49 protein-coding genes and 1 other RNA gene are annotated in these 57,671 nt (G+C 73.5%); 29 read left to right on the top strand and 21 right to left on the bottom strand.

The features are described from left to right. The first annotated feature begins 42 nt into the window (after positions 1-42). Complete coding sequence (locus tag Sru01_RS01860) at positions 43-696, top strand: XdhC family protein (RefSeq protein WP_203982053.1); 654 nt, start codon at positions 43-45, stop codon at positions 694-696. Positions 697-1,190: 494 nt separating this feature from the next. On the opposite strand, the gene Sru01_RS01855 is transcribed toward Sru01_RS01860, so the two are convergent. Then, on the bottom strand, positions 1,191-1,436 hold the full coding sequence (locus tag Sru01_RS01855; protein ID WP_203982052.1) for a hypothetical protein: 246 nt from the start codon (positions 1,434-1,436) through the stop codon (positions 1,191-1,193). Beyond that, a complete protein-coding gene (locus Sru01_RS01850) occupies positions 1,433-1,732 on the bottom strand; it encodes a DUF6247 family protein (protein WP_203982051.1) in 300 nt (99 codons plus the stop codon). Before Sru01_RS01850 ends, Sru01_RS01855 begins: the two co-directional genes overlap by 4 nt. Positions 1,733-1,966: 234 nt before the next feature. Here Sru01_RS01850 and Sru01_RS01845 point away from each other — a divergent pair, with 234 nt between their 5' ends. Then, a complete protein-coding gene (locus Sru01_RS01845) occupies positions 1,967-2,251 on the top strand; it encodes a putative quinol monooxygenase (RefSeq protein WP_203982050.1) in 285 nt (94 codons plus the stop codon). Between the two features lie 81 nt (positions 2,252-2,332). On the opposite strand, the gene Sru01_RS35275 is transcribed toward Sru01_RS01845, so the two are convergent. Next, positions 2,333-2,710 carry an alpha/beta fold hydrolase domain-containing protein gene (locus Sru01_RS35275; RefSeq protein ID WP_239136755.1) on the bottom strand — a complete coding sequence of 126 codons (378 nt, stop codon included), beginning with the start codon at positions 2,708-2,710 and terminating at the stop codon, positions 2,333-2,335. A gap of 678 nt (positions 2,711-3,388) precedes the next feature. On the opposite strand from Sru01_RS35275, the gene Sru01_RS01835 reads away from it, so the two are divergent. Continuing rightward, complete coding sequence (locus Sru01_RS01835; protein WP_203982049.1) at positions 3,389-3,595, top strand: DUF397 domain-containing protein; 207 nt, start codon at positions 3,389-3,391, stop codon at positions 3,593-3,595. Between the two features lie 402 nt (positions 3,596-3,997). On the opposite strand, the gene Sru01_RS01830 is transcribed toward Sru01_RS01835, so the two are convergent. The 5 genes from Sru01_RS01830 to Sru01_RS36115 all read right to left on the bottom strand — a co-directional run bounded on the left by Sru01_RS01830 (position 3,998) and on the right by Sru01_RS36115 (position 10,208). Further along, on the bottom strand, positions 3,998-5,347 hold the full coding sequence (locus Sru01_RS01830; protein WP_203982048.1) for a DUF58 domain-containing protein: 1,350 nt from the start codon (positions 5,345-5,347) through the stop codon (positions 3,998-4,000). Then, the gene (locus Sru01_RS01825; protein WP_203982047.1) at positions 5,347-6,300 is read right to left on the bottom strand and encodes an AAA family ATPase; all 954 of its coding nucleotides are present in this window, start codon (positions 6,298-6,300) and stop codon (positions 5,347-5,349) included. The genes Sru01_RS01830 and Sru01_RS01825 overlap by 1 nt, the downstream gene beginning before the upstream one ends. 443 nt (positions 6,301-6,743) lie before the next feature. Further along, the gene (locus Sru01_RS01820) at positions 6,744-7,940 is read right to left on the bottom strand and encodes a DUF4350 domain-containing protein (protein ID WP_203982046.1); all 1,197 of its coding nucleotides are present in this window, start codon (positions 7,938-7,940) and stop codon (positions 6,744-6,746) included. Between the two features lie 214 nt (positions 7,941-8,154). Beyond that, entirely contained in the window at positions 8,155-8,811 is a 657-nt protein-coding gene (locus Sru01_RS01815; protein WP_239136767.1) for a DUF4129 domain-containing protein, read from the bottom strand. Next, complete coding sequence (locus Sru01_RS36115; RefSeq protein WP_203982045.1) at positions 8,808-10,208, bottom strand: DUF7544 domain-containing protein; 1,401 nt, start codon at positions 10,206-10,208, stop codon at positions 8,808-8,810. Before Sru01_RS36115 ends, Sru01_RS01815 begins: the two co-directional genes overlap by 4 nt. 298 nt (positions 10,209-10,506) lie before the next feature. Between Sru01_RS36115 and mtrA the strand changes: the two genes are divergently transcribed. The 6 genes from mtrA (at position 10,507) to Sru01_RS01780 (ending at position 17,904) form a co-directional block, all read left to right on the top strand. Then, positions 10,507-11,184: an MtrAB system response regulator MtrA gene (gene mtrA, locus Sru01_RS01805; RefSeq protein WP_203982044.1), complete on the top strand. Its 678-nt coding sequence runs from the start codon at positions 10,507-10,509 to the stop codon at positions 11,182-11,184. A 32-nt stretch (positions 11,185-11,216) separates the two neighbouring features. Then, positions 11,217-12,977, top strand: coding sequence for an MtrAB system histidine kinase MtrB (mtrB, locus tag Sru01_RS01800; protein ID WP_203982043.1), 1,761 nt, complete (start codon positions 11,217-11,219; stop codon positions 12,975-12,977). Next, the gene (locus tag Sru01_RS01795; RefSeq protein ID WP_203982042.1) at positions 12,967-14,769 is read left to right on the top strand and encodes an LpqB family beta-propeller domain-containing protein; all 1,803 of its coding nucleotides are present in this window, start codon (positions 12,967-12,969) and stop codon (positions 14,767-14,769) included. The genes mtrB and Sru01_RS01795 overlap by 11 nt, the downstream gene beginning before the upstream one ends. Positions 14,770-15,056: 287 nt before the next feature. Next, on the top strand, positions 15,057-15,806 hold the full coding sequence (locus tag Sru01_RS01790) for a ComF family protein (RefSeq protein ID WP_203982041.1): 750 nt from the start codon (positions 15,057-15,059) through the stop codon (positions 15,804-15,806). Between the two features lie 591 nt (positions 15,807-16,397). Next, a complete protein-coding gene (hpf, locus tag Sru01_RS01785; RefSeq protein WP_203982040.1) occupies positions 16,398-17,060 on the top strand; it encodes a ribosome hibernation-promoting factor, HPF/YfiA family in 663 nt (220 codons plus the stop codon). Between the two features lie 115 nt (positions 17,061-17,175). Then, entirely contained in the window at positions 17,176-17,904 is a 729-nt protein-coding gene (locus Sru01_RS01780; protein ID WP_373869477.1) for a response regulator, read from the top strand. On the opposite strand, the gene Sru01_RS01775 is transcribed toward Sru01_RS01780, so the two are convergent. Together Sru01_RS01775 and Sru01_RS01770 are read right to left on the bottom strand one after the other, a co-directional pair. Then, the gene (locus Sru01_RS01775) at positions 17,897-19,231 is read right to left on the bottom strand and encodes a winged helix-turn-helix domain-containing protein (protein ID WP_203982038.1); all 1,335 of its coding nucleotides are present in this window, start codon (positions 19,229-19,231) and stop codon (positions 17,897-17,899) included. The two genes, Sru01_RS01780 and Sru01_RS01775, sit on opposite strands and share 8 nt — an antisense overlap. A 75-nt stretch (positions 19,232-19,306) precedes the next feature. After that, the gene (locus tag Sru01_RS01770) at positions 19,307-19,612 is read right to left on the bottom strand and encodes an HGxxPAAW family protein (RefSeq protein ID WP_203982037.1); all 306 of its coding nucleotides are present in this window, start codon (positions 19,610-19,612) and stop codon (positions 19,307-19,309) included. A gap of 318 nt (positions 19,613-19,930) precedes the next feature. Between Sru01_RS01770 and secA the strand changes: the two genes are divergently transcribed. Beyond that, positions 19,931-22,735: a preprotein translocase subunit SecA gene (secA, locus tag Sru01_RS01765; RefSeq protein ID WP_203982036.1), complete on the top strand. Its 2,805-nt coding sequence runs from the start codon at positions 19,931-19,933 to the stop codon at positions 22,733-22,735. 80 nt (positions 22,736-22,815) lie between these two features. Here secA and Sru01_RS01760 read toward each other — a convergent pair whose 3' ends face one another. From Sru01_RS01760 to Sru01_RS01750, 3 genes are all read right to left on the bottom strand, one after another. Next, positions 22,816-23,328, bottom strand: coding sequence for an Rv3235 family protein (locus Sru01_RS01760; protein ID WP_203982035.1), 513 nt, complete (start codon positions 23,326-23,328; stop codon positions 22,816-22,818). A 151-nt stretch (positions 23,329-23,479) separates the two neighbouring features. After that, entirely contained in the window at positions 23,480-24,907 is a 1,428-nt protein-coding gene (locus Sru01_RS01755; RefSeq protein ID WP_373869476.1) for a PTS transporter subunit EIIC, read from the bottom strand. A gap of 26 nt (positions 24,908-24,933) precedes the next feature. Then, complete coding sequence (locus tag Sru01_RS01750) at positions 24,934-25,674, bottom strand: GntR family transcriptional regulator (protein WP_203982034.1); 741 nt, start codon at positions 25,672-25,674, stop codon at positions 24,934-24,936. A gap of 298 nt (positions 25,675-25,972) precedes the next feature. Between Sru01_RS01750 and Sru01_RS01745 the strand changes: the two genes are divergently transcribed. From Sru01_RS01745 to Sru01_RS01710, 8 genes are all read left to right on the top strand, one after another. After that, complete coding sequence (locus tag Sru01_RS01745) at positions 25,973-27,007, top strand: SIS domain-containing protein (RefSeq protein ID WP_239136751.1); 1,035 nt, start codon at positions 25,973-25,975, stop codon at positions 27,005-27,007. A 181-nt stretch (positions 27,008-27,188) separates the two neighbouring features. Then, the gene (locus Sru01_RS01740; protein ID WP_203982033.1) at positions 27,189-27,425 is read left to right on the top strand and encodes a PTS sugar transporter subunit IIB; all 237 of its coding nucleotides are present in this window, start codon (positions 27,189-27,191) and stop codon (positions 27,423-27,425) included. 33 nt (positions 27,426-27,458) lie between these two features. Beyond that, on the top strand, positions 27,459-27,917 hold the full coding sequence (locus Sru01_RS01735; protein ID WP_203982032.1) for a PTS sugar transporter subunit IIA: 459 nt from the start codon (positions 27,459-27,461) through the stop codon (positions 27,915-27,917). A gap of 228 nt (positions 27,918-28,145) precedes the next feature. Then, positions 28,146-28,403: an HPr family phosphocarrier protein gene (locus Sru01_RS01730; RefSeq protein ID WP_203982031.1), complete on the top strand. Its 258-nt coding sequence runs from the start codon at positions 28,146-28,148 to the stop codon at positions 28,401-28,403. 21 nt (positions 28,404-28,424) lie between these two features. Further along, complete coding sequence (gene ptsP / locus Sru01_RS01725) at positions 28,425-30,095, top strand: phosphoenolpyruvate--protein phosphotransferase (protein WP_203982030.1); 1,671 nt, start codon at positions 28,425-28,427, stop codon at positions 30,093-30,095. Between the two features lie 81 nt (positions 30,096-30,176). Continuing rightward, complete coding sequence (locus Sru01_RS01720; protein WP_239136750.1) at positions 30,177-31,910, top strand: glycoside hydrolase family 3 protein; 1,734 nt, start codon at positions 30,177-30,179, stop codon at positions 31,908-31,910. Positions 31,911-32,078: 168 nt separating this feature from the next. Next, positions 32,079-32,741 (top strand): HAD family hydrolase, encoded by a 663-nt coding sequence (locus tag Sru01_RS01715; RefSeq protein WP_203982028.1) that lies wholly within the window; start codon positions 32,079-32,081, stop codon positions 32,739-32,741. A 109-nt stretch (positions 32,742-32,850) separates the two neighbouring features. Next, positions 32,851-33,357, top strand: a complete 507-nt coding sequence (locus tag Sru01_RS01710; RefSeq protein ID WP_203982027.1) for a DUF6912 family protein — start codon at positions 32,851-32,853, stop codon at positions 33,355-33,357. 55 nt (positions 33,358-33,412) lie between these two features. On the opposite strand, the gene Sru01_RS01705 is transcribed toward Sru01_RS01710, so the two are convergent. Together Sru01_RS01705 and Sru01_RS01700 are read right to left on the bottom strand one after the other, a co-directional pair. Then, on the bottom strand, positions 33,413-34,498 hold the full coding sequence (locus tag Sru01_RS01705) for a CU044_5270 family protein (protein WP_203982026.1): 1,086 nt from the start codon (positions 34,496-34,498) through the stop codon (positions 33,413-33,415). Then, on the bottom strand, positions 34,495-35,052 hold the full coding sequence (locus tag Sru01_RS01700; protein ID WP_203982025.1) for an RNA polymerase sigma factor: 558 nt from the start codon (positions 35,050-35,052) through the stop codon (positions 34,495-34,497). Before Sru01_RS01700 ends, Sru01_RS01705 begins: the two co-directional genes overlap by 4 nt. A gap of 125 nt (positions 35,053-35,177) precedes the next feature. Between Sru01_RS01700 and Sru01_RS01695 the strand changes: the two genes are divergently transcribed. Next, on the top strand, positions 35,178-35,816 hold the full coding sequence (locus Sru01_RS01695; RefSeq protein WP_203982024.1) for an HAD family hydrolase: 639 nt from the start codon (positions 35,178-35,180) through the stop codon (positions 35,814-35,816). Between the two features lie 133 nt (positions 35,817-35,949). Next, positions 35,950-36,645 carry an HAD family hydrolase gene (locus Sru01_RS01690; protein WP_239136748.1) on the top strand — a complete coding sequence of 232 codons (696 nt, stop codon included), beginning with the start codon at positions 35,950-35,952 and terminating at the stop codon, positions 36,643-36,645. 37 nt (positions 36,646-36,682) lie between these two features. Here the strand turns inward: Sru01_RS01690 and Sru01_RS01685 are convergent, their stop codons facing one another. Continuing rightward, positions 36,683-37,678 carry an ArsR/SmtB family transcription factor gene (locus tag Sru01_RS01685; RefSeq protein ID WP_203982023.1) on the bottom strand — a complete coding sequence of 332 codons (996 nt, stop codon included), beginning with the start codon at positions 37,676-37,678 and terminating at the stop codon, positions 36,683-36,685. 226 nt (positions 37,679-37,904) lie between these two features. Between Sru01_RS01685 and Sru01_RS01680 the strand changes: the two genes are divergently transcribed. Then, complete coding sequence (locus Sru01_RS01680; RefSeq protein ID WP_203982022.1) at positions 37,905-39,785, top strand: acetoacetate--CoA ligase; 1,881 nt, start codon at positions 37,905-37,907, stop codon at positions 39,783-39,785. Between the two features lie 25 nt (positions 39,786-39,810). On the opposite strand, the gene Sru01_RS01675 is transcribed toward Sru01_RS01680, so the two are convergent. Then, positions 39,811-41,277 carry an FAD-binding oxidoreductase gene (locus Sru01_RS01675; RefSeq protein ID WP_203982021.1) on the bottom strand — a complete coding sequence of 489 codons (1,467 nt, stop codon included), beginning with the start codon at positions 41,275-41,277 and terminating at the stop codon, positions 39,811-39,813. 518 nt (positions 41,278-41,795) lie between these two features. On the opposite strand from Sru01_RS01675, the gene Sru01_RS01670 reads away from it, so the two are divergent. After that, positions 41,796-46,655, top strand: a complete 4,860-nt coding sequence (locus tag Sru01_RS01670) for an NAD-glutamate dehydrogenase (RefSeq protein WP_203982020.1) — start codon at positions 41,796-41,798, stop codon at positions 46,653-46,655. Between the two features lie 28 nt (positions 46,656-46,683). Here the strand turns inward: Sru01_RS01670 and Sru01_RS01665 are convergent, their stop codons facing one another. Beyond that, positions 46,684-47,748 carry a DUF8094 domain-containing protein gene (locus Sru01_RS01665; protein WP_203982019.1) on the bottom strand — a complete coding sequence of 355 codons (1,065 nt, stop codon included), beginning with the start codon at positions 47,746-47,748 and terminating at the stop codon, positions 46,684-46,686. Between the two features lie 92 nt (positions 47,749-47,840). Between Sru01_RS01665 and prfB the strand changes: the two genes are divergently transcribed. From prfB to Sru01_RS01630, 7 genes are all read left to right on the top strand, one after another. Further along, on the top strand, positions 47,841-48,959 hold the full coding sequence (gene prfB, locus Sru01_RS01660) for a peptide chain release factor 2 (protein WP_203982018.1): 1,119 nt from the start codon (positions 47,841-47,843) through the stop codon (positions 48,957-48,959). Positions 48,960-49,439: 480 nt separating this feature from the next. Beyond that, a complete protein-coding gene (gene ftsE, locus Sru01_RS01655; RefSeq protein WP_184939289.1) occupies positions 49,440-50,129 on the top strand; it encodes a cell division ATP-binding protein FtsE in 690 nt (229 codons plus the stop codon). Positions 50,130-50,163: 34 nt separating this feature from the next. After that, complete coding sequence (gene ftsX / locus Sru01_RS01650; protein WP_203982017.1) at positions 50,164-51,072, top strand: permease-like cell division protein FtsX; 909 nt, start codon at positions 50,164-50,166, stop codon at positions 51,070-51,072. A gap of 22 nt (positions 51,073-51,094) precedes the next feature. Continuing rightward, positions 51,095-51,562, top strand: a complete 468-nt coding sequence (smpB, locus tag Sru01_RS01645; RefSeq protein ID WP_203982016.1) for an SsrA-binding protein SmpB — start codon at positions 51,095-51,097, stop codon at positions 51,560-51,562. 5 nt (positions 51,563-51,567) lie between these two features. Next, a complete protein-coding gene (locus Sru01_RS01640) occupies positions 51,568-53,457 on the top strand; it encodes a penicillin-binding transpeptidase domain-containing protein (RefSeq protein WP_203982015.1) in 1,890 nt (629 codons plus the stop codon). Between the two features lie 349 nt (positions 53,458-53,806). Beyond that, positions 53,807-54,183, top strand: a transfer-messenger RNA (tmRNA) gene (gene ssrA / locus Sru01_RS01635). 245 nt (positions 54,184-54,428) lie between these two features. Then, the gene (locus tag Sru01_RS01630; protein WP_203982014.1) at positions 54,429-55,976 is read left to right on the top strand and encodes an amidohydrolase family protein; all 1,548 of its coding nucleotides are present in this window, start codon (positions 54,429-54,431) and stop codon (positions 55,974-55,976) included. A gap of 22 nt (positions 55,977-55,998) precedes the next feature. On the opposite strand, the gene Sru01_RS01625 is transcribed toward Sru01_RS01630, so the two are convergent. The 3 genes from Sru01_RS01625 to Sru01_RS01615 all read right to left on the bottom strand — a co-directional run. Further along, complete coding sequence (locus tag Sru01_RS01625) at positions 55,999-56,910, bottom strand: WXG100-like domain-containing protein (RefSeq protein ID WP_203982013.1); 912 nt, start codon at positions 56,908-56,910, stop codon at positions 55,999-56,001. After that, positions 56,907-57,239 (bottom strand): WXG100 family type VII secretion target, encoded by a 333-nt coding sequence (locus Sru01_RS01620; protein ID WP_203982012.1) that lies wholly within the window; start codon positions 57,237-57,239, stop codon positions 56,907-56,909. Before Sru01_RS01620 ends, Sru01_RS01625 begins: the two co-directional genes overlap by 4 nt. A 92-nt stretch (positions 57,240-57,331) precedes the next feature. Continuing rightward, on the bottom strand, positions 57,332-57,671 hold a 340-nt coding region (locus Sru01_RS01615; protein ID WP_203982011.1), incomplete at its 5' end, for a S1C family serine protease.

Here is a 57,671-nt window from a genome sequence, read left to right as displayed (position 1 = left end):
ATCAGCGGCCACCCACGGTGGGCCGGCCTGGAAGGAGTCCTGATGGCGGACCACGCACGACCGGCGGGCACGGACGCCTCGGACGGGCCGGCGAGGGCGGACACGCCGGGATGGTCGGCGAGGGCGGACGTGCCGGGAGGGCCGGCGGGCGCGGACTCGCCGCACCACGGCTCGGCGGCGGCTGGGACGGACCCGGCGTGCGCCGCCGCGCACGGCGAGATCCCCGTTCCGCCCGAAGGGCGCACCCTGGTGGCGGTGTTCGCCTCGCCGGTGGCAGGCCACCTGCTCCGCTACGGCACCGACATCGGCTACCACCCGCTGCTGCTGGAACCCGACGCCGAGCGGGCGGCGGCGGTCGGCGAGCAGGGCCTGCCGGTGGCCACCGCTCCGCCGGCCTGGCTGGACGGCACGGTGGACGTCGTGGTCACCGACCACGACCGCGCCGAGCTGGGCATGATGCTCCGGGACCTGCTCGCGCTGCACTGCCGGTGGATCGGCGTGATGGGCAGCCCGCGCCACACCGCCCCGCACCTGGCCGCGCTGGCCGAGCTGGGCGTCCCGGACGCCGACATCGCCCGAGTGCACCGGCCGATCGGCCTGAACATCGGTTCCCGCACCCCGCCGGAGATCGCCATCGCCACCCTGGCCGGCCTGATCGCCGACCGCAACGGCCGCCCCGGCGGCTTCACCTTCTGACGACCTTAGGCATCGGACGGGCCCTCCGGCACGCCTGGGCCGCCATCGCCTCGCCGGGGATCAGCGGGATGGGGGCCGCGGCTCTGCATCGCCGGCGATCAGGGGGATGGGGGCGCTGCTTTGCATCCCAGGGGCTCAGCGGCACGGCGGGCGCGGCTTTGCGTCGCAGGGGAGAGGGATGGCGGCGCGGCTCGGCATCGCAGCGGCCGGCCCGGTTTCGGGCTCGTGCAGCCCGTCCGTCTCGCCCGGATGTCCGCCGAGGCTGCGGGGGCACGCTCAGAGGCGGCCGGTGGATTTGGGGTGAGGTAGGCGGGGGCGAGGTCGTCGGGGAGGGCGTCCACCACCTCGCGGCCGTGCCGGCGCAGGTGGGCGGTCGGGCGGTGAGGCGGGCGCGTTCGGCGTGCGGGTGCCCGGCGATGGCCGCGTCGAAGACCGACTTCGCCCAAGCGTGGCCGGCGGGTTTCGATCCGCAGTCGCTCAGCTGCGTAAAGGGGTCAGCCGGCCCAGAGGAGGTCGATGATGCGCAAGGTCCGAATTTCCTCGTCGAGGATGAACGTCATCATCCCTTGGCCGTCATCTCCGAAGAAGGCGTGTCTCACCGTGGACTGGCCGGGTCGCTCCGCGACCGCGTCCCACGGATCGCGCAGGAGCTCCAGCAGCGGGCCGTCGCGAACCTCCGCGGGGAGACCGTTCAGCTCGTATAGGGCGCGCCCGTGGAAGCCGTCGAACTTGTAGGTCACACTCTGCCTTCCCACTCCGGCGGGGAGTAGCGAGTGAACATCTCCGTACGGTTCTGGAGTCCGTCTTGAACGGCTTCCGCATAGCCTGGTCGGGCGTAGGCGATCGCACGCAGGCGCCACTGGCGCAACAGCATCTGCACCTGCTTGAAGCGGGCCAGGTCGTGCGCGGCATCCAAAGCCTCGTCGTACTCCGCTCGGAACTCGGGACGGTACGGCGGTGGAAGCATCTCGAAGATCGCTGCCGGATCCTCCCCCGGATCGCGGGGCGGAAGGGGCTCCACAGGCTGAGCTGTCATACGGCCCAACCTATCCGCCCGAGCATGCGGACGCCCCAGGATGCTCTCGCTTCGTCGGCTATCAGCGAGTGAAGCTTTGACGGACCACAAGATCGAAAAACGAAGGCGATGGCGGACGCGGTGACCACCGATCACGACCGTCCCGAGCTGGGCGTGCTCGTGGAACCCGTCCGTCCAGCCGTCGGGTCCCGGGAGGCCGTCCAGAGTGTCGGTACCGGGCCATAAGGTGATTGCATGCTCATCGTCTCCGGCTGGATCAAGGTCGCGCCCGGCACCCGCGACGGCTACCTGAAGACCTGCGTCGAGGTGGTGGAGAAGGCGCGGGCCTTCCCCGGCTGCGTCGACTTCGCGGTCAGCGCCGACCTGCTCGACCCCGACCGGGTCAATGTCTACGAGCAGTGGCAGTCCGAGGTCGACCTGGACGCCTTCCGCGGCTCCGGCCCGGACGACGACCAGACCGACATGATCACTTCCGCCGAGGTGGCCCGCCACCACATCTCCAGCACCGGCCCGGCCTGACCTCCTAAGGTCACGGGGCCGGCTGAGCCGGACGCACCGGCCGGCAGCGGCTGCCGGCCGGTGCGGACGCCTCGGGTGGCGCTAGGCGCGGCGACCTGCGGGCCGGCTCAGATGCCGGGTGAAGAAGCTCAGCGCGTCGTCGATCTCGAACGACGGCACCTCGCCATGCCCGCCGGGGTTGGCGTGCAAGGTCTTCTCCGCCGAGCCGAGAGCGTCGAACAGCGCCAGGCTCTGGTCCCGCGGTACCTGCCGGTCGTCCCACTGGACCAGGAACCGCACCGGTACGGTGATCCGCGCCGCGTCTTCGGCCAGCCCGGCTACGCCCAGCAGTCCGAGCACCGCGGCCTGGATCCGCGGCTCGGCCACGATGAGCGGGATGCCGAGCCCGCAGCCCATCGACACGCCGGCGTAGCCGACCGGGCCGGCGCCGACCTGGTCCAGCCGCTGGACCGCCGTCACCACCGCCTGCCAGTCGGCGACCGCCTGGGGGGGCCAGCCGGGCGTGCATGCCGGCGACCAGCTCGCCCGGGTTCCCGCCGGCCGCCATGCCCGCCCGCATCTCTGCCGCGATTCGGCCGAACTCCGCGTCCTTGGGACGGTCACCATGGTTGGGCGCGTCGATCGCGACGACCGCGAACCCCTCGGCGGCGTAGCGGCGAGCGTGAGACAGGGTGGCCGGAGCGGTCTTGTGCTGCCCGCCGCCGTGCCCCAGCAGGATCAGCGGCCGGGGACCCCGGCCGCCGTCCGGCGTCCACAGCACGCCGGGAATCTCATTGAGGGTGAAAAACTGCTCGGTGACGCCGTCCGACGACGTCTGGGAGGTGAAGCGCATCAGGGTTTCATGCCTTTCGGGATGCCTTGCGCGGGCGCTCCCTAGGCCATGCGAAGGAGGGAGCCCCGACCTGTCACAGCGTTGATCGGTCTCACCTCCTCGATCCCGTAGTACTGCACGGCGGCCCCGAAACTACCACAAAGATCACCAACCCGGCCGCATCTGGCCGGCCTGCCAGCGTGCCGCCGGTTCCCCGATGCTCTCACCGTCCCTCACCCCGCCCGGACGAGACGACGACGGCCTTTCGATGGAGGCGCTAACGTTCAAGTAGTCGCTGCGTATGATCGAGGAAGCGGTGAACCGGCTTGTCGCGTGATTCATCCGACGCCCGCTGGCGCAAGAGCTCGTACAGCACCGATCAGGGAACCTGTCTGGAGATGGCCAACAACCACCCCGGCAAGGTGGCGGTGCGTGACAGCAAGAGTCCTGAATTCCCGCCTCTTGTCGTTCCGTCAACCGAATGGTCATCTTTCATCGGAGCGATAGAGCGTGGTCCGTTTCGCCGTGACTAGGCCGATCAGGGGAATCGCAAGGCTTTTCGGCCTGCCCGTGGCGCACAGATCGGCGCCTGTCACATGAGCTGCGTGGCCCTGGATGACGGAGTTGGATGCGTGGCCATATAGGCCGCTGAACGGCGCCAACCCGCCACGACGGCGCAAGGTGCGATGTCTCCAGCTTTTTGGTGCTCTTCGCCTGGCGGGATGTGCGGAATCGGCTCGCGCGTGCCAATCGCCATCGCTATCGCACTGCACATCCGACTCCGGCCAAAGCCAGAGCCGCTAATCGTCCTCCAGCGCTGTCACCGGCTTCTAACGACGCAACTGTCACGAAGAGAAGAATCAATGACCCTGCTATCAAAAAAAGTTTCGGCCATACATAGCCGCCACCCTAATGACTGAGCGTGCGCGCCGGGGTCAGAGGCGGCCGGTGGATTTGAGGGTCAGGTAGGCGTCGGCGAGGGAGGGGGCGAGGTCGTCGGGGAGGGCGTCCACCACCTCGCAGCCGTGCCGGCGCAGCCGGGCGGTGAGGCGGGCGCGTTCGGCGCGCAGGTGCTCGGCGGCGGCCGCGTCGTAGACCGACTCCGCCGAGCCGCGGCCGGCGGCCATCGCGGCGACCCGGGGGTCGGCGACCGCGGCGACCAGCACCAGGTGGCGGGTGGCGAGCTGGGGGAGCACCGGCAGCAGGCCCTCGTCCATGGCGGCGGGGTTCAGGTCGGTGAGCAGCACGACCAGGCACCGGTGCCGGGCCCGGGAGAGTACGGCGGCGACCATGCTCTCGGCGTCGGACTCGACCAGCTCGGCGTCCAGCGGGGCCATCGCGTTCACCAGGGCGGTCAGCGTCTCGGTGCGGGAGTTGCCGGACGTCCAGGCGCGGACCGTCCGGTCGTGGGCCAGGAAGTCGACGCGGTCGCCGGCCCGGGTGGCCAGCGCGGCGAGCAGCAGCGCGGCGTCCATGGACCAGTCCAGCCGCGGCCAGCCCGCCGCGTCCCGGGGCGGGCCGGGGGTGCCGGGTGGCTGGAGCAGGGGAGCGGTGCCGACGCGGCCGGCGGAGGTGCGGCCGGTGTCCAGGACGATGAGGACCCGGCGGTCGCGCTCGGGGCGCCAGGTGCGGACCATGACGTCGGAGCGGCGGGCGGTGGCGCGCCAGTCGATGGAGCGGACGTCGTCGCCGGGCACGTACTCGCGCAGCGAGTCGAACTCGGTGCCCTGCCCGCGGATCAGCGCCGGGTGCCGGCCCTCCAGCTCGCGCAGCCGGGACAGCCTGGCCGGCAGGTGTTTGCGGCTGAGGAACGGCGGGAGCACCCGCACCGACCACGGCACCCGGTGCGAACCCTGGCGGGCGGCGACGCCGAGCGGCCCGAGGGACCGCACGGTGACCGCCACCGCCTCCCGGTCGCCGCGCCGGGTCGGGGTGAGCCGCACGATCAGCCGCCGCCGCTCGCCGGCCGGCACGTCCAGCGGCAGCCGGCGCGGCGCGGCGCCGGCCGACGGGGGCCAGGCGTCGCGCAGCACGCCCCGGACGCGGCGGCGGCCCGGGTTCTCCACGATCAGCTCGATCTCGGCGGTCTCGCCGAGCCGCATCCGCCGCTCGCCGCCGCGCCGGAAGCGCAGCGGGCGGACCGGCCCGGCCAGCAGCAGGTCCAGCGCGACCAGCGCGGCGAGGACCAGCAGCAGGCCGAGCACCGCGTACGCCGGGCGCGGGGCGAGCAGCACGGCCACCGCGCCGATCATGGCGATCAGGGCCGCCCGGCCGGTCAGCGCCATCAGCGGGGGACCGGGACCGAGGCCAGGATGCCGTCCAGGATGCCGTCGGCGGTGGCGCCCTCCAGTTCGGCCTCCGGGCGCAGCTGGACGCGGTGCCGCAGCGCGGGCTTGGCCAGCGCCTTGACGTCGTCGGGGGTGACGTACGTGCGGCCGGACAGCCAGGCCCAGGCGCGGGCGGCGGCGAGCAGCGCGGTGGCGCCGCGCGGCGAGACGCCAAGGTGCAGTGAGGGCGACATGCGGGTGGCCCGGGCCAGGTCCACGATGTAGCCGAGTACCTCGGCGGCCACGTGCAGCTTCTCCACCTCGGCCCGGCCGGCGGCCAGGTCCTCGGCCGAGGCCACCTGCCGCACGTGCGACAGGTCCTTGGGGTCGAAGCCGAGCGCGTGCCGTTCCAGCACCGCGATCTCCTGGTCACGCGGCGGCAGCGGCACGGTCAGCTTGAGCAGGAACCGGTCGAGCTGGGCCTCGGGCAGCTGGTAGGTGCCCTCGTACTCGACGGGGTTCTGGGTGGCGACCACGATGAACGGGTCGGGCAGCCGGGCCGGCGAGCCGTCCACGCTGACCTGGCGTTCCTCCATCGCCTCCAGCAGCGCCGCCTGCGTCTTGGGCGGCGTGCGGTTGATCTCGTCGGCGAGCAGCAGGTTGGTGAAGATCGGGCCTTCGCGGAAGACGAACTCCGCGGTGCGCGCGTCGTAGACCAGCGAGCCGGTGACGTCGCCGGGCATCAGGTCCGGGGTGAACTGCAGGCGCTTGAAGTCCAGGGCCAGGGTGGCCGACAGGGTGCGCACCAGCAGGGTCTTGGCCACGCCCGGGACGCCTTCGAGCAGCACGTGCCCGCGGCACAGCAGCGCGATGACCAGGCCGGTCACCACGGCGTCCTGGCCGACGACGGCCTTGCCGATCTCGGCGCGCAGCGCGCCGAGCGCGTCGCGGGCGGCGTCGCGCGGCGGCACCGGTTCGCGTCCCCGGTCGGACTCCTGGCCCCGGTTGGCCGCGCGTCCCTCGCCGGATTCGCGTCCTCGGTCGAATTCGGGTCCCAGGTCAGGTTCGCGTCGCTCGTTGGGTTCGTATCCCGCGTCGCGTTCGAGTCCCGCATCGGGACTGCGGTCCGTATGGGGTTCGGGTGCCGTGCCGGGTTCGCGGCCCGCAGCGGGGGACGCAGGTGTCGTGCCGGCCTGGTGTTCCCCGTCGGGGCCGTGCCCTTCTCCGGCCGGGCGCCCGGTGGCGGGCATTGATTCTGGACCGTTCGGTCCGGGATGGGCTCCGGACGATCCGGCCGGCGGCCGGGCACCGGTCGCGTCGGCCGCGGCCGGGGTGGCCGGGGCGGACCCGGGCCGGTCCTGCGGCCAGGGCTCGTCGGTCGGTCCGCTCGGCGGGCCTCCGGGCGGAGGAGTGGTCACGGCTCTCGTACCTGCCTTTCCAAGGTGTCGAGGTGGCCGGCCAGGGCGACGAGCCCGGCGTCATCGGCCGGTGTGGGGCCGTACATCACAGAATGCACCCAGCGCGGGTCCTGCCCGGTACGCAGGGCGGTGGCGGCGATGATCGAATCTGGGCCGGCGTCCCCGGCCAGGCCGAGCCGGGGGGCGATCCGGGCGGCGGTGGCCGCCCGCAGCGTCGCCGCGGCCCGGTCGCGGGCCCGGCGGGCCCGGTAGAGGCGCCCGCGGCCCTCCACGGTCTCGGCGGCGCGCACGGCCACCGGGAGCCGCTCGGCCACCACCGGGCCGAGCCGGCGTCCCCGCCACAGCGCGGCCAGCAGCAGCGCCACGCCGAGCTGGACCACGGCCCACGGTACCTGCGCCGGGATGAGCTCGCCCAGGGTGGCCCGGCCGGACCCCGGCGTGCCCGTCCCGCCCTGCTCCCGGTCCGGCTCGACCACCCAGGCCAGCACGGGCTTGGCACCGGCCAGGTTGATCGCCAGCGCCGCGTTGCCGTCCTCGGCGAGCCGCCGGTTGCTCATGAAGCCGTTGTCCCCGGTCACCGTCACGGTCCGCGCGCCGGTCGTGCGGACCAGAGTCGGGCCGTCGTCGCTCGGGTAGCAGCCGACGGCGCCGCGCGGCGTGGTGAAGGCGATGCCGCCGAGGTAGACGCTGCCGGCGCGGACCGCGGCGGGCAGCGCGCAGCCGGGTTCGCGGGAGCGCGCCACCGCCTGCGCCTTCGGCCGGGCCTCGGGGGCGAGCCGGGACAGCGCGGCGACCGGGCCGGCGATGAGCAGATCGGACCGGCCCTGGACCAGCCGGGTGACGTCCGAGGTGGACAGATGGGAGGTGTCGGTCAGCAGGATCTGGGTGTCCGGCCCGTCCAGTCGCATGATCTCCTCGATGCCGGACACCCGCTCCACCCGCACGCCCCGGTCGCCCAGGATCTCGGCCAGCGCGCGGCCGCCGTCCGGCGTCGCGTCGCGCGGATCCAGCGGGGCGCCGGGGGCGTTGGTGCCGGTGGCCAGCACGGTCAGCGCCGCGACCACCAGCACCAGCAGGGCGGCGGCCAGCACGCCCCGGCCGCGCCGCCACAGCGTGGCGGCGGTGGGCGACGTCGAGGTGCCCGGCGCGGTGGTGCCGGCGCCGGCGGGCGGCGGGGTCGCGGTCAGCGTCATCGGCGGGCTCGCCCCCGAGCCCGGCGTGGCGGCGCACCCACCGGGCTCATGCCTGCCATCGGACTCACCGGCATCACCGGAGTCGTCTTCAGCGCGCCCGCCTGGCTCATGGCCGTCATCGGACCCACCGCGAGAGCCGGGGGCGTCGAGTTCGGCGCGCGCATCGGGCTCATGCCTGCCATCGGATCCGCCGGAAGCGTCGGGCTCGCCGCGGTCATCCGGCGCCCCCGGCGGCCACGGCGGCGGGGCGTGCCGCGCCCAGCGCCTCGTCCAGCTCGGACATGAACCGGTAGTCCTCCTCGGTGCCGGGCGCCTGGCCGTAGGTCACGTCGTCGAACAGCCGGGCCGCGGCGGACAGCCGGGCGGCCAGGTCCGGCAGCTCCCGGCCGGCCGCGCGGGCCAGCTCGTCGGCGGTGCGGCCCGGCTGCGGCGCCACGATGGCCCGATGCTCCAGGTCGCGGGCGATGGCGCGCAGCCGCTCGCGGACGGCCTCGGCCCAGCGGGCGTGCGCGGCCGCCTCCTCGGCGGCCCGCCGGTGCTCGGCGGCGGTCCGCTGCCCGGTGCCGAACAGGCCGCCGGTGCCGCGGGCCCGGCGGGCGCCGGTGGCCCGGCGGGCGTACCAGGCGACCAGCGCGATCAGCACGGCCAGGATGATGATCACCAGGGCCAGGGCCAGGACGCCGCCCGGCACCCCGCCGCCCACCTGGTCGAGCAGGCCGTTGATGAAGTCCTGCACGGTGCGCAGTGCGCGCTCGGGCAGCGACTCCCGCTGGTACTCGGGCCGGAGCAGCTCTTCGACCGCCCGGCGCCGCCCCTCGCCGCGCTCGACGTCGTCCAGGAGCAGGGCCGTGGCCCACGCGCCGGCGGTCACGGCGCCCCGGTGGGGACGCCGCCGCGGGCGGCGTGCGACGGGTGCCACAGGTGGTCGGCGTCGGCGGGCACCCAGCCGAGGCGCTGCTGGTCGGCGGCGGCGGTCTGCAGCACCAGGTCGAACGCCTCGGCCCGCATCCGCCGGTCGGTGTAGAGCAGGCCGTTGACCCCGGCGGCGACCGGATAGGTGATCATGGCGCTGAGGATGCCGCCGACGGCGAACAGCACGGCGGTGATGACCGTGGCGGCGACCGAGCCGCCCCCGGTGAACACCACCACCATGCTCACGATGGTGACCGGCACCGAAAGGATGGCGCCCAGCGTGGAGGTCAGCAGCTGGGTCAGCACCAGGATGCCGAGCACCCGCCAGAAGCCGCCGCCCACCAGCCGCCACGAGCGGCGCATCGCCGCGGTGACGCCGAGCCCTTCCAGCACGACCGCTGGGGCGGCCAGCGCCAGCCGGGTGGTGACGAACAGCGCGTAGGCGAGGTAGGCGAGGCCGAGCAGTAGGGCGACCGCGACCACGACCCCGGTGCCGGCGCCCGCCGCGACGAGCGCCCAGACCAGGGCGGCGATCACCGCCAGCGGCGCCAGGCCGATCAGCCCGGCCAGCAGGGCCAGGCCGAACAGGGTGGGGACCCGCCCGCGGGTGAGCCGCCACGCCTCGCCGACCGTGATGCGCCCGCCGAAGACGGCGCGGCCCAGGATGCGGGTGAGCACGCCGGTCAGCACGGTCACCACGAAGAACTGGATGAGGAACGACAGGCCGGCGCCGCCCAGCTGGGCGACCAGGCCGCCGGTGGGCACCTCGGCCGTGCCGGCGGGCCCGGCCGGGTCGGTCAGCAGGCCGCCGAGCGAGCGGTAATAGACCGCCTGGCCGATGGCGAGCGGCAGCGTGCCGGCGGTGGCCGCGATCACCGACAGGCCGAGCGTCGCCTTGGGATTGGAGCGGATCAGCTTGATGGTGCCGTCGAGGATGTCGCCCAGGGCGAGCGGCCGCAGCGGGATGATGCCCGGCCGCGGCGCCTGCGGCGGCGGCCGGAACCCGTAGGGGCCGGGACCGCCGTACGGCGGCGGGCCGTACGGGCCGCCCGGGCCCGGCGGGCCGTAGGACCCTGGGCCCTGCGGGCCGCCGCCGGGCGGGGGATACGGGCCGCCGGGGCCGGGCGCCTGACGCGGCGGCGGGGCGTGCGGCGCCGGAGGGGCCGCCGCGTCGCGTGGCGCCGCGTCGCGTGGCGCGGCGTCGCGTGGCGCGGCGTCCGCCGGAGGCCGGCCGGGGTCCGCCCCCGGGTCGCTGGGGGAGGTCCACGGCGTCCCGCCGGCACCCTGGTACGGCGGGGGCTGGTTCTCCGCCCAGCCCGGTGGCGTGCCGGGTGCGGAGCCGTGACCGTCTGACATATCCCAATCCTGGCATGTCGCGGGGACTGCCGTCGTGGCCGATCACCCGAACGCGACCGGGGATGGCCCTTGTGGCGTTCGTGGCGCACACTTGGCGAGGGGGGCGTGCGCGCCACGCCGCGCAGGACGTTGGGGCAGATCATTGGCGGGACGGGCAAGCTACGCCTAAAATTCGGCCCTCGGTGACGTCATTGTTCGGCCGTTTATCACCTGACGATGTGTCGCGGGTAACCTGCGGTCGGTCGTACGGCCATCGCCTCAAGATCCGTTCAGAACCGCGCTCGATGAATGAGGGGCCATGAAAGGACGCGTGCTGGTCGTCGACGACGACGCCGCTCTCGCCGAGATGCTCGGCATTGTCCTTCGGGGGGAGGGCTTCGAGCCGTCGTTCGTCTCCGACGGGGACAAGGCGCTCGACGCGTTCCGCGAGACCCGCCCCGATCTCGTGCTGCTCGACCTGATGCTGCCCGGTGCCGACGGCATCGACGTCTGCCGGCGGATCCGCGCCGAGTCCGGCGTGCCGATCGTGATGCTCACCGCCAAGAGCGACACCATCGACGTCGTCCTCGGCCTGGAGTCCGGCGCCGACGACTACATCGTCAAGCCGTTCAAGCCCAAGGAGCTGGTCGCCCGGGTGCGGGCCCGGCTGCGCCGCACCGACGAGCCCACCCCCGAGGTGCTGCAGATCGGCGACATCACGATCGACGTGGCCGGTCACTCGGTCAAGCGCGGCGAGGAGACCGTCAACCTGACGCCGCTGGAGTTCGACCTGCTGGTCGCGCTGGCCCGCAAGCCCCGCCAGGTGTTCACCCGCGAGGTGCTGCTGGAGCAGGTCTGGGGCTACCGGCACGCGGCCGACACCCGGCTGGTCAACGTGCACGTGCAGCGGTTGCGCGCCAAGATCGAGAAGGACCCCGAGCACCCGGAGATCGTGGTCACCGTCCGCGGCGTCGGTTACAAGGCCGGCCCGGCATAGGGCCGGCCGCCCCGCCGTCCCCGATGCCCCCCATGGCTCCCCCGACGACCTCGGCACCGGCCGCCCGCGACGCGGGCCGGCCCCGGCCGAAGAAGAAGGCCCGGCGGACCCCGCGGCAGATCGCCCGCGGCGTCCGGCGGCGGGCCCGGCGCGCCGCCGGCCGGGTGCGGCGGGTCTGGCGCCGGTCGCTGCAGCTGCGGGTCGTCACCAGCACCCTGGTCATCTCCATGACGGTGGTGGCCGTGCTCGGGTTCTTCCTGCTGCAGATGATCAATACGGCGGTGCTGAACGGCCGGGTGAGCGCGGCCACCGCCGAGGCGCAGGCCAACGTGACCACGGTGGCGGGCTATCTCGGCCAGGTGCCGCCCCCGACCGCCAAGCCGTCGGTGCCGCTCCAGGAGGACGACGAGGTCACCATGACCTCCCCGGTGGACCAGGCGCTGCAGGCCCTGGCCAAGCGGGCCGGCTCCCGCTACAGCGTGGTGATCCTCAACGCCGGGCAGGTCGGCCAGGACCGCGCGGTGGGCCCGATCGACCAGCGCAGCGTGCCGCCCAAGCTGCGCGACGCGGTCCGCCGGGACCGGGCGGAGCCGAAGGCGGAGTACATCTCGGCCTCCTACCTGGACCGGGCCGGCCCGCGGCCCGCCTTGGCGGTCGGCGCCCTGGTGCCCGACGCCCGGGGCGACTACGAGCTTTACCACTTCTTCCCGCTGGACGACGAGGTCGACACGCTGTCCACCGTTCAGCAGTGGCTGGTCGTGGTGGGCGCCGCCCTGGTGCTGCTGCTGGCCGCGGTGGCGTTCCTGGTGACCCGCCAGGTGGTCATCCCGGTGCGGCTGACCCGGCAGGCCGCCGAGCGGCTGGCCGCCGGCCGGCTGGAGGAGCGCCTGAAGGTGCGCGGCGAGGACGACCTGGCCCGGCTGGCCGCCTCGTTCAACGAGATGGCCGCCACCCTGGCCCTGAAGATCCACCAGCTGGAGGAGTTGTCGCAGGTGCAGCGGCAGTTCGTCTCCGATGTCTCCCACGAGCTGCGCACGCCGCTCACCACGGTCCGGATGGCCGCCGACCTGCTGTACGAGAGCCGGGAGGAGTTCGACCCGGCCGCGGCCCGCTCGGCGGAGCTGATGCAGAACCAGCTGGAGCGGTTCGAGTCGATGCTCGCCGACCTGCTGGAGATCAGCCGGTACGACGCCGGCGCCGCCACGCTCGACGTCGACTCGGTGGACATGCGCGACGTGGTGCTGCGCGCGGTCGGCGACTCCCAGCCGCTGGCCGAGCGCAAGACCACCCGGCTGGACCTGCGGCTGCCGAACGAGCCGTGCATGGCCGAGGTGGAGAGCCGCCGGGTGGAGCGCATCCTGCGCAACCTGCTCTTCAACGCCATCGAGCACGGCGAGGGACGCGACATCGTGGTCACGCTCGGCGCCGACCGCGACGCGGTGGCGGTGGCGGTGCGCGACCACGGGGTCGGGCTCAAGCCGGGCGAGGAGCACATGGTCTTCGACCGGTTCTGGCGGGCCGACCCCTCCCGCGCCCGCACGATCGGCGGCACCGGCCTCGGCCTGGCGATCTCCCGGGAGGACGCCATGCTGCACGGCGGGTGGCTGCAGGCCTGGGGCATGCCGGGCGAGGGCTCGCAGTTCCGGCTGTCGCTGCCCCGCCAGGCGGGCGCCGAGCTGCGCGGCTCGCCGCTGCCGCTGGTGCCGCCGGAGATCGAGATCCGGCGCACCTGGAAGGGGCACACGACGCAGGTCCTGCTGCCCGCGGCCGAGGGGGGTCTCGATGCCGACTAGCCGGCCCGTGCCCGCCGGATGTGCGGCCGGGTGGCCGGCGCGCGCCGCCCGGCGGGCGGCGCCGCTCGCTCTGTTCCTCGTCCTGCTGCTCGCCGGGTGCTCCACCGTGCCGCCCGGTGGTGCGATCTTCGCGGCGCGCGGCCAGAGCGAGGCCGATCCGCTCGGCGAGCCGTACGTCCGCATGCTGGTCGCCCCGCCGAAGCAGAACGGCACGCCCGCCGAGATCGTCGACGGGTTCCTGGCCGCCGCGGCGAGCCCCGACGACCCGCAGCGCACCGTCGCCCGCCGCTACCTCACCGGCGACGCCGACCGCACCTGGAGCCCGTTCGACGGTACGACGATCTACGAGGGGCGTACCGTGTCCGACGGGCGCGGCGAGGACCTCCCGCAGGCCCACGTGACGCTCAAGGGCACCGTGCTCGGCACGCTCGACGGCGACGGCCACTACGTGCTGACCGACGCCTCGGCCGGCAGCGAGCTCGCCAAGGGGTTCACCCTGGTGCGGGTGAACGGCCAGTGGCGCATCTCCTCGGCGCCGTCGGGGCTGCTGCTGTCGGAGGACGACTTCAAGCGCGGTTTCCGCCCGTTCGACGTCTACTTCGCCGCACCGAGGTGGGCCGGGCTGGTCGCCGACCGGGTGCGGGTCAGGGTCGATCCCGCCGAGGGCCTGGCCGAGACGCTGGTGCGCAAGCTGCTGGACGGCCCGACCAAGCCGATGCGCGGCGCGGTGGACAGCGCGTTCTCCGGTGTGGACGTCAACGGCGTCTCGGTGGAGGAGAACAGCGTCGTGGTCGACTTCACCTACGCCGTGGTGGACTCGGCGGCCGACGCCGGGCGCCGGGCGCTGGGCGCCCAGCTGGCCTGGACGCTCAAGCCGCTCACCGAGGCGCGGCGGATCGAGGTGCGGGTCAACGGTGAGCAGTTCCCCGGCGGCGCGTTCGTCATCGACCCGCGCGACTACGACCGCTTCGACCCGGACGTGCTGCCTTCGGGGACCGCGGCCTACTACCCGAAGGACGGCCGCCTGCACTCGGCCGACGGCAAGAGCGACAACCCGCTGCCGCTCGGCGACGGCGCGGCGGCCGGGCAGTACACCGAGTTCGCCGTCTCCGGCTCCGGTGGCGACCGGCCGCAGCGGCTGGCCGCGCTGAGCAGGAACGGCGGCGTGTGGGTCAGCGCCATGGGCGCGCCCGCCCGGTGGGAGCGGTGGATCCAGGGGCAGGGCCTCACCCCGCCGTCGTTCGACCGGTACGGGGACGTCTGGACGGTCGCCCGGCAGGGCCCGCGCCGCTCGCAGGTGCTGCGCGCGGCGGACGCCTCCCGGCAGTATCCGGTGCGGGCGCCGGACATCGAGACGGCCGACGTGCGCGCGTTCCGGGTGGCGCGGGACGGCGTCCGGGTGGCCGTGGTCTGCAGCGACGAGCACGGCCAGCGGGTGCTGATCGGCTACATCGACCGCGGCGGCTGGTCGGTCGGCAACTTCCGCGAGCTCGTCCCGGCGGAGAAGGGCCAGCAGATCCTGGACGTCGCCTGGCAGGACGCCGACACGTTGTGGGTGCTGACCAACAAGCACGGCTCCGACGGGGAGCTGACCCCCTGGTCGGTGACGCAGGGCGTGCGCGCCGATTCGAAGGTCGCCGCGCGCGTCGAGCGGATCGCCGCGGCGCCGGGCGACTCGCCGCTGCTGGTGCTCAACAGCGGGGGAGAGCTGGCGGCGTGGAACGCCCAGAAGAGCCGGTGGGAGTCGCTGGTCAAGAAGGGTGCCGGCCCGCCCGTCTACCCCCTCGGCTGACGGCGCGGCCTCGCGGTGGAACCCAGGTGCCTCCCGCGATCGATCACGGTGCCTTCACGGTGCCTTCACGGTGCCTTCCACCGGATCCGCCCGGCGCCCGTCCGGAAGACGCCGGGCCGGTGCCGCGTGCCCGCGGGGTGATCGTGAGGGGGCGCGCGATCCGAGCCCGGTACGGCCCGGCCGGGACCGCGCCGGAGGCTGTGGACGATCTGGCCGGATGCGGACGGGCCTGTGGACGACCGGGCCGCGCGGGCCGGCCGGCGGCTCCGGCGGGCGAGGATGGCCGGGTGCTGACCGCCTTGCTCGACCTCGTCCTGCCCGCCCGGTGCGCCGGGTGCGATCGCCCCGGGGCGCAGATATGCGCCGGTTGCCTGGCCGGGATGCGCGGCGACCCGGCGCCGCGCCCGCCGGCGCCCGCCCCGGCCGGGCTGCCGCCGTGCTGGTCGGCGGCCCGGTACGAGGGCACGGCCCGCCGGGTGATCCTCGCCTACAAGGAACGGGGCCGCACCGCGCTCGGGCCGCCGCTCGCCGCCTGCCTGGCCGGCACCGTGCTCGCGGCGCTCGGCGCCGGCGGCGGCCCGGCCCGGCCGGCGGATCCGCCGGTCCCGGTCGGCCCGGTCGGCCCGGTCGGCCCGGCCGTCGCGCTGGTCCCGGTGCCGAGCGCGCGGCGCGCGGTCCGGCGGCGCGGCCACGATCCGGTCGGCCGGCTCGCCGCGCTGGCCGGGCGCCGGTTGCGCGCGGCCGGATACCCGGTGGCGCCGGCGCCCGTCCTGGTGCCCCGGCGCCGGGTGGCCGACCAGGCGGGGCTCAGCGCCGTCCAGCGTGCCGCGAACCTGACCGGGGCCTTCACGGTCCACCCGGCCCGGGGCGGCGCGCCACCGGGGGCGTGGGGGCCCGGTGCGGGGCTCCTGGTCCTGGTGGACGACATCGTCACCACCGGCGCCACGCTGGCCGAGGCGGCGCGGGCGTTGCGGGCGGCCGGCGCGGGCGTCGCGCTGGCGGTCACGCTCGCCGGCACGCCGCGCCGCCACCGATGATCGGGACCGGCCGGCGAGCCGAACGGACGCGACACGCCCGGGTTATCGGCGGCGCCAAAAGATTACGAACAGTGATGAAACCGGGTAAAGCCGGGGTGGGGCACCCCAGTGAGGTATCCCATGCCGGCACCGGACCGCCGGGCTCACCGGCAGGTCCCGGCCGCGGTGCGGCCGGCCGGCGCGTTGACGTACCGGTCCGGCGGGCCCGCGACGCCCCGGGAAAAACACGGAAAGTGATCGCCCGGCGCATCCCACGGCTGACATTCGGGCCGGCAGCGACTAGCGTTCGAACATGGCACCCGTTCGGGTCCGTGGTTGCACCGGACCGACCCCCGACGCAAGGGGGCCGGGCCGGCTAGCCGATGCCAGCCGCAGGCGAAACGGCCCACGTAAGGCGACTCTTCGTCGACCGATCACGGTGCGGCTTAGAGGTAAGTCCTGCCTCCCCGGAGGTCCAGATGTCCTCCGCCAGGAGAGAAGGGCAGTAGTGGCGACAGAGCCGCGAACCCCTCAGCAGGCGGATGTGGGGACGAAGACCAGGTCGGCCGGACGGGTGCCCTCCATTCAGTCGAGACGAAGGGGGGCCTTTGCGTGGACATCATCGTCAAGGGACGGCACACCAGTGTGAGTGACCGGTTCCGCGATCATGTGACGACCAAACTGGCCAGGATCGAGCGTCTGGACAGCAAGCTGATACGGGTCGATGTGGAGGTCTCCAAGCACGCCAACGTGCGCGCGAACGAGGACCGCGAGCGGGTGGAGCTGACCATCCACTCCAAGGGGCCGGCCATCCGGGCCGAGGCCTCCGCCGAGGACCGCTTCGCGGCCCTGGACATCGCGCTCGGGAAGCTCGAGGGCCGGCTGCGGCGCATCGCCGACCGGCGGAAGGTCCATCACGGCAACCATTGCCCCCCATCGGTCGCCGAGCTGACCTCCGTGCTCGCCGACGGCTACGAGCCGCTGCCCGAGCCGCTGCCCGTCGAGCCGCAGCGCCAGGACCGGGCCGCCACGCCGGCCGACACCGCCGGGTACGAGGAACCGATCGTGCCCATCGAGATGGACGGCGACGGCCCCCTCGTCGTCCGGGAGAAGTTCCACGACGCCGACCCGATGACCATCGACCAGGCACTGCTGGAGATGGAGCTCGTCGGGCACGACTTCTACCTGTTCCGCGACAAGGAGTCCGGCCACCCGAGTGTGGTGTACCGGCGGGTCGGCTACGCGTACGGCGTGTTGCGGCTCGTCGAACCATAACCAACGCGTTCGAAGATCCTCTCGACCGCCCCGCGCGCCGGAAAGCCATGTAATGATGGCGGTTCCGACGGCGTGGGAGCGCCGCGCGGCGGGGTTCGCCCCCCGCCGCGCGGGCATGGCTCCCCAACGAGGAGGAGGCGTGACGCAGACCGACGAAACGGCCGGCGGCTCCGGGCGGGCCGAGCCGATCCGCGTGTTGATCGTCGACGACCACGCGTTGATCCGGCGGAGCCTGGAGCTGGCCCTGGCCGCGGAGCCGGACATCGAGGTGGTCGGCGAGGCGAGCGACGGCCAGGAGGCGGTCGAGATCGCCGACCGGCTGCTGCCGGACGTGGTGCTGATGGACGTGCGCATGCCGCGCCAGAGCGGCATCGAGGCGACCCGGGTGATCAAAGCGTCGGTGCCGAGCGCGCGGATCGTCATGCTCACGGTGAGCGACGAGGAGGAGGACCTCTTCGAGGCGATCAAGGCGGGCGCCACCGGCTACCTGCTGAAGGACGTGCAGATCGACGAGGTGCCCGACGCGGTGCGCGGCGTGCACGAGGGCCAGTCGCTGATCAACCCGGCGATGGCGGCCAAGCTGATCAGCGAGTTCGCCAGCATGAGCCGCAAGGAGGCCGAGCGCCCCCCGCAGTTGCCGGTCCCCCGGCTGACCGACCGGGAGATGGAGGTGCTGCGCCTGGTGGCCAAGGGCATGAACAACCGCGAGATCGCCAAGCAGCTGTTCATCTCCGAGAACACCGTGAAGAACCACGTGCGCAACATCCTGGAGAAGCTGCAGCTGCACTCCCGGATGGAGGCGGTGGTCTACGCGGTGCGCGAGCGCCTGCTGGAGATCACCTGATCGGTCCGGCGACCGGCGCCGTCACACCGTCGGCGACCGGCGTCGTCACGCCGCCGGCGGGCGGTGCCGTCACGTCGCCGGCGGGCGCGCGCAGCGCCGCCGCCAGCGGGCCGGCCAGCTCCGGCGTGCCCACCCGTTCCACCCGCACGTCGTCGCAGCCGACCCAGGAGGCCGCCTCCCACAGCGCCTGAGCCATCGCGGCCACCGTCTCCGGCCGCGCGCCGCCGGCCCGGCCGGCCGCCGCCGGTTCGAAGCCGACCTGCCGGGCGACGAACGTGGAGCCGTCCCGGGCCGGGTCCACCCGGCCGATGAGCCGCCCGCCGGCCAGCACCGGCATGGTGAAGTAGCCGTGCACCCGCTTGTCCTTCGGCACGTACGCCTCCAGGCGGTGGGTGAAGCCGAACACCCGCTCGGTGCGGGCGCGGTCCCAGACCAGCGAGTCGAACGGCGACAGCGGCGTGGTGCGGTGCCGCCCGCGCGGCGGGCTCGCCAGCGCGGCGGGGTCGGCCCAGGCGTTGGACGTGCCCGGCCGCCCGGCGCGGCGGCCGTCACCCCACCCGGCGACCCGGACCGGCACCAGGCCGGCCGAGCCGTCCAGCAGCGCCTGGTCCAGCAGCGCCGCGTGCGGGCCGCTGAGCCGGAGGAAGTCGACCAGGTCGGCGCGGGTGGCGACGCCCAGCGCGGCGGCCGCGATCGGGGCCAGCCGGGTGACGCACTCGGCGTCGGTGAGGTCCTCGCCGAGCAGCGCGGCCGGCACGGCCCGGTCGGCCACGTCGTACACCCGGCGCCAGCCGGTCCGGCGGGTGCAGACCACCTCGCCGACGTCCAGCAGGAACTCCACCGAGATCTTCACGTCCGACCAGTCCCACCAGGGGCCGCCGTTCTTGGCGCCGCCGAGGTCGGTGGTGGTCACCGGGCCCTCGTCGCGGACCTGCTGCAACACCTTGTCGATGGTGGGCGGCACCTCGTGCCAGCGGAACCGCCGCTCGCGGAAGGCCCGGCGGCGGAACGCGTAGAGCGGCCAGTGCTCGATGGGCAGCACGCAGGCCGCGTGGCACCAGTACTCGAAGGCGCGGGCCGGCTCGGCCCAGTACGCCCGCTCGACCGCGGCCCGGCCGACCGGCCCCAGCCTGGAGTAGGCCACCAGCTCGTGCGAGCGGGCCAGCACGGAGATGGTGTCGAGCTGGACGGCGGCCAGCCGGGACAGCACCCCCGGCGCGCCGCCCCGCCGGCCGCCGGCGCCGAGGAACCCCTGGGCGCGCAGGATGATCCGGCGCGCCTCGCCGGCGGACATCTCGATCACGGGGGCGGGAACCTGGGTCGGCATGCGCCGATCGTAGACGGTGTCACCGACGAAACGGCTGCGCCGGTGTCATCGCCGGGCGGTCCGGTCCCCGCCCGGTCAGACGTGGTCGGAGCTGCTGCTGAAGGGCGGGTGCTTCTCCTGGGTGTCGGCCTCCCGCGGCGCGTCCTCGATCACGTCGGAGAAGACGTCGAAGACCAGGGCGAGCACGCCGCCCACGACGACCACGCCGGCGCCCACCCAGAACAGGAACCAGTTGGGGCCGATGGTGAGGGCGACGCCGCCGATGGTGAAGCCGAGCAGGATCACGGTGACCGCCAGCCACGACGAGGCGCGTCCCGCGTGGGACTGCTGCGTGCCGTGGGCCTGCGTGCCCTGTGCCTGCGCCGGTGCGCTGTCGGCCATCCTGACTCCTTGTCGTTTCCGTGTGAGCGCCGCCCGGGCGGCGGCCGTCCGCTCCGGCCGCCGCGGCGGCCAGGGGCAAAGGTTCCCTCCCCGTACCGTCGCACGATATACAACAACGGTGCCGCCCTCGCGGGCCGTCCCCGCGCACAGGGCCGCAGGGAGCGGCGCCGCGCTCGCGTTCGCGGGCGCCCGCGCCGTCCCCGGCGATGGCTGTGCCGGGTGGGGAAACCGCCTACCATGGCTCTGGGGAACCATGTCTCGTTCTCATGTCCGCAGCCGCCGGGCCGCGGTACAGACCTGCGAGGAGCTTTACACAAAGTGGCAGCCATACTCGACAAGATCCTTCGCGCCGGTGAGGGCAAGGTTCTGCGCAAGCTGAAGCGGATCTCCGAGCAGGTCAACTCCATCGAGACCGACTTCACCAGCCTGACCGACGCCGAGCTGCGCGCGCTCACCGACGAGTACAAGCAGCGCCACACCGACGGCGAATCCCTGGACGACCTGCTGCCGGAGGCCTTCGCCACCGTGCGCGAGGCGGCCCGCCGCGTCCTCGGCCAGCGGCACTTCGACGTCCAGATCATGGGCGGTGCCGCGCTGCACCTGGGCAACATCGCCGAGATGCGCACCGGTGAGGGCAAGACCCTGACCTGTACGCTGCCGGCGTATCTCAACGCGATCGCCGGCAAGGGCGTGCACGTCGTCACGGTCAACGACTACCTCGCCAAGCGCGACGCCGAGAACATGGGCCGGGTGCACCGCTTCCTCGGCCTGGAGGTCGGGGTGATCCTGGCGAACATGCCGCCGGACGAGCGCCGCAAGCAGTACAACGCGGACATCACCTACGGCACGAACAACGAGTTCGGCTTCGACTACCTCCGCGACAACATGGCGTGGTCGCTGGAGGAGTGCGTGCAGCGCGGCCACAACTTCGCCATCGTCGACGAGGTCGACTCCATCCTCATCGACGAGGCCCGCACCCCGCTGATCATCTCCGGTCCCGGCGAGCAGTCCGGCAAGTGGTACCAGGAGTTCTCCAAGATCGTCCCCCGGCTGCGCCGCGGCACCGAGGGCAAGGACGGCGAGGAGAGCACCGGCGACTACATCGTCGACGAGAAGAAGCGCACGGTCGGCGTGCTGGAGGCCGGTGTCGAGAAGGTCGAGGACTGGCTCGGCATCGACAACCTCTACAAGCCCGAGCACACCCACCTGGTGGGGTTCCTGAACAACGCCATCAAGGCCAAGGAGCTCTACAAGAAGGACAAGGACTACATCGTCGTCGAGGGCGAGGTCCTGATCGTCGACGAGTTCACCGGGCGCGTGCTGCACGGCCGCCGGTACAACGAGGGCATGCACCAGGCCATCGAGGCCAAGGAGGGTGTGAAGGTCAAGGACGAGAACCAGACGCTCGCCACGATCACCCTGCAGAACTACTTCCGGCTCTACGGCAAGCTCGCCGGCATGACCGGTACCGCGGTCACCGAGGCCAACGAGTTCCACCAGACCTACAAGCTCGGCGTCATCCCGATCCCGACCAACCGGCCGATGATCCGCCGTGACCAGGCCGACGTGGTGTACAAGACCGAGGACGCCAAGTTCCATGCCTGCGTGCTCGACATCAAGGAGCGCTACGAGAAGGGCCAGCCGGTCCTGGTCGGCACCACCTCGGTGGAGAAGTCCGAGAAGCTGTCCAAGATGCTCAAGCGGCTCGGCGTGGCGCACGAGGTGCTGAACGCCAAGAACCACGCCCGGGAGGCGGTGATCGTCGCCGAGGCGGGCCGCAAGCACGCCGTGACGGTCGCCACCAACATGGCCGGCCGCGGCACCGACATCATGCTCGGCGGCAACCCCGAGTTCCGCGCGGACATCGAGTTGCAGCAGCGCGGCCTGTCGGTCGCCGAGACGCCCGACGAGTACGAGAAGGCCTGGCCCGAGGCGCTGGAGCAGGCCAAGGAGGCGGTCAAAGCCGAGCACGAGGAGGTCACCTCCCTTGGCGGCCTGTACGTCCTCGGCACCGAGCGCCACGAGTCGCGGCGCATCGACAACCAGCTGCGCGGCCGGTCCGGCCGGCAGGGCGACCCCGGCGAGTCCCGCTTCTACCTGTCCCTCGAGGACGACCTGATGCGGCTGTTCAACTCCGCCCGGGTCGAGATGATCATGACGCGGCTGAACATCCCGGAGGACGTGCCCATCGAGTCGGGCATCGTCTCCAAGGCGATCGCCTCGGCCCAGCACCAGGTCGAGCAGCAGAACTTCGAGATCCGCAAGAACGTCCTGAAGTACGACGAGGTCATGAACCGCCAGCGCAAGGTGATCTACGCCGAGCGGCTGCGGGTGCTGGAGGGCGCCGACCTGCACGAGCAGGTGCGCTCCTTCATCAGCGAGGTCGTCGAGGGATACGTGCAGGCGGCCACCACCGAGGGGTTCGCCGAAGAGTGGGACCTGGACAAGCTCTGGAAGGCGTTCCAGCAGCTGTACCCGATCTCCGGTACCGCCGACGAGCTCGTCGAGCGGGAGGCCGACGGCGCCCGGGAGAACCTCACCCCGCAGCTCATCTCCGAGTGGGTGAAGGCCGACGCGCTGGCCGCCTACGACCGGCGCGAGCAGGAGCTCGGCGCCGAGACGGTGCGCGAGCTGGAGCGCCGAGTCGTGCTGTCGGTGCTCGACCGCAAGTGGCGCGAGCACCTGTACGAGATGGACTACCTCCAGGAGGGCATCGCGTTGCGCGCCTACGCGCAGCGCGACCCGCTGATCGAGTACCAGCGCGAGGGCTTCGACATGTTCGCGGCCATGCTGGACGGCATCAAGGAGGAGTCGGTCGGCTACCTGTTCAACCTCGAGGTCGAGGTGCAGGACAACCCGATCGTCGAGGAGGTCGCCCCGCAGGACGCGGTGTCCGGCGAGGTCGGCGCGATCATCTCCAAGGCGCTGCGCCGGCCGCAGCGGCCCAGCGAGATGATCTACACGGCGCCGGGCGAGAGCGGCGAGGTGGAGCAGACCCGGGTCCGCACCACCGCCGAAGAGCGCGCCGCCTACGGCAACGTCGAGCGCAACGCGCCGTGCCCCTGCGGCTCCGGCAAGAAGTACAAGCGCTGCCACGGCGACCCGAAGAACGCCACGGCCTGAGCCAGGCCACCCCGGCGGCCCCGCGCCCTTGGCGGCGACGGGGCCGCCGCCGTCTCGCGGGCCGGGCCGCCGCGGCCCGGTCAGGCGGTCTCGAAGTCGGTGCACAGCCACTGGGTGCCCCGGCGCTCCAACCGGATGGCGAGGACGTGCCCGCGCTCGCCGCAGCGCACCAGCACGCACGCCTCGACGGCGCCGTCCCGCGGCCGGTCGACGTGCGGCAGCCCGGCGACCGGCGGGCGGGTCGCGTTGATCATGCGTCCGGCCCGCACCAGTTCCTGGTAGGCCCGGTCGGTGAGCCGGCCGGCCAGCGTGCCGGGAGGGCGCCGGCCGGCCAGCACCTCGGCCATCGCCTGGCCGAGGCTCTGCAGGCCGCGCTCGTCGGGCGCCGCCCGCCCGCCGTGGAAGGCGGGCACCGGCCGGATCGGCGCCGCCCGCCGGACCGGGACCGCCGCCGCGGCGGGCGCCGCCGGAGCCGCCGGGCGCGCCGGGGCGTGCCGGTCGTCGTCGTAGGGCGGGTCGGCCGGCGGGACCGCCCGCAGCCGAGGCGGGGCGGTGGTGCGCGCGGGCCGGGCGGGGCGAGGAGCGCTGGGCATCGGAGACTCCCGGTGTCGTCGCTGGACGGGACACATTAGGGAGGTTCCGGTCCGGGCCGCTGATACCGCGGGCGCCAACTTTCCGCTAGGCCGGGTGATTCCTCCGCTTACCGGCGGTACGCGGGCCCGGCCGCTCCGGGCCGCCCGGACCTTACGGCTCCGGCGCGCCGCCGGAACGCCCGTCCGAAACCCGCCCGCCGGCCTCCCCGGCGGTCTCCTCCGCGGTGGCGGCGTCCCCGGCGGCGTCCCCGGTGGTGTCCTCGGTGGTGTCCTCGGTGGCGTCCGCCGTGGGGGCGGCGTCCGGCTCCCGGCCCGGGGTCATGATGTTCAGCCGCCGGATCAGGAAGGTGAACACCAGGTAGTAGACCGCCGCGTACCCCACGCCGAGCGCCATGATCTGCCAGAAGCCGTGAGTGTTGGACTTGGTGGCGTTGAGCGCCGCGTCGATCGCCCCGGCGGAGAAGCTGAAGCCCAGCCGGCCGTCCATCGCGGCCACCAGCGCCATCGACAGGCCGGTGAGCAGCGCGTGCACGGCGAACAGCACCGGCGCCACGAAGATGAACGCGAACTCGATCGGTTCGGTGATCCCGGTGACGAACGCCACCAGCGCCGCGGACAGCATGATGCCGCCGGTGGCCGCCCGGCGGTGCGGCGGCGCGGCGCGCCAGATGGCGACCGCCGCCGCGGGCAGGCCGAACATGATCACTGGGAAGAACCCGGCCATGAACGCGCCCGCGCCGGGCGCGCCCTGCAGGTAGCAGGTGAGGTCGCCGGCCAGGTGGCGCCCGCCGACGGTGCAGTCGGGCACCTGGAACCACACGATCGAGTTCAGGAAGTGGTGCAGTCCGAGCGGGATGAGCAACCGGTTGGCCACCCCGTAGATCCCCGCGCCGGCGACCGCGTGGTCGCCGAGCCGGTGCCCGAACCAGGTCATCCACTCGCCGACCGGCTGCCACAGCAGCCCGAAGACGATGCCGAGCAGCAACCCGGCCAGGGCGGTGGCGATCGGAACGAACCGCCGCCCGCCGAAGAAGGCCAGCCAGGTGGGCGGCCGGATCCGGTGGTAGCGCTGGTAGAGCAGCGCGGCGGCCAGGCCGACGACGATGCCGCCGAGCACCCCGGTGGGGTTGCCGGCGGCCAGGTCGATCACCTCGACCGGCCGGCCGCCGGCGCCGATCACCTGCCGGGTGACGCGGTCGTGCACGGCCGACCCGGCGGCGTCGAAGAACAGCAGCCGGGAGACGCGGTCGAAGACCAGGTACCCGACGAGCGCGGCCACCGCGGTGGAGCCGTCCGCCCGGCGGGCGAACCCGACGGCCACCCCGACGGCGAACAGGATCGGCAGGTTCTCGAACAGCGCGCCGCCGGCCGCGCCGACCACCTCGGCCGCGCGGTGCGCCGGGCCGTCGCCGATCCGGCCGAGCAGGTCGTCCTGCCCCAGGCGCAGCAGCAGCCCGGCGGCCGGCAGCGTCGCGATGGGCAGCATGAGCGACCGGCCGACCCGGGACAGCACGGCCATGGCGGCGGAGGCGGCGGAGCGGCCCGGGGGCGGGCCGGCGGCGGCCGGGACGGAGCTCAACGCATGACTCCTGGGGTCGGGGCGGGTCAGCCGCGCCGCGGGGCGATCTCCAGGACCGTTCGCAGCTGGTAGCGGTCGGCGCGGTAGGTCGAGACCGCGAACTCCACGCAGACGCCGCCGGCGAACGAGCGCCGCTGCAGCGACAGCACCGCGCCACCGCGGGGCAGCTTGAGCAGGTCGGCGTCCCCGGGGTCGGCGATCGCGCCGTCGATGGTCAGCTCGCCGGCGTCCAGCACCACGCCGTGCCGCGACTCCAGCAGCGCGTACAGCGACCGGCCGGTCAGGTCGAACGACGCGAGGTCGGGCGCGAACGACACCGGGATGTGCGCGCGCTCGACGCACAGCGGTTCGCCGTCCGCGGTGCGCAGCCGTTCGATGAAGTGCACCGCGTCGCCGGGCTGGATGCCCAGCTCGCGGGCCAGGTGGGCGCTGGCCCGGACCACCCGCCGGTCCAGGTCGCGCGAGCCGGGCTCCATGCCGCGGGCCCGCATGTCGTCGCTGAAGGAGGTGAGCCGCAGGGCCATCTCGATCTTCGGCCGGGCCACGAAGGTGCCCTTGCCGGCGACCCGGTGCAGCCGGCCCTCGGTCACCAGGTGGTCGACCGCCTGGCGCACGGTCATCCGGGACAGCCCGAAGCGCTGGCACAGGTCGCGCTCGGACGGGATCGCCGCGCCGATGGACAGTTCGTTGCCCTCGATGAGGTCGAGGAGGATCTCCCGGAGCTGGAAGTACTTGGGCACCGGGCTGTCCGGATCGATCTGGGCCACTGATCCTCGGCTCTCGGACTCGGCACTGGACCTCGTCCCGGCCGTGGCGGGCCGGCGGCCGGGTCGTCCGGCTCCGGGCCTGGGCAGGGTGATCGCTCACCCGCGGGGACGGCCGGGCGCGGTGCGCTCGCGCGCGCCGGGGTGCGGCGGCCGGGCCGCGAAGGTCCACTGGGATAGATTAGGTTTGTCGTGGTCTAGTCCGGACTAGACCACATGCCAGATTTATGGGTCAACATATGGACCGGCGACGGATCGATAACGGCCCGATCTCGCCGGCGGCGGGCGGAGGACGGGCACGATGACCACCATGATGCGCGCGGAGATAGCCGAGCAGCCCGCCGCGCTGCGGGCCACCCTCGACGCCCTGCTGCCCAGGGTCGAGGAGATCCGCGCCCTCGCCGGGCGGACCCGCCAGCTGCTGTTCGTGGCGCGCGGCACCTCCGACAACGCCGCGGTGTACGGTCGCTACCTGATCGAGGCGCGCGCCGGCCGGCTCTGCTCGCTGGCCGCCCCGTCGATCGCCACGACCTACCGGCGCCGCGTCGACCTGGACGGCGTGCTCGCGGTGGCGCTGTCCCAGTCCGGCCGCACCGAGGAGATCGTGGAGACCCTCGCCTGGGCCCGGGACTGCGGTGCCCGCACGGTGGCGATCACCAACGGCGGGCCGGAGTCGCCGCTCGCCGCGGCCGCCGACCTCGCGCTGTGCACCGAGGCCGGCGAGGAGAAGGCGGTGCCGGCCACCAAGACCTACACCACCCAGCTCGCCGCGCTCGCCGTGCTGGCCCTCGGCCTGGGCGCCGAGGTGGACGCCGGCGACCTGGACCGGGTCCCCGACGCCCTCGCCCGGTTGATCGACCGGCCGGGCGATCTGGACGCCGTGGTCGAGGGACTGGCCGAGGTGACCGGCGTGGTGGTGTCCGGCCGCGGCATGGCCTTCTCCACCGCCCTGGAGACCGCGCTCAAGCTCAAGGAGGCGTGCTACCTGCACGCCATGGGCCTGTCGTACGCCGACCTGCTGCACGGGCCGATCGCCGTGGTGGACGAGCTCACCCCCGCGCTGCTGGTCGCCGCCGGCGCCGGGCCGACGCTGGCCGGCACCGTCGCGCTGGCCCGCCGGGTCACCGGCGCCGGGGCGCGCGCGTACGGCGTGGGCGGCGGCACCGAGCTGGCCGGCGCGGCCACCGCCGCGCTCAACGGCCCCGACCTGCCCGAGTGGGTCGCGCCGATGGGTTTGATCGTCCCCGGGCAACTGCTCACCGAGGCGCTGGCCCGCCGGCGCGGCCTGGACCCCGACTCGCCGCGCGGCTTGAACAAGGTCACCCAGACCGGCTGATCCTGGCCGGGTGACGGGACGGCGCGGGCGGCGGACACGGCTCAGGTGGCGGGGGCGGGGCGCGGCTCGATGGCGGGAGCCGGATGCGGCCGGTCCGGTGACGCGATCCGGTGGGGCGGATCGGGTGACGCGGGCCGGGGAGGTCGCTAGCGTGGCCCCGGGCGGCACGAGGAGGACCACCATGACGGCGAACGCGCGGGCGATCATCGCGGGGCTGGGTGGAGCCGCCAACATCATCGAGATCGAGCCGTGCATCACCCGGCTGCGCACCGAGGTCCGCGACGCCGCTCGGGTCGACCGGGCCGCGCTGCGCGCGGCCGGCGCCCACGGGGTCATGGCGGCCGGCAACGTGGTGCAGGTCGTCGTGGGGCCGGACGCCGACACGATCGCCTCGGAGATAGACGACATCATCTCCTGACCCGCCGCCGCGGCGGCCGGAGGGGAATGCGGCATGACGACCGTTCTCGCCCCGGTGACGGGCTCGGTGGTGGGGCTGGCGGCGGTGCCCGACCCGGTGTTCGCCGAGGGCCTGGTCGGCCCGGGCACGGCCATCGACCCGGTCCGCCGCCCGGGGCGGGTGCTCGCCCCGATCGCCGGCGTCATCCGCAAGCTCCACCCGCACGCCTACGTCGTCGTCGGGGCCGGCGGCCGGGGTGTCCTGGTCCATCTCGGCGTGGACACCGTGCAGCTCCACGGCGAGGGCTTCCGCCTGCTGGTGGCCGAGGGCCGGCCGGTCCGGGCCGGGGCCCCGGTGGTGGCCTGGGACCCCGCCATGGTCGAGGCCGGCGGCCGCTCCCCGCTGTGCGCGGTGATCGCGCTGGACGCGCCGCCCGGCGCCGTCCGGCCGCTGGTCGCCGCCGGTCCGGTCCGGGCCGGCACCGGCCTGCTCAGCTGGGACGCGGGGTGCTGATCCCGCGGTGCGGCGGCGCGGGCACCGGCCGGAGAGGACCCGCAGGTGCCACCCGGGCCCGGTGCCGGGCACCGGGGGAGCGCCGGCCAGGTATTGGCGGTACTTTCGTCATCTGTGCGGGCTCGCGCCCCGTCGCCGGGCACCCAGGCCGTGGCGGTGGTGTCCCGGGACGGCCGGAAGACCCCGGAGGCCGGGCCGCGAGCCCCTGAGGCACCAACAGGAGGAGATGTGCCGGAGCGCAAGGTCATCGTCGAGGCCGAGGTCGGGCTGCACGCGCGTCCCGCCGCCACGTTCGTGCAGACCGCCGCCGAGGCGCCGGTCGAGATCACGGTGGCCCGGCCGGGCGGCGAGCCGGTCAACGCCAAGAGCATCCTGTCCATCCTGGCGCTGGATGTCCGGCACGGCGAGGCGATCGTGATCCGCGCGGACGGTGACGGAGCCGAGCAGGTGCTGGATCGGCTGGCCGCGATAGTGTCCGGTCCCTGAGGTCCAGCTGGAAAGGCCGCGATGGAAAGACTCACCGGAGCCGGGGTCAGTCCGGGAGCCGGATACGGGCCCGCCTACGCGATGGCGGGGGAGGTGCCGGAGCCGGCCGCCGGGTCCACGCACGGCGGGGATCCGGTGGCCGAGACCGCGCGGGCCGAGGCGGCGGCCGACCGGGTGGCGGCCGGGCTGTCGGCGCTGGGCGAGGCGGTGGGCGGGCCGGCGCGCGACGTGCTCGCCGCCCAGGCGATGATGGCCCGGGACCCGGAGCTGTCCGCCGAGATCGCCGGGCTGATCGACGCCGGTACGGCCGCCGAGCGCGCGGTCTACGAGGCCTTCCTCCGGTTCCGCGAGCGGTGCTCGCAGGCCGGCGGCGTGGTCGCCGACCGGGTGGCCGACCTGGACGACGTCCGGGACCGGGTGATCGCCGAGCTGTGCGGCCTGCCCCGCCCCGGCCTGCCCGAGGGGGCGGACCGGCCCTACGTGCTGGTGGCGCGGGATCTGGCCCCCGCCGACACCGCCACGCTCACCAGGGATGTCGTCGCCGCCTTCGTCACCGAGCAGGGCGGGCCCACCAGCCACACCGCCATCCTGGCCCGGGCGATGGGCGTGCCGGCCGTGGTGGCCTGCGCGGGCGCCACGGCGATCGCCGGCGGGGCGATGGTGCTGGTGGACGGCACCACCGGCGAGGTCACGATCGAGCCGTCACCGGCGGAGGCCGAGGCCGCCCTCGCCGCCGGAACCGGGCGCGCCGCGGCGTCTCCGGCGTCCGCGGTGGCTCCGGGGGCCACCGCCGACGGGCATCCGGTCGCCCTGCTGGCCAACATCGGCGGTCCGCAGGACCTGGCCGCGGCGCTGGAACACGGTGCCGAGGGAGTGGGCCTGTACCGGACCGAGTTCCTGTTCCTGGACCGGGCGGAACCGCCGGGAGAGGACGAGCAGGTGGCCGCCTACCGGCAGGTCCTCACCGCCTTTCCCGGCGGCGAGGTGGTGGTGCGCGTGCTGGACGCCGGCGCCGACAAGCCGCTGGCCTTCCTGCCGGCGCCGGGGACCGAGCCCAATCCGGCGCTGGGGGAGCGCGGGGTGCGCCTGCTGCGGATCCTCCCGGACGTGATGCTGGGCCAGTTGCGCGCGCTGGCCCGCGCCGCGGAGGGCACCTCGGCGACGGTCCGCGCCATGGCGCCCATGGTGGCGAGCGCGGCGGAGGCGGACTGGTTCGCCGCCAACTGCCGGGCGGCCGGGCTGGCGTCCGGCGTCATGATCGAGGTGCCCGCGGCGGCGCTGCGCGCGGCCGAGCTGGCCCGGGTGGTCGACTACTTCTCGGTGGGCACCAACGACCTCGCCCAGTACCTGTTCGCCGCCGACCGCCAGGTCGCCGCGCTGACCGGTTTCCAGGACCCCTGGCAGCCGGCGCTGCTCGACCTGGTCGCCGCGGCGGCCGGCGCCGGCGTCCGCTGCGGGGTCTGCGGCGAGGCCGGCTCGGACCCGGCGCTCGGCTGCGTGCTGGCCGGGCTGGGCGTCTCCTCGCTGTCCATGGCGGCGCCGGCGCTGCCGTGGGTCCGGGCGGCCCTGGCCCGGCACACCCTGGCCCAGTGCCGGGCGGCCGCCGACGCCGCGCGCGCCGAGAGCACCCCGAAGGCGGCCCGCGCGGCGGCGCTCGCCCACCTGCCGGCCCTGGATCCGCCGGACCGCTGACCGGCGCCGCGGCGCCCGGATCACCGCGGCAGGGCGGGAACGGCGGGCCCGCCGGTCCCGGGCGCGGATACGGTAATGGGCATGCCTGCTCCTCTTCGCGCGACGGCGGCCCTGTTGATCGCGGCGCTGACCGCGGGGTGCGCCGGCGCGTCCTCCCCCCGGCGCGAGCCGCCGCCGGGAGCGGCGTCCCCGGCGGCGTCGCCGGCCGCGCCCCCCGCCTCCTCGCCCTCGCCGAGCCCGTCCGGGGCCGCCTCGCCGTCCGCCGCCGCGGTGGCCGAGACCGTCGCCGGCATGAGCCTGGAGCGCAAGGTCGGCCAGCTGTTCATGCCGGTGCTGTACGGCTCCCGGGCCGACGCCGCGCACGCCGAGAACCGTGCCCGGTTCGGCGTCGGCACCCCCGCGGAGGTGGTGCGCAGGTACCATCTCGGCGGCGCCATTCTGTTCCCCTGGGCGGGCAACGTCGAGGACGCCGGCCAGGTGGCCGCGCTGACCCGCGGGCTGCAGAAGGCGGCGGAGCTGCCGCTGGCGATCGGGGCCGACCAGGAGAACGGCCTGGTGTCCCGGCTGAGCCCGCTCATCACCGACATGCCCGGCAGCATGGCCGTCGGCGCCACCGGCCGGGCCGAGGACGCCTACGACGCCGCCCGGGTCACCGGCGAGGAGCTGCTCGCCCTCGGGGTCAACCTGGACTTCGCTCCGGTGGCCGACGTGAACGTCGACCCGGCCAACCCGGTCATCGGCTCGCGCTCCTACGGGTCGGACCCGGCCCGGGTGGCCGAGATGGTCGGAGCCGCCGTCGACGGGTTCCACCAGGCCGGCGTGGCGGCCGCCGCCAAGCACTTTCCCGGCCACGGGGACACCAAGGTCGACAGCCACAGCGGCCTGCCGGTGATCCGGCATTCCCCCGCCAAGTGGGCGAAGCTCGACGCGCCGCCGTTCCGGGCCGCCATCGAGCGGGGCGTCGACGTGGTGATGTCCGCGCACGTCGTCATGCCCGAGCTCGACCGGTCGGGGGCGCCGGCGACCCTCTCCAAGCGCATCCTGACCGGGCTGCTGCGCGACGAGCTCGGGTACGAAGGGGTGGTGTCCACCGACGCCCTCGATATGGCGGGCGTGCGGGAGAAGTACGGCGACGCCGAGGTCGCGGTGCGGGCGGTGCTGGCGGGCGTCGACCTGCTGCTGATGCCGCCGGACCTGCCGAAGGCGTACCAGGCGGTGCTCGGCGCGGTCCGGTCGGGGCGCATCACCCGCGAGCGGCTGGACCTCTCGGTCACCCGGCTGCTCACGATGAAGGCCGCCCGCGGCATCCTTTCGGCCGCCCCGGCGGGTGATCCGGCCGGGCTGCGGTCGGCCGAGCACCGGGCGGTCGCCCAGGCGATCGCCGACCGGGCGGTGACCGCGGTGCGGGGCGGCGGGCGCCTTCCGCTGAAGGGCGACGTGCTGGTCACCGGGCCGGTGGCCCGGCGGCTGGCCGGCATGATCGACGGCGCGCAGGCGGTGGTCACCGGGGACACCCCGACCGCCGGGCAGATCGCCGCGGCCCGGGCGGCGGCCGCCAGGGCGGACGCGGTGGTGGTCACCACCGCCGACGCCGGCCCGGCCCAGGCGCGGCTGGTGGCCGCGATGGCGGGCACCGGTAAGACGCTGGCCCTGGTGTCGACGGCGGCGCCCTACGAGCTGACCCGGCTGCGCGGCGCCGACGTCGCGCTGGCCGTCTACGCCGGCGGCGAGGCGTCGCTGCGGGCCGCCGCCAAGGTTCTCACCGGCAGCCTCAAGCCGGGGGGCGACCTCCCGGTCACGCTGACCGGCCGCTGAGGCGTCCCGTCCGGCGGCCGTCGCGTCGATCAAGGAAGCCGCGCCGGGGGATTTGGGGAGATTTGTTGGTCAGTGGGCAGTTCGCGAAGCGGGCTTGGCGCCGGCGAGGGTGGCCGGATATATCGGGCGGTTTAAGGTGGTAGGTCCCGTGGAGGACAGGAGCGGACGTTGCTGAGGGGTTTGCTCATCGACTGGGGCGGCGTGCTGACGGTCGGCCTGCGCGAGGCCATCGCCGAGTGGATCGCGGCCGACGGCATCGACGACGCGCACTACACCGAGCTGATGCGCGAGCTGGTCCGGGAGGCGTACGACGGAGACGGCCGGTCGGAGAACATCATCCACGCGCTGGAGCGCGGCGAGATCGATCCGGTGGCCTTCGAACGCGACCTGGCGGCCCGCCTGCTCACCAGGGACGGGGCTCCGCCGGCCGCCGAAGGGCTGCTGTCGCGGATGTTCGCCGGATTCCGCCCGGTGGAGCCGATGTGGGAGATGCTGCGCGCCGTCCGCGAGGCCGGCATCGCGACCTGCCTGGTGTCGAACTCATGGGGCGACCACTACACCCGGGACGGCTGGGAGGCCTACTTCGACCAGGTGGTCATCTCCGGTGAGGTCGGCATGCGCAAGCCGGAGCCGCGGATCTTCCACCACGCGGCGGACCTGGTCCGGCTCGGCCCGCAGGAGTGCCTGTTCGTCGACGACGTGCCGGCGAACATCGTCGCGGCCCGCGCGCTCGGCATGACCGGGCTGCACCACCTGGACCCGGACGAGACGATCATCGAGATCGGGGCGCTGCTGGAGGTCCCGCTGCGGCCGGTGGCCCCCGGCCGCTGATCCGGGCCGGCGACCGGTACGAAGGACCGGCGGATTGCTGGCACACTCGTTCAGGTGATCGGCGCCGTGCGGGCGCCGGCGTCCGTGTACGACAGTGATCGAGGAACCCATGCGCGTGTACCTGCCGTGCACCCTTGCCGCGCTGGCCCGGGTGGCGGAGACGGGCGAGGTCGGCCCCGCCCCGCTGACCGGCTACGCGGTCACTCCCGCGCTGGTCGAGTGGTACGCGTCCGGCGACACCGAGGAGCTGGAGTACGCCGCGCTGACCGACGCCGCCCGCGCGTCGCTGCGGATGCTGGCCGCCGACCGCGCCGACGGCGTGCCGGTGGCCGCGCGCCGGGTGGTGATCGCCGCCGACGTGCCCGACGACCAGGTCGTCGCGGGCACCGACCTGGCGGACCGGTCACGGGTACGCCTGCCGGCCCCGGTGCCGTTGAAGAAGGTCGCGGCGGTGCACGTCGACGACGGGTCGGCCGTCCCGGACATCGAGACGGCCCTGGCCGCCGTGCCCGCCGCCGACGGCGGTGACGAGGACGCGAAGTTCGACGTGGACGGCGCCGAGGCCCACGAGCTGATGTGGTACGCCACCCAGGAGATCCCCGACGTCCTCCGCTGACCGGGCGAACCGGACCGTACCCGAGGGCGTCCGCGGCGTCGGAGTCTCCGGAAGGTCAGTGGCGCGCGGCCGGCAGCACCGGAGAGGCGTCGGTCCAGCCGCTCTCCAGGACCGCGCTCCAGTGCCGTCTATCCAGGTTCGCGCAACTCGTTCCCGTTGCCGCGGTGACGGCCAGCAGGCGTCCGGTCGGCTCGTCGAACATGATCCGCGTCTCCTGCCCGTAGGAGGGCAGGCAGGTCCGCAGTGCGACCCCCATCCCCGTCCGGCCGAGCGGATCCCGTACCTCGCCCGCGGAACCGACTCCGGGCAGCCCGGCCAGCATCCGGAAAAGCCCGGCCCGGACGTCGGGCGGGGTGGGGAGCTCGAGCAGCAGCTCCGCCGCCTGGAAGAAGAGCACCTCGTTGGCGGTCTCGTCGTTCGCCGGGGTGGAGCCCTGCCAGCGGAGCAGCAGGTCCTTCAGCGCGTCCGGTTCGGTGGGGAGGGCCTGGATCTCGGCGATCGAGACCGCCCGGCCGTTGACGTTCGGCCAGCTCGACCCGGGCTCGGCGAAGTCTCCGAGCTTCACCGCCGTGGGCGTCCGGCCCTTGTCCTCGGCCACCGACCGATTACCACGGGTGCAGGCGAAACCGCCGTCCCCCGAGGACCAGGCCTTTCCCCGCTCCGGCGATGGCGCGCCCGGCCGGACGGTCACCTTGGACCAGGTGTTGATGATCCACCAGCTCGGTTCCCGCGGCGAGCGGGCCACCCAGGTCTCGTCATGGCAGGGCCCCTGCACGTCCTGGCCGGCCGGCAGCTGCCCGCCGCCGGAGTTGACCCCCCGGGTGTGCCAGTAGCGGCCGGTCGTGGCCGGTGCCCGCAGGCTGCTGTCCGCCGCGGCGAGCAGCAGCCTGCGGGCCGCCGGATCGGCGGTGGGCTCAGGGCCGCCGCCCACCGTCACCGCCAGCGCCGCCGCCGCGACCGCCAGCGCGCCGGCGTACCCGACCCTGGCCGCTCGGGCCCGGCGGCGCGGAGCGCGCACCGCCGGGCCCGGCCGCGCCTCGGCGGTCGCGATGATCCGGTCCAGCCTGGCCGGGTCGGGCGCCGGTTCGAGCGAGGCGGGGCGGGAGCGGGCCAGCGACTTCATCACATCGTTCTCGTTCATCGGATCGATTCCTTCGCAGATGTCGGTGGGACGCGGGTCGGGCCGGATACGGGGGCGTCGCCGGCCGCCAGCGCACGTTCCAGCCGGCGGCGTGCGCGATGCAGCCGGACGAAGAACGTGGTCGTGGAGCAGCCGACGACCGCGGCCGCCTCCGAGGCGCGCAGCCCCTGCCAGGCGACCAGCGTGAGCAGTTCGCGATCCTGGTCGGAGAGCGTGGCCAGGCCGCGCAGCACGGCCGCCCGCTCGGTCACCGTCTCGGCGACGTCACCTTCCGGTACGCCACTGACGACCCAGGAACGCAGTTCGTTCTCCAGCGAACGGCGCCGCGCCTCGGCACGGTACGACTCGCGCAGCACGTTGCGCGCGACGCCCAGCAGCCAGGGCAGCGGCGGGTCCGGTACGTCGCCGATCCGCCGCCACGCCACGCAGAACGTCTCGCTCGCCACCTCCTCGGCGAGCTGCCGGCCGACCCGGCCGACCGCGTAGGCGTGCACGGCCGGATAGCAGGCGGTGTACAAGGCGGTGAACCGGTCCCGGCGATCGGGTTCCGTCATGTCATGTCCCGTCCCTTCCTAGGTGTGGCGACATCATGGAAGTGCGGGGCGCGGGCTCCTTCTTACCGGCCACGGCGGAAAAATCGGTCGGCGGGGAGGACAGCGGCGATTACTCTTGTGGCGTTATGAAGCACATCGTCTGGGACTGGAACGGCACGCTCTTCCACGACATCGAGGCGGTCGTCGGGGCCACCAACGAGGTGTTCCGGCCGTACGGGCTGGCGCCGATGGACAGCGAGGCCTTCCGCGCCGCCTACACCCGCCCGATCTGGGTCGCCTACGAGCGCCTGCTCGGCCGCCCGCTGCGCGAGGGGGAATGGGAGGAGCTGGACCAGGCCTTCCACGACCACTACCACCGGTTGATGATCTCCTGCGCGCTCGCGGTGGACGCGCTGTCCTGCCTGCGCACCTGGGCCGACTCCGGGCGTACCCAGTCGCTGCTGTCCATGTGGGCGCACGAGCGGCTGGTGCGCAAGACGGCGGAACTCGGCATCGACCCGTACTTCTCGCGCATCGACGGGCTGCGCGACGGCGCGCCGGGCGGCGGCAAGACCGAGCACATGGTGCTGCACATCGAGTCGCTGCGGGCCGACCCGGCACAGGTGCTCGTCATCGGCGACAGCCTGGACGACGCGCACGCGGCCCGGCACGTGGGCGCGGCGGCGGTGCTCTACACCGGCGGCATGACCAGCCGCGCCGAGCTGGCCGCCTCGGGGTTCCCGGTGGTCGACAAGCTTTCCGAGGCGTTCGAGCACGCGCGCTGACGGCCGCCCGGGCCGGTGGCCGGCCGGGTCCGTCCCGGCCGGCCACCGGGCGAGGGGACGCCGGCCGGCCGGCTCGGCGTACCCTTGGCGCACCGCTCTCGCGCCGTTTCGGAGGCCCCCCATCAACCGTCTCGTGCTCTGGAACGTCGACCTCACCCTGGTCGACGTGGCCATCGTCACCCGTGATGCGTACGCCGAGGCGTTCCGGCAGGTCACCGGGCGCCCGCTGGTCAAGCTGGCCCCCGCCCTGGGCCGCCCGGACTCGGAGATCATCTTCGAGACGCTGGCCGTCAACGGGGTGGTGCCCGACGACGACCACCTGCCCCGGTTCATCGACGCGCTCGCCGCGGCCTTCGCCGCCCGCCGCCGCCGGCTGGACAAGGACGGCCGGGCCATGCCGGGGGCCAAGGACGCCCTCAAGGCGGTGGCCCGGATCGACGGCACCGTCCAGACGCTGCTCACCGGGACGATCAAGAGCAATGCCGTCCTGAAGCTTCGGGCCTTCGGGCTGGACAAGTTCGTGGACTTCGAGGCCGGCGGCTACGGCGAGGAGGTCTACCCCAAGGCCACCCTGGTCCAGGTGGCGCAGAGCCGGGTCAAGCAGATGTACGGCTACACCTGCGACGGCGGCAGCACGGTGCTGATCGGGGACTCGGCGCGGGACGCCCAGGCGGCGCGGTTCGCGCGGATCGGCATGATCGGGGTGGCCTCCGGCCGGTCCACCCCGGCCGAGTTGCACGAGGCGGGCGCCGACGTCGTGCTGCCCGACCTCACCGACGCCGCCGCCGTGGCCGCCGCCGTCCGGGAGATCGCGAGCGGCGGGCGCTGACGACCGGGTGCGGTCGTGGCCCGGCCGGTGGCGCGGCTCAGATGCGCTCGGCGCGGCGGGCGGCGCCCAGGAGCAGGGCGTCGCCGAGCGGGGCGAGGCTGTGCAGCACCTGGCCGCCGAGCCGCTGGGTGGTGATCAGGCCGGCGTCGCGCAGCGTGGCGGCGTGCTGGCTGGCGGACGGCACGGAGGTGCCGGCCCGCCGGGCCAGTTCGGTGGTGGTGCAGCCGTCCTCGATCGAGCCGAGCACCCGGGCGCGGGTGCCGCCGATCAGCGCGTGCAGCGTCCGCGGCGCGGCGCTCCCGGTGTCCGGCTCGTCCGGACCGCTGGTGATCTCGTGGCTGACCGGGTAGATCAGCACCGGCGGCAGTCCCGGGTCGACCAGGGTGACCGGGGTGCGCCAGCAGAAGAACGCGGGGACCAGCAGCAACCCCCGGCCGTCCAGGTGGAGGTCGCGATCCACCGGGTAGTCGGCCTCCAGCACCGGCGACCGCCACCGCATGGAGGGGCCGAGGTCCGACAGCAGCGCCTCGGCGCCCTCGTTGACGACGGCGTGCGACCGGCGGGCCCGGTCGGCGGCGACATGGGCCTGGACCGCCGGCCAGTATGGTTCGATCACCGCCGCGTGATAGGCGCGGAACGCCCTGGCCAGGCGGTGCGTGGTCTCCAGGTCGCCGTCGGCGAGCCGCGCGCACCATCCCGGCAGCCGCTGCGCGCGGGCCAGCACCCCGAGCTCCTCCCGCAGCCGCCGGCGCGGGGTGGACAGCACGGTGTCCAGACTCTCCTCCAGATGGCCGCCGCGGACCGGCGGGGTGAGGAAGTCCGGGAAGTACGCCGAGTCGGGCGCGAGCGTGGCCAGCGGCCCGGCCTGGCCGCCGAGCCGGCGGCGGGCGTGGTCGCGCCAGCCGCGGAAGACCACCGCGCCCTGCCGGTTCTGCAGGAGTTGCAGGCTGAGCACCAGTTCCCACATGACGTCCGGCCCGGGCGCCAGGCGGGTGCGGGCCAGATCCTCGAAGCCGAAATGGATGCGTAACACGTTGCCTCCCCGTGGCCCGCCTCGCGTCGTCCCCGGTATGGCGGGCGGTCGTCCCCCCGGCCCCCCGGCCGGGTAACTGGGATCCCCAGTCGATTATGCGATTAGCCCCATTTGTGCACCATCCTGGAATGTTCGTGGATGCTGTGCTACCTATCCGGGCCACCTGTCCGGCCGCCGGCCCGGCCCGGATGGCGCCGCCGCGGGCGCCTCGGACAAGATGGGGCCCATGGTGGAAGAAGGTGCGTTGATCTGGGAGCCGTCCCCCGAGGTGGTACGGGACGCGAAGATCACCCGGTACGCCGGGTGGCTGGGCCGGTCCGGGGATGACTACGACGCGCTGTGGCGGTGGTCGGTGGAGTCCCCCGAAGAGTTCTGGACATCGATCTGGGACTACTTCGCGGTCGTCGGCGACCGCGGCGACGGCCCGGTGCTCCAGGGGGCGATGCCCGGTGCGCGATGGTTCGCGGGCGCCACGCTGAACTACGCGCGCAACGCGCTGCGCGGCGACCCGGCCCGCCCGGCGGTGGTCGCCCGCGACGAGGAGGGCGCCCGGCGCACCTACACCTACGGCGAGCTGGCCGAGGAGGTGGCCCGGGTCCGGGCCGGCCTGGCCCGGCTCGGCGTCGGCCGGGGCGACCGGGTGGCGGCGTACCTGCCGAACGGGCCGGAGGCGCTGATCGCCTTCCTGGCCACCGCGAGCCTGGGCGCCGTCTGGTCCTCCTGCTCGCCGGACTTCGGCGTCTCCAGCGTGGTCGACCGGTTCACCCAGATCACCCCCAAGGTGTTCATCGCGGTGCAGGGCTACACCTACAACGGCCGCCGCTTCGACCGGTCGGCGGTGGTGGCCGAGATCGCGGCGCGGCTGCCCGGGCCGGCGGCGACCGTGCTCGTCGGCACGCCGTCCTGGGACGCGCTGCGCGCCGAGCCGGCGCCGCCGGCGTTCGAGCCGGTGCCGTTCGACCACCCGCTGTGGATCGTCTACTCTTCCGGCACCACCGGCCTGCCCAAGCCGATCGTGCACGGGCACGGCGGCATCGTGCTGGAGCACCTCAAGGCGCTCGCCTTCCACCAGGACCTGGGGGAGGGCGACGTCTTCTTCTGGTACACCACCACCGGCTGGATGATGTGGAACTACCTGGTGGGCGGCCTGCTGGCCGGCGCCACGATCGTGCTGTACGACGGCAGCGCCACCCACCCCGGGCCGGACGCGCTGTGGCGGCTGGTCGCCGAGGAGGGCGTCACCTACTTCGGCACCGGCGCGCCGTACATCATCGCCTCGATGCGCGCCGGGCTGCGGCCGGCCGGGCTGTCCGCGCTGCGCGGGGTCGGGTCGACCGGCTCGCCGCTGCCGCCGGAGGGGTTCGCCTGGCTGCACGACGCGTTGCCGGGCGTGCCGCTCGGGTCGTTCTCCGGCGGCACCGACGTGTGCACCGGCTTCGTCGGCGGGGTGCCGTGGCTGCCGGTGCGGGCCGGGGTCATCCCCTGCCGCTGCCTCGGCGCGGCGGTCGAGGCCTACGACCCCGAAGGGCGGCCGGTGGTGGACGAGGTCGGCGAGCTGGTGCTCACCCGGCCGATGCCGTCCATGCCGGTCATGTTCTGGAACGACCCGGACGGCGAGCGCTACCGGGACAGCTACTTCGCCGAGTACCCGGGGGTGTGGCGGCACGGCGACTGGATCAAGATCCGGCCGGACGGCGGCTGCGTGATCTACGGCCGGTCGGACTCGACGCTGAACCGGGGCGGGGTGCGCATGGGCACCAGCGAGTTCTACCGGGTCGTCGAGCGGTTCCCGCACATCGAGGACAGCCTGGTGATCGACACCGGGCAGCTCGGGCAGGAGGGCCGGCTGCTGCTGTACGTGACCATGGCCGAGGGCCGCGAGCTGACCGGCGACCTGGTCGCCGACCTGCGCGCCGCGCTGCGCGCCGAGCTGTCCCCGCGGCACGTGCCGGACGAGATCCGCCAGGTGCCCGGCATCCCGCGCACGCTCAGCGGCAAGAAGCTGGAGGTGCCGGTGCGCAAGATCCTGCTGGGCACGCCGGTGGACCGGGCGGCCAACACCGGCGCCATGGCCAACCCCGAGGTGCTGCGCCACTTCGTCCCCTGACCTGGCCACCGGCCGGGACGGCGGCTCAGACGGCCTGCGGGAACCGGAACAGCCGCCCGGGGTCGTAGGCGGCCTTGACCCGGGCCAGCCGGCCGGCGTTGCCGCCGTAGTAGGCCCGGCGCCAGTCGCGCAGCGCGGGGTCGATGTAGTTGACGTAGGCGTGCTCGCCGAAGTGCGGCGCCATCGCGGCGTGCGCGGCGCGCAGCCAGCCGGCGGCGCCCTGGCGGTGGGCGTAGTACTGCACGCTGAACAGCGCCGTCCGGTGCGGGAAGGCGGTCGCGTCCGGGCGGATCCGGCCGACCGCGCCGCCGAGCGCGTCCAGCAGCACCGAGTGCCGGCCGGGCCGGGCCACCTGGTCCACCAGCGCGGCGACGCCGGCGGCGGGTAGCGGGCGGTAGGCCAGGTGCGAGCGGGCGCCGAACGCGTCCCGCGGGAAGGTGCCGTCCGGGGTGCGGCCGGGCAGGTCGCCGGCCCGGTGGCACTGCGACACCGTGCGCGAGCCGCAGCCCGCCTCGATCATCATCGCCCGCCGGTGGGAGGTCTGGGTGAGCGAGCGGCTCGCCGGCGCGCCGATCCGGTCCACCAGCGGCGCGAGCAGGCGCGCGCACTCCGCGCGCGACCCCAGGTGCACGCCGATGATCCGCAGGTCGGGCGCGGGGTCGTGCCCGAGGTGCAGCGCCGACCACAGCTCGTCCGGCGCGTGCGGCGCGAAGGACTGCCAGGCCGCCAGCGCCCGGCGGGCCCACGACCAGGGCCATGACAGCGAGAACACCGTGACGTCCCGGGTGCGGTGGGTGCGGAAGGTGAAGGACACCGCCACCCCGAAGTTGCCGCCCCCGCCGCCGCGCGAGGCCCAGTACAGGTCGGGGTGGTGGTTGGCGTCGCAGTCGAGCACCCGCCCGTCGGCGGTGACGACGCGCACCGACTCCAGCACGTCGCAGGTGAGCCCGTACCGGCGGGAGACCACGCCGATGCCCCCGCCCAGGGTGAGCCCGGCGATGCCGACGGTCGGGCAGGTGCCGGCCGGGATGCTCACGCCGCGGGCGGCCAGCCGGTCGTAGACGTCGATGAGCTGGGCGCCCGCGCCGATCGTCGCGCGCCCGCCGGTGGCGCGCACGGCGTCCATCGGGGACACGTCGATCACCAGGCCCGTCCCGGTGGACCAGCCGGCGTAGCTGTGCCCGCCGGACCGGGCGGTGACCGGCACCCGGAACCGGCGGGCGAAGGCCAGGCACTCGGCCACGTCGGCGGGGTTCGCGCAGTAGGCGACCCCGCCCGGCCGGATGTGGTCGAAGGACGGGTTGTACAGGCGGCGGGCCGCGTCGTAGGCGGCGTCGCCCGGCCGGATGAGCCGGCCGGCCAGGCCGGTGCCGAGCGATCTCCAGTCGGCGGGGGCCGGGCCGGTGCGGGCCGCGGTGCCGCCGGCCGCGGCGACCAGCGGGAGCGCCGCCGAGGCGCGGAGCAGGTCACGCCGGTCGAGTGCGGGGTTCATGGGGGTTCCTCCCGCGGGGTGAGGGGAAAGTAGCTCTCATCCAGAGAGACGGCCGGTATCGAGCGCTGGTTCAGCGTGGATCGGCGGCCGGCGGCCGGCGCGCCTAGTGGTCTGGCGCTACATCAGGTGATATGTCGGATTTTCACGAAGTTGACGTTTTATGAGTGATGGGCTGATATCGGGTACGGCGGGGTGCATGGCCCGGTCAATGGCGACCGGACGGGACCGCCCGCCGGCGGAGGTATCGGAATGTCGGGGAGCACACCCCGCGACCTCGGGAGAACCGGGGACGCGAGCGACATCGGGGGCGCCGCCCTCCGGTGGCGGCGCGGTCCGGCGCGGGCGCGCCTGTGGGATGCTTGTCCGGCCGCTCCCTCCTTTCCTTCGCCGTGGACGCCGCGCGTGCGGCGCGCCCGCGCGCCCATGCCCGTGTCCGCGCGCGTGAAGCCGCGGGACCGGCGGTGATCCCGGTGGACCACCCGAAGAACGCGAAACCCTCACAAAGGAGTGAGAGCGACATGCCGCTCGACGAGGCGAAGGACCGCCTGCTGCGGACAGCTGCCGAACAATGCGCCGAATCCCCCGAGGGGGACGGGCTGGACGCCGGCGGGATCCAGGCCTTCCTGGCGGCCTACTACCGGCATGTCGCCCCCGAGGACGTACTCGACCGCGACCCGGCGCAGCTGTACGGCCCGGCCATGGCCCACCGGCGGCTCGCCGCCTACCGGCCGCAGGGGCGCGCCCTGGTGCGAGCCCGCACCCCGGTGGCGGCCGAGGACGGCTACGAGCTCGGCCGCTCGGTCGTCGAGGTGGTCACCGACGACATGTCCTTCCTGGTGGACTCGGTCACCATGGAACTCGACCGGCGCGGCATCGGCGTCCACCTGGTCGTGCACCCCCAGATGCGCGTCCGCCGCGACATGACCGGCCGGATGCTCGGACCCGAGCAGGCCGACCTCACCGGTCCGCTGCTCGCCGAGTCCTGGATGCACCTGGAGATCGACCGGCAGTCCGACCCGCAGGTGCTCGCCGCCCTGGAGAAGGACCTGCAGCGGGTGTTGTCGGACGTCCGCTCCGCGGTCGAGGACGGCGCCAAGATGCGCGCGCTCGCCCTGCAGATCTCCGCCGACCTGGAGACCGGTCCGCCGCCGCTGGCCGGCCCGCTGGTGGACGACAGCCGCGAGCTGCTCTGCTGGCTGGCCGACGGCCACTTCACCTTCCTGGGCTACCGCGAGTACCGCCTGGAGGAGTCCGAGGACGGCGACCGGCTGTACGCCCTGCCCGGCACCGGGCTCGGCATCCTGCGCGCCGACAAGGCGGGCTCGGACAGCTTCGCGGCGATGCCGCCGGAGCTGCGCGCCAAGGCCCGGGAGAAACAGCTGCTCATCATCACCAAGGCCAACAGCCGGGCGACGGTGCACCGGCCGGCCTACCTGGACTACATCGGCGTGAAGATCTTCTCGCCGGCGGGCGAGGTGGTCGGCGAGCGCCGCTTCCTCGGCCTGTTCACCCACGTGGCCTACAGCGAGTCGATCTCCCACATCCCGGTGCTGCGCCGCAAGGTCGCCGAGGTGCTGGCCGAGACCGGCCTGTCGCCCGACAGCCACGACGGCAAGGACGTGGTCGAGATCCTGGAGACCTATCCCCGCGCCGAGCTGTTCCAGATCTCCGCCGCCGAGCTCGCCCCCATCGTCCTCGGGGTGCTGCGGCTGCGCGAGCGCAAGCGGGTCCGCCTGTTCCTGCGCCGCGACGACTACGGCCGCTCCATCTCCTGCCTGGTCTACCTGCCGCGCGACCGCTACACCACCGACGTGCGCATCCGCATGCAGCAGATCCTGCTGGAGGCGCTCGGCGGCGTCTCGCTCGACTACAGCACCATGATCGGCGAGTCGCCGCTGGCCCGCCTGCACGTCGTCATCCGCGGCGAGCGCGGCCGGCCGCTCGCGGTGCCCGGCGTCGACCTGGAGGAGCTGGAGGCCCGGCTGGCGGAGACCACCCGCTCCTGGGAGGACGACCTGGCCGACGCCATCGCCGCCCAGCGCGGCGAGGTGCGGTCGGCCGCGCTGATCCGCCGGTACCGCAACGCCTTCCCCGAGGGCTACAAGGCGGAGTTCGCGCCGGGAACGGCGGTCGAGGACCTGCGCCGGCTGGAGGACCTGGCCGGCGCCGCCGGCGAGATCCGCATGCACCTGTACGAGCCGCGCGACCAGGAGCACGGCGAGTGGCGGTTCAAGGTGTACCGGCTGGGCGCCGCCGTCTCGCTGTCGCAGGTGCTGCCGCTGCTGTCGCAGATGGGCGTCGAGGTCGTCGACGAGCGGCCGTACCAGATCGCGCCGGCCGGCGGCGAGACCGGCTGGATCTACGACTTCGGGCTGCGCTGCGCCGGCCTGGACGCGACCGGGCCGCGGTTCAGCGGCCTGTTCAAGGACGCCTTCGCCGCGCTGTGGCGCGGCGAGATCGAGCCGGACGGCTTCAATGCCCTGGTGCTCGCCGGCGGCCTGACCTGGGAGCAGGTCCAGATCCTGCGGGTGTACGCCAAATTCCTGCGCCAGGCGGGCACCGCCTTCAGCCGCCGCTACATCGAGAAGGTGCTGCTCGGCAACATCCGGCTGGCCCGGCTGCTGGTCCGGCTGTTCGAGGCCCGGCTGGACCCGCGCCGCGAGGACGACCTGCGCGCCGATCTGTCCGGCGCCCTGCACGAGGAGATCATCGCCGCGCTGGACGAGGTGGCCTCGCTGGACGAGGACCGCATCCTGCGCGCCTACCTGGAGATGATCCTCGCGACGCTGCGCACCAACGCCTTCCAGCGCGAGGACGGCCGGCGCAAGCCCTACATCTCCCTGAAGTTCGACTCCTCGGCGATCAGCGTGCTGCCGCTGCCCCGGCCCAAGTACGAGGTCTTCGTCTACTCGCCGCGGGTGGAGGGCGTCCACCTGCGGTTCGGCAAGGTGGCCCGCGGCGGCCTGCGCTGGTCGGACCGGATGGAGGACTTCCGCACCGAAGTCCTCGGCCTGGTCAAGGCGCAGATGGTGAAGAACACCGTCATCGTCCCGACCGGTTCCAAGGGCGGGTTCGTGGTGAAGAGCCCTCCGAAGGGCGGCCGGGACGAGCTGCTGGCCGAGGGCGTCGCCTGCTACCGCCAGTTCATCTGCGGCCTGCTCGACATCACCGACAACCTGGTCGACAACCAGGTGGTGCCGCCGCCGGACGTGGTCCGGCACGACGGCGACGACACCTACCTGGTGGTCGCCGCCGACAAGGGCACCGCGACGTTCTCCGACATCGCCAACGGCGTGGCCAAGGACTACGGCTTCTGGCTCGGCGACGCCTTCGCCTCCGGCGGATCGGTCGGCTACGACCACAAGGCGATGGGCATCACCGCCCGGGGCGCCTGGGAGTCGGTCGCCCACCACTTCCGCGCGATGGGCGTGGACGTGCAGGCCACCGACTTCACCGTGGCCGGGGTGGGCGACATGTCGGGTGACGTGTTCGGCAACGGCATGCTGCTCTCCCGGCACATCAAGCTGGTGGCCGCCTTCGACCACCGGCACATCTTCGTCGACCCGTCCCCGGACCCGGCCCGCGGCTTCGCCGAGCGGTCGCGGCTGTTCGAGCTGCCCCGCAGCTCCTGGGCCGACTACGACCGAGAGCTGATCTCGGCGGGCGGCGGGGTGTGGCCGCGCACCGCCAAGTCGGTGCCGGTCTCGGCGCAGATGCGCGCCGCGCTCGGCATCCCCGAGGGAGTGTCCGCCCTCACCCCGAACGACCTGATCAGCGCCATCCTGTGCGCGCCGGTCGACCTGCTGTGGAACGGCGGGATCGGCACCTACGTCAAGGCGTCCGGCGAGACCCACGCCGACGCCGGCGACAAGGCCAACGACCCGCTGCGGGTCGACGCGAACCGGTTGCGCTGCAAGGTGATCGGGGAGGGCGGCAACCTCGGCCTGACCCAGCCCGCCCGCATCGAGTTCGCGCTGAACGGCGGCCGCGTCAACACCGACTTCATCGACAACTCGGCCGGGGTGGACACCTCCGACCACGAGGTCAACATCAAGATCCTGCTCGACCGCCTGGTCCGGGAGGGCCGGCTCGACGACACCGAGCGCGACCAGCTGTTCCTCGACATGACCGACGAGGTGGCCGGGCTGGTGCTGCGCGACAACCGGGCGCAGAACGTCGTGCTGTCGGCGGCGAAGGCCCAGGCGCCGGAGATGCTGCACATCCACAGCCGCTACCTGCGCAAGCTGGAGCGCGACGGGCTGGTGGACCGCCGGCTGGAGTCCCTGCCCTCGGACAAGGCGCTGGCCGAGCGCCGGCAGTCCGGACTCGGGCTCACCGCGCCGGAGTTCTCGGTGCTCCTGGCCTACACCAAGCTGCTCGCCGACCACGAGCTGCTGGCCTCCGACCTGCCGGACGACCCGTTCCTGAACTCCTGGCTGGTCTCCTACTTCCCCTCGGCGCTGCGCGAGCGGTTCCGGGAGGCGATGGACGCCCACCCGCTGCGCCGCGAGATCATCACCACCTGCGTGGTGAACGACCTGGTCAACGCGAGCGGCACCACGTTCATGTTCCGCTTCGGCGAGGAGACCGGCGCCTCCACTCCCGACATCGCGCGCGCCTACCTGGTGTCGCGGGAGGTCTTCGAGCTGCCGGGATACCGGCGGGCCGTCGAGGCGCTGGAGCACAAGGTGGACACCGCCACCCAGATCGCCATGCTGCTGGAAGGACGCAAGCTCGCCGAGCGCGGCGCGCGCTGGCTGCTCGGCAACCGGCGGCCGCCGCTGGACCTGGCGTCCACCGCCCGGTTCTTCGCCGAGGGCGCCGAAGGGCTGCTGCCGCACCTGCCCAAGCTGCTGGCCGGGCCGGACCTGGCCGCCTTCGAGGAGCGCCGGGACGGGTTCGTGGCCCGGGGGGTGCCGGCCGACCTGGCCGAGCGGGCCGCGGTGATGGTGCCCGCCTACTCGACCTTCGACCTGGTGGAGATCTCCTCGCGCACCGGCCGCCCGGTGAACGACGTCGCGGAGGTCTACTTCGACCTGGCCGAGCGGCTCCAGCTCGCCCGGCTGCGCGAGCGGGTCATCGCGCTGCCGCGGGACAACCGGTGGAACTCGATGGCCCGGGCGGCGCTGCGCGACGACCTGTACGCCGCGCACGCCGCGCTGACCCTGGACGTGCTGGCGCACAGCGAGCCGGGGCCCACCCCCGAGGAGCGGCTGGCCCGCTGGTCGGAGGCGAACTCGGCGGCGGTGGCGCGGGCGCGGCAGACGCTGTCGGAGATCTGGGAGAGCGACCACTTCGACCTGGCCACGCTGTCGGTGGCGCTGCGGGCGGTGCGCACGCTGGTCGCCGCGAGCAACCTGCCGCACGCCGCGGGCTGAGCCGGTCCGCCCGGCGCCCCCACCCGGCTCAGTCGCCGCTGACCCGGGTGGGGGCGCCGTCGAACGCGATGATCCTCGCGGGTTCGGCGGCGCCCTTGCGGCGCACGTGGCTGATGTACTGCTGGGTCTGCTCCACGCTGAGCCTGGACCGCACCACCGGCCGCTTCACCGCCCAGCGCACGTCCTTGGGCACCGGCACCAGCCCGAAGGCGTTGTCGGTCTTGGCCTGGGTCAGGGTCTTGCGGGTCAGCGAGTAGAGGATCAGGGCGCCGCCGTCGGCGGTGCGCAGCGCGTAGATCGGGAAGGTGGTGGCGGCGAACAGCGAGTCGTACAGGAAGCCGCGCCGCTTGGCGTCCGGGGTGATCTTCTGCACCTCGGCGAAGTAGCCGGTGGTCTGCGGGCCGGCCGCGATCAGCCCGGCGGCGAACCCGCCCGGCCCCTCCTCGGCGATGGTCGCGTGCAGCGGCGCCATCAGGTGCGGGCTGATCGCCGTGGTGGAGTCGCGGGTGGACAGCGCGGTGGCGTAGCCCTCGGCGTCCCGCGCCACCTCCGGCAGCGAGACGCCGGGGTAGAGCAGCGAGGCGAAGCTCAGCTGCCACAGCGCGGTGTCCGACTCCTTCATGAACACCAGCACCGCGGTCCGCGGGTGGCCGCCGCCCCGGTCGCGGCGCTCGGCCACCGCGGCGAACCACAGCGGGGGCCGGACCAGCCGGGGCACCAGCAGCTTCGGCTCGCCCCAGGTGAAGCGGCGGGGCGCCAGGCCGGTCGAGCGGAACTGGGCCGAGATGATCGACCGCTGCCCGTCGCGGGTCTGCAGCAGCGCGTCCCGCTCGCCGCCCGCCACCCGCAGCACGTCGTCGGCCGCCAGGATCTCCCGGGTCACCCGGGCCGCCTCGGCCGCGGTGACCGCCGGCCCGGTGGCCGAGGGGGACGGCGAGACCGGCGGGCCCGCCGAGGCGGCCGGGGACGGCGTCACCGGGACGGGGGAGGCGGCGGCCGGGGCGGCACCGTTCCGGCTGCACCCGGCCGCGAGTCCGACGACCAGCATGGCGGCCGGCAGCGACGCCAGGGCGACGCGCATCGCCTTGCCCATCCTGCCTCCCCGCGGCCGCCCTGCTCCGGCGACCATGCTAGCCACGCCTGCCACGCGCGAGATGGCACCGAGGTCGCGTACGCTTGGCGGTTGTGGCAGCCATCGATCCCGCAGAACAGATCAGCGAGCTTACCGGCACCCTGCGAAGCATCCAGGACGTGCTCGATCTCGACGTCATGCGCAAGCAGGTCGCCGAGCTGGAGGAGCAGGCTGCCGCGCCCGACCTGTGGAACGACCCCGAGCAGGCCCAGAAGGTCACCAGCCGGCTGTCCCACCTGCAGGGCGAGCTCAACCGGGTGGAGGGCCTGGCCCGCCGGGTCGAGGACGTCGCGGTGCTGCACGAGCTGGCCGAGGCCGAGGAGGACGCCGACACCCGCGAGGAGGTCGAGCGGGAGCTCGCCACGCTGCGCTCGGACGTCAACGCGCTGGAGGTCCGCACCCTGCTGGCCGGGCCGTACGACGCGCGCGAGGCGCTGGTCACGATCAACTCCCAGGCGGGCGGGGTGGACGCCGCCGACTGGGCCCAGATGCTGATGCGCATGTACTTGCGCTGGGCCGAGCGCAAGGGCTACGGCACCGAGGTCTTCGAGACCTCCTACGCCGAGGAGGCCGGCATCAAGTCGGCGACCTTCGCCGTCAAGGCGCCCTACGCCTACGGCACGCTGCGCGGCGAGCACGGCACCCACCGGCTGGTGCGCATCAGCCCGTTCGACAACCAGGGCCGCCGGCAGACCTCCTTCGCCGGCGTCGACGTGGTGCCGGTGGTCGAGCAGACCGATCACATCGACATCAACGAGGACGACCTGCGGATCGACGTGTACCGGTCGTCCGGGCCGGGCGGCCAGGGGGTCAACACCACCGACTCGGCGGTGCGCATCACCCACCTGCCCACCGGCATCGTGGTCTCCTGCCAGAACGAGCGCTCCCAGCTGCAGAACCGCGCCTCGGCGATGACCGTGCTGCAGGCCAAGCTGCTGGAGCGCAAGCGGCAGGAGGAGGCGGAGAAGATGTCAGAGCTACGGGGCGAGACCACGACGTCCTGGGGCACCCAGATCCGCAACTACGTGCTGCACCCCTACCAGATCGTGAAGGATCTGCGCACGGCGGTCGAGGCGGGCAACCCCGCCGCGGTGCTGGACGGCGACCTGGACGCCTTCATCGAGGGGGAGATCCGCTGGATGCGCCGGCAGGAGTCGGGCGCGGCGAGCTGACCGCGGACCGGCCCGGGATCGCCCCGGGCGGGCCGGCGCGGCCGGCCGGTCAGGTGCCCGACAGGTGCCGCAGCGCGAGCGTACCAGCGAGTAGGACAATCAAGACAATCGCTATGACCGTCGGCGAAAGTCCCCCGAAACCTGGGTGGTGCACCCGGGCCCGGCCGGCCCGGCAGGCCGGGCAGCGTCCCTCGACCACGGGGCCGGCGCACTGGGCGCAGATCAGATGTTCGCAGCTCACGGGACGTCTCCCTCTCCACGATGGTCGCTTCCCCTGCCGGTCGGCGACTGTGGAATCGTTTTGTTTCCGTTATGGACGTTCCATGCCAGTGTTACCCCTAGACTGAGCCTCGGCCAACCGGAACGTCGATCAATAGTAAAGAGCGGCGCCCCCCGGCCGGCAGCAGCGCGAGCGCGGTCCGCCAGGGACCGCGTCCCGCGACCGTCCCAACCCCTAGACTGGCATGCCGTGATGCGCCTGTGATCCATTTCGATAATGTCACCAAGGTCTACGCTAACCAGAACCGGCCCGCTCTCGACCACGTCAGCGTTGATGTGGACAAGGGCGAGTTCGTGTTCCTGGTGGGTCCTTCGGGCTCGGGAAAGTCGACCTTTCTCCGGCTCGTGCTCAAGGAAGAGCGCCCGAACTCCGGGGCGATCCACGTCGCCGGCAAGGATCTGGCGCGCCTGTCGAACTTCAAGGTGCCGCACCTGCGCCGCCGGATCGGCTGCGTGTTCCAGGACTTCCGCCTCCTGCCCAACAAGAACGTCTACGAGAACGTGGCGTTCGCGCTGGAGGTGATCGGCAAGCCCCGGCGGTTCATCCGCAAGGTGGTGCCGGAGGTCGTGGAGCTGGTCGGCCTGGAGGGCAAGGCCCACCGGATGCCGGACGAGCTCTCCGGAGGCGAGCAGCAGCGGGTCGCGATGGCCCGCGCGTTCGTGAACCGTCCGATGATCCTGCTGGCCGACGAGCCCACGGGCAACATCGACCCCGCGACCAGCATCGGCATCATGAAGGTGCTGGACCGCATCAACCGGACCGGCACCACCGTCGTCATGGCCACCCACGACGCCGCGATCGTCGACTCCATGCGTAAACGCGTGGTCGAGCTGGAGGACGGCAAGATCGTCCGCGATCAGTCGCGCGGTGTCTACGGGCAGGCGTACTGATCACCAAGCGAGAACGACAGGGGACACCCAGAGCATGCGGGCAAACTTCATCTTCTCCGAGGTCTGGATCGGCCTTCGCCGCAATCTGACCATGACCATCGCGGTCATCGTCACCGTGGCCATCGGCATGGCGCTGCTCGGTATCGGGCTCATGATCAACGCGCAGGTCGGCAGCATGAGCAACTACTGGTCCGACAAGGTCCAGCTCTCGGCGTTCCTGTGCAAGAAGAACGACGCCTTCGAGGCGTGCAAGGGCCGCGGCGCGGTCAGCGCGCAGGAGAAGCAGCAGCTGGAGGCGCAGATCAAGGGCCTCCCCCAGGTGGACCGGGTGTTCTTCGAGGACCAGCAGAAGGCCTACGAGAACTTCAAGGCCGCCTACAGCAGCAACAGCGTGTTCCTCAACGCCGTCCGGGTGGAGGACATGCCGGAGTCGTTCCGGGTCAAGCTGAAGGACCCCAACGAGTACAAGGCCGTCTACGACGCCCTGGCCGGCGCGCCCGGGGTGTCCAACGTGGTCAACGACCAGGAGTTGCTGGACAAGTTCTTCGGGCTGATGGAGAAGTTGCGCTGGGCGGCGCTCGTGGTGGCGCTGATCCAGGTGTTCGCCGCGATCCTGCTGATCGGGAACACCGTGCGGTTGTCGGCGTACAACCGCAGACGGGAGACCGGCATCATGCGGCTGGTCGGCGCCTCCAACCTCTACATCCAGATGCCGTTCGTCATGGAGGGCACCATCGCGGGCCTCATCGGCGGGGTGATCTCGGCGGTGATGCTCATGCTCGCCAAGATCGTGCTATTCGACGGCATGAACAACTACTTCGTGCTGTCCACCCAGCTGACGTGGAGCGAGGTGGCCCAGGTGATCACGCTGACCACGGTGATCGGTGTCGTCATCTGTATCATCGCCTCCTTCTTCACGCTTCGGCGGTACCTGAGGGTGTGACGACCCCCGGTAGGCTCGGCACATGCCACGTGAGACGGGCCGCAAGAACATCGCCCAGAACAAGCGTGCCCGGCACGATTTTCACATCGAGGACACCTACGAGGCGGGGCTGGTCCTGATGGGCACGGAGGTGAAGTCGCTCCGAGCCGGACGGGCGAGCCTCGCCGACGGGTACGCGATGGTGAAGGACGACGAGGTGTGGCTGATGAACATCCACATCCCCGAATATCACATGGGCACCTGGACCAACCACGCCGCACGGCGTCCCCGCAAGCTGCTGCTGCACCGCCGGGAGATCGGCAAGATCATCGCCAAGACCAAGGAGTCCGGGCTGACCCTGGTCCCGCTCGCGCTGTACTTCAAGGACGGCCGGGCCAAGGTCGAGATCGGCGTGGCGCGCGGCAAGAAGACCTGGGACAAGCGGCACGACCTGGCGGAGCAGCAGGCCAAGCGCGAGATGGCCCGGGCCCTGCGCCACCGCAACCGGTGAGGTCGGTGGCATCCTCCGCCCGGCGGGCGCTGGCCGCCGCGCTGTCGCTGGCGGCGCTGGCCCCGGCGACGGCCTGCTTCGCCGAGCCGTCGCCGCACAACGCCGTCGGGGAGTTCCTGGTCGGCTGGCAGACCGGCGACTTCGCGGCCGCCGCGCGGCGCACCGACGGCGACCCGGCCAAGGTGGCCAAGGCGCTGGAGCAGGCCGGCATGCAGCTGGACGCGGCCTCCATCCGCTTCTCGCTGCACGGCCTGCGCACCGACGGCGACAACGCCGACGCCGCCCTGCGGGTCTTCGTCGACCTCGGCGACAACAACCCGCTGTGGCGGTTCGACAACCATCTGCCGCTGCACCTGGTGGACGGCACCTGGAAGGTCCGCTGGTCGCCGGGCGTGATCCATCCGCAGCTGCGCGAGGGCCAGCGGTTCGCGGTCAAGATCTCCCCGGAGAGCCGCAAGCCCATCGAGGACCGCACCGGCGAGCCGCTGCAGCAGGAGCAGACGCTGTTCGTCGCGGGCGTGCACCCGTCCGGTGTCCAGGACCCCGAAGGGGTGTGCGAGCGGCTCTTCCAGCTGACCGGGTTCGCCCAGGACCGGCTGCTCAGCCGGATCCGCTCGGCCCCGCCGCAGGACTTCGTGCCGCTGGTCACCTTCGGCGCCAAGAAGTACGCCCAGCTGAGCGACCGGCTGGACGAGATCCCCGGCCTGCAGGTCAAAAAGCAGCCCCAGCCGGTGGCACCGGCCCAGCCCGCGGACATCATCGGCCGGGTCAGCGCGATCACCCCCGAGTCCGAGCAGCAGCTCGGCGGCCCGCAGCTGGCCGGCGACACGGTGGGGCAGAACGGCCTGCAGAAGGCCTACCAGGACCAGCTGACCGGCTCCACCGGCACCAAGGTCATCACCTATGACCTGAAGACCAACGAGCAGGTGGCCGAGCTGGCCTCCTGGCCGGGCCGCCGCGGGGTGCCCTCGGTGCGCACCACCCTGGACCGCGGCGTGCAGATGGCGGCGGACCTGGCGGTCAACGGCGCCGGCCCGGCCGCGCTGGTGGCGGTCCAGGCGTCGACCGGCAAGATCCTCGCGGTGGGCTCCCAGCAGCTGGACCAGGAGACCGACGCGTTGAACGGCCGGTTCCCGCCCGGCACCACATTCTCGATCATCGCCGCCGACGGCCTGCTGAAGGCCGGGCTGGACCCCGGGCAGAAGGTGCCCTGCCCGGCCGACCGCACGGTGGGCGGCGCCCGGTTCCAGCAGACGGCCGCGCCGGCGGGCACCTCGCCCAGCGTCACGACCGGGTTCGCCTACGGCTGCGTGACCGCGCTGGCCTCGCTGGCCCGCCGCATCGACACCACCGCCCTGGCGGAGGCCGCCGGTCGGTACGGCATCGGCCGCGAGTGGTCGTTGCCGCTGAGGTCCTTCAGCGGCCAGGTTCCGAAGGTCACCGGCGAGGCCGGCAAGGCCAAGGTCATCGCGGGCCAGTCGGTGCGGGTCAGCCCGCTGTCCATGGCCCTGGTCGCCGGCGCGCTGGCCTCCGGCGCCTGGCGCCCGCCGTCCCTGGTCACCTCGCCCGCCTCACCCGACCTCGCCGCGGACGTCAAGCCGGTGGCCCAGCCGCAGCCGATGCCGCTCGACCCCAAGACGCTGCCCGAGCTGCGCCGGCTGATGCGGGCCGGGGTCACCTCCGGCTCGGCCGCGGCGGCGGCGGCGCCCGGCGAGCCGGTGCACGGGGTGGTGTCGACGGTCCGGTTCGACGACGGCAAGCGCCGCCGCGAGCTGTCCTGGTTCGTCGGCTGGCAGGGCGACGTCGCGGTGTCGGTGCTGCTGGAGGCCGCCGACCCGGCCGCCGCGGCCCGGGTCGCCGGCCGGTTCTTCCGCGGGGCCGGCCAGACCGGCTGACCCCGCCGGCCGGCCGTCGCGCGCCTGTGATTCGGCCTGACCGAAATTAGGGGCACGGCGAGCAACCATCGGGGCCGTTCCGCGCGTCTTTCTGAGTGACTGGGCACCGCTTGGGGGTTGCGGACTCAGTCGCCGTGATGAGACCAGGGCTTCATCTCGGGGGAGGCCCTGCCGTCCGGACCGGCTCGACCCTGCCGGTCGGCCCCCGGGGCGTGCGCTTCGTGCCGCGCTCCGGGGGTTTCGGCATGCCAGGCGCCGGGCGGGGAATCAAGTTGGCGCCGGCGGTGTTCTGTGGAGTATCGTCAGGTCGCCGGCCTTCGCGCAAGGCGGGCGGTTGACAACTCAACAGGGGGGTGACTGGTTTCGACTTCGACATGTCGCGCCAGGGGAAGCGGGTCGAGGACTGCGGACATAACCTCGTTAATCCTGTGACCGCAAAAAACAAGTGCCAATTCTACGCGCACTCAGGGCCAGATGGCCCTCGCCGCCTGAGCGAGGACCTCGCCCTTGTCAGCCCGGGAGCGCCTCCGGCCCGGATCTGGCATCGCTAGGAGGCTCAACCTCTCGACCCGGTCACGGGGCCGATAGGGAAACCTAACAGTGACTGAGCCCGTCGGTGACTCGCCTGCGAGATCACCGGGGCCGAGAAAAGCGCAGCAGGCTGCACCCGGAGAAGCCCTGTCGTGGTGTTGAAGGACGCGGGTTCGATTCCCGCCACCTCCACCCCTTTGCCGGCCTCGCCGCCACGGCTCCGCACGCGGAGCGGTGGCGGCCGGGCCGGGTGATGACGGCGGTGTCCATGTGGACACCGCCGTTTTCGCATGTCCGGCCATCCGCGCCGGGCCCGATCCGGTGGACCCCACCAGTGGGGTAGGGCAGGCCCTACCCCCGCTCGGCCGGTGGCCCTGATCGCCGGCGCCGCGCGATCCGGGCAGGCTGTCGGCGTACGACGGACAGCTGAGGAGCCGGATGTGGCAAGTGATGTTTCGCGGCGGGCGGTACTGGCAGGCGTGGCGGGCGCGGCGGCGGGTGTGGTGCTGAGCGAGGGGCGGGCCGCGGCCGCCGGGCGGCCCACCGGTCCGGCGGGGGGCCAGGTCCTGGCGATCACCCGGGTGACCGTCATCGACGCGACCGGCCGGCCGGCCGCCCGCGACATGACGGTGCTGGTCCGCGGGGACCGCGTCGCCGAGGTGGGTCCGGTGCGGTCGGTGGCGGTCCCGGCGGGGGCGACCGTCGTCGACGGGCAGGGCCGGTACCTCATCCCCGGGCTGGTGGACATGCACGTCCACTCGACCGAGCTGGAGCGGATCTATCCGCCGCTCTACCTGGCCAACGGGGTCACCACCGTGCGCGAGATGAGCGCCAACCCGGTGCTGAGCGGGTGGCGCCGGGAGGTGGAGGCCGGCACCCGCCTCGGCCCGCGCTCGGTCATCGGCAGCCGGTTGATCGACGGCGCGCCGTCGCTGTGGGAGGGCATCGGGCCGCCGTACGTCAGCGTGGCCGACGCCGGGGAGGCCCGGGCCGCGGTCCGGCAGGAGAAGGCGGCCGGCGCCGACTTCATCAAGACCTACACCCGGCTGAGCCGGGCGTCCTTCCTCGCCCTGGCCGGCGAGGCGCGCCGGCAGCGGATCCCCTTCCTCGGCCACGTGCCGGACTTCGTCTCCTTCGTCGAGGCCAGCGACGCCGGCCTGCGCACCATCGAGCACCTGTTCGCCGTCTGGTTCAACACCACGCGCGACGAGCGGCGGCTGCGCGCGGCGATCGCCGACGTGCCCGTCGGGCCGGGCGACTACGCCGGCTGGTACAACCGCATGCACCCCCTGGAGTACGAGGCGGCGCGCGGCTACGACCGGGTCAAGGCCGCGCGGGTCTTCCACCGCCTGGCCCGCAACGGCACCCGGCTCACGCCCACGCTGACCAACCACCGGGTCGTCGACGTGACCTCCGAGATACCGGCCGACGACCCGCGGTACCGCTACCTCCCCCAGCAGATGCGGGACATGTGGGCCTGGCAGCTTCAAGAGGTGTACCTGAAGGGGCGCCCGGCCGAGCACGCGGCGACCCGCCGGGAGCTGTTCGAGCGCCGGCTCCGCCTGGTCGCCGAGCTGGACCGCGAGGGTGTGCCGCTGCTGGCGGGCACCGACACCGGCACCGCCTACGTGATGCCGGGGTTCAGCCTGCACGACGAGCTGCGGCTGCTGTCGGAGGCGGGGCTGAGCGGCATGCGCGTCCTGCAGGCCGCCACGGCCGAGCCGGCCCGGCAGCTCGGCCGGCGCGACCAGGGCACCATCGAGCGCGGCAAGGTCGCCGATCTCGTCCTGCTGGCCGCCGACCCGCTGCGCGACATCCGCAACACCACCCGGATCGAGGCGGTCGTCGTGCGCGGCCGGCTGATCGACGAGGAACGGCGGCGCCGCATGCTGGACGACGTGCTGGCGGCGGCGAAGGAGCCCATGCCGGCGTCCACGGCGGCGGCCGGCTGCGCCTGTCACGGTGGCGCGACCCCGCCCCGCGGCTGAGATCGGGGGAGGGACGGCCAGGTCAGCGTTTCGGCGGGTAACCGGGGTCCTTGCCGCGCTGGCCGGTGCCGATGAGCAGCTTGGCCACCAGCTGGCTGGTGGTCGGCAGCACGTCGGTGCCCGTCTTGCCGCTCTCCACGTTATAGGCGATCGTGTAGGCGGTGGAGCCGGCGTAGAACGAGGCGTAGTCACCGAGGTCGTTGTTGCGGAACACCTTCTGCATCGGCCCGAGCTTGGTGAGGTCCCAGACCCCGAAGAAGACCAGGCAGGCGCCGAAGTCCTTCAGCGTGGCGAGCGCGTTGTCGCCGAGCGAGCCCTGGTCCACGCCGTTGACCCCCCGGGCGGCGACGGCGAGGGCCTCGTCCCCCAGCGCGAAGACGGCGCTGCCGACGACGTAGCTCTCCATCTTCGACGTGACGATCTTCCCCAGGGTGCGTTCCAGAGCCCGGAGCAGCACCTGGGCCACGACCTTCCGGTGCAGCCGGTCGATCAGCCATTTGGCGAAGAGGCTGCCCGTCCAGGGCCAGGACGCGGCGAACAGCAGCTGGGCCCAGCTGGCGTAGGCCATCGCGCGGAGCGCCCGCTGCGCGCTCTCGAGCGCGTCGGCATAGTCCTCGCAGCCCTGCGCCACCCGCCGGCAGTAGTTCGCGACCTCCCGCGGGTAGGTCCCGACACCACCGGACGGTGCGCCTTGCCACACCGCCTGGAACGCTTCGGTGCCCTGGCTGGGGTGCTCGGTCCAGACCCGCGACGCCACCCGGGTGGCGTCCTGGCCGATCCGGTCGATCTGATCACCGAGGGATCGCCAGACGACCGCGGCCTCCCGGGCGCCGTCCGGATCGCCGTCCGGCCAGTCGGCCATGATGGTGAACTGGACGAAGCCCGCGATGCCGTAGGCGGCCGCCGGGAAGAGGGCGGATCGGCCCGGCATCATCGGGGCGGCTCCGGCAACCGGGCCATCGACGCCCAGTCGGTGACCTCGATGTCGTCGGCGATCCGGGCCAGCCGGTGGCGGATGCCGGTGTACGCCGCCGCCAGCGCGCGCAGGTCCCGGGGGAGTTCGTCCTGGATGCGGTCGTAGCCGGGCCCCTGGCCGTCACCGCGATGAAACGCCTGGCCGGCCGGGCTGTTCCCCCAGAAGGGGCCGATGGCGGCCAGGCGCTGCTCGGCCGCGCCGACCGCCGCGCCGACATCACCGGCGAACATGTCGAACCGACCGGCTAGCAGCCGCAGCGCATCCGGGGTCACGTCCAGTACTCGCATGGCTCATAATCTACTATTTACCTACCGGTAAACCAGCAAAATCTGGCACAAATGCATCGTTACTAGCCATCCCTGGTTCCAGGCTATAGCGATCAGCCGCCAGGGAGGGTGCCGAGCGTGACGGTAACCGTCTCGGTGCGGCCGTTCGGGTGCCGCAGGGCCACCCGCGCCTGGTCGCCCGGCCGCAGGCCCGCGACCAGTTCGGTGAGCGTGGACGCGTTGGGGGTCGCCTTGCCGTTCACGCCGGTGATGACATCACCGGCCCGGATGCCGGCCTTCGCCGCGCCGCTGCCCGGCTCCACCCGGGCCACCCCCACGCCGATCGGCCGGCCCTCCACGTCGACCACGGTGTTGATCCGCACGCCCAGCGCGGCCCGGCGGGTGTTCACGACCCGGCCGTTCCGGATGATCTGCTCGGCGACGTCCTTGGCG

The organism is Sphaerisporangium rufum (genome assembly GCF_016863395.1).
GTDB classification, from domain to species: domain Bacteria; phylum Actinomycetota; class Actinomycetes; order Streptosporangiales; family Streptosporangiaceae; genus Sphaerisporangium; species Sphaerisporangium rufum.
Note: the sequence above shows the minus strand (reverse complement) of the source record. Positions and strands in the feature narration are given on the sequence as shown.

What these genes read in the sequence shown, in the direction of transcription:
- Sru01_RS01820 (WP_203982046.1), bottom strand. Translation starts at nt 7,940, where the DNA reads ATGACGCTGACCGCGACCCCGCCGCCCGCCGGCGCCGGCACCACCGCG.
- Sru01_RS01740 (WP_203982033.1), top strand. Translation starts at nt 27,189, where the DNA reads ATGACGGCGAACGCGCGGGCGATCATCGCGGGGCTGGGTGGAGCCGCC.
- Sru01_RS01665 (WP_203982019.1), bottom strand. Translation starts at nt 47,748, where the DNA reads ATGGGCAAGGCGATGCGCGTCGCCCTGGCGTCGCTGCCGGCCGCCATG.
- Sru01_RS36115 (WP_203982045.1), bottom strand. Translation starts at nt 10,208, where the DNA reads ATGTCAGACGGTCACGGCTCCGCACCCGGCACGCCACCGGGCTGGGCG.
- Sru01_RS01780 (WP_373869477.1), top strand. Translation starts at nt 17,176, where the DNA reads ATGGCTCCCCAACGAGGAGGAGGCGTGACGCAGACCGACGAAACGGCC.
- Sru01_RS01745 (WP_239136751.1), top strand. Translation starts at nt 25,973, where the DNA reads ATGACCACCATGATGCGCGCGGAGATAGCCGAGCAGCCCGCCGCGCTG.
- ptsP (WP_203982030.1), top strand. Translation starts at nt 28,425, where the DNA reads ATGGAAAGACTCACCGGAGCCGGGGTCAGTCCGGGAGCCGGATACGGG.
- mtrB (WP_203982043.1), top strand. Translation starts at nt 11,217, where the DNA reads ATGGCTCCCCCGACGACCTCGGCACCGGCCGCCCGCGACGCGGGCCGG.
- Sru01_RS01695 (WP_203982024.1), top strand. Translation starts at nt 35,178, where the DNA reads ATGAAGCACATCGTCTGGGACTGGAACGGCACGCTCTTCCACGACATC.
- Sru01_RS01620 (WP_203982012.1), bottom strand. Translation starts at nt 57,239, where the DNA reads ATGCGAGTACTGGACGTGACCCCGGATGCGCTGCGGCTGCTAGCCGGT.
- Sru01_RS01700 (WP_203982025.1), bottom strand. Translation starts at nt 35,052, where the DNA reads ATGACGGAACCCGATCGCCGGGACCGGTTCACCGCCTTGTACACCGCC.
- Sru01_RS01670 (WP_203982020.1), top strand. Translation starts at nt 41,796, where the DNA reads ATGCCGCTCGACGAGGCGAAGGACCGCCTGCTGCGGACAGCTGCCGAA.
- Sru01_RS01850 (WP_203982051.1), bottom strand. Translation starts at nt 1,732, where the DNA reads ATGACAGCTCAGCCTGTGGAGCCCCTTCCGCCCCGCGATCCGGGGGAG.
- Sru01_RS01770 (WP_203982037.1), bottom strand. Translation starts at nt 19,612, where the DNA reads ATGGCCGACAGCGCACCGGCGCAGGCACAGGGCACGCAGGCCCACGGC.
- smpB (WP_203982016.1), top strand. Translation starts at nt 51,095, where the DNA reads ATGCCACGTGAGACGGGCCGCAAGAACATCGCCCAGAACAAGCGTGCC.
- ftsX (WP_203982017.1), top strand. Translation starts at nt 50,164, where the DNA reads ATGCGGGCAAACTTCATCTTCTCCGAGGTCTGGATCGGCCTTCGCCGC.
- Sru01_RS01830 (WP_203982048.1), bottom strand. Translation starts at nt 5,347, where the DNA reads ATGGCGCTGACCGGCCGGGCGGCCCTGATCGCCATGATCGGCGCGGTG.
- Sru01_RS01710 (WP_203982027.1), top strand. Translation starts at nt 32,851, where the DNA reads ATGCGCGTGTACCTGCCGTGCACCCTTGCCGCGCTGGCCCGGGTGGCG.
- Sru01_RS01735 (WP_203982032.1), top strand. Translation starts at nt 27,459, where the DNA reads ATGACGACCGTTCTCGCCCCGGTGACGGGCTCGGTGGTGGGGCTGGCG.
- Sru01_RS01795 (WP_203982042.1), top strand. Translation starts at nt 12,967, where the DNA reads ATGCCGACTAGCCGGCCCGTGCCCGCCGGATGTGCGGCCGGGTGGCCG.
- Sru01_RS01625 (WP_203982013.1), bottom strand. Translation starts at nt 56,910, where the DNA reads ATGATGCCGGGCCGATCCGCCCTCTTCCCGGCGGCCGCCTACGGCATC.
- Sru01_RS01720 (WP_239136750.1), top strand. Translation starts at nt 30,177, where the DNA reads ATGCCTGCTCCTCTTCGCGCGACGGCGGCCCTGTTGATCGCGGCGCTG.
- Sru01_RS01705 (WP_203982026.1), bottom strand. Translation starts at nt 34,498, where the DNA reads ATGAACGAGAACGATGTGATGAAGTCGCTGGCCCGCTCCCGCCCCGCC.
- Sru01_RS01845 (WP_203982050.1), top strand. Translation starts at nt 1,967, where the DNA reads ATGCTCATCGTCTCCGGCTGGATCAAGGTCGCGCCCGGCACCCGCGAC.
- Sru01_RS01760 (WP_203982035.1), bottom strand. Translation starts at nt 23,328, where the DNA reads ATGCCCAGCGCTCCTCGCCCCGCCCGGCCCGCGCGCACCACCGCCCCG.
- Sru01_RS01675 (WP_203982021.1), bottom strand. Translation starts at nt 41,277, where the DNA reads ATGAACCCCGCACTCGACCGGCGTGACCTGCTCCGCGCCTCGGCGGCG.
- Sru01_RS01775 (WP_203982038.1), bottom strand. Translation starts at nt 19,231, where the DNA reads ATGCCGACCCAGGTTCCCGCCCCCGTGATCGAGATGTCCGCCGGCGAG.
- Sru01_RS01860 (WP_203982053.1), top strand. Translation starts at nt 43, where the DNA reads ATGGCGGACCACGCACGACCGGCGGGCACGGACGCCTCGGACGGGCCG.
- mtrA (WP_203982044.1), top strand. Translation starts at nt 10,507, where the DNA reads ATGAAAGGACGCGTGCTGGTCGTCGACGACGACGCCGCTCTCGCCGAG.
- Sru01_RS01680 (WP_203982022.1), top strand. Translation starts at nt 37,905, where the DNA reads ATGGTGGAAGAAGGTGCGTTGATCTGGGAGCCGTCCCCCGAGGTGGTA.